This window comes from Celeribacter sp. HF31 (assembly GCF_011806455.1).
GTDB lineage: Bacteria > Pseudomonadota > Alphaproteobacteria > Rhodobacterales > Rhodobacteraceae > Celeribacter.
This window is the reverse complement of sequence record NZ_JAATOT010000009.1, coordinates 1-53,759: the sequence shown is the minus strand read 5'-3', so window position 1 is coordinate 53,759 and position 53,759 is coordinate 1. Positions and strand designations below refer to the sequence as shown.

60 protein-coding genes and 1 pseudogene (1 of these 61 running past the window's edge) are annotated in these 53,759 nt (G+C 60.9%); 23 read left to right on the top strand and 38 right to left on the bottom strand.

Going from position 1 to position 53,759, the window contains the following annotated elements; genetic code table 11:
* Positions 1-776: the 3' portion of a branched-chain amino acid ABC transporter permease gene (locus tag HCZ23_RS17710; RefSeq protein ID WP_217703255.1), read on the top strand. 277 nt of this gene lie to the left of the window's left edge; the window shows 776 of its 1,053 coding nt (coding positions 278-1,053); the start codon falls outside the window, past its left edge; its stop codon occupies positions 774-776.
* A complete protein-coding gene (locus HCZ23_RS17705; protein ID WP_167603085.1) occupies positions 773-1,894 on the top strand; it encodes a class II histone deacetylase in 1,122 nt (373 codons plus the stop codon). The genes HCZ23_RS17710 and HCZ23_RS17705 overlap by 4 nt, the downstream gene beginning before the upstream one ends.
* Positions 1,895-1,973: 79 nt before the next feature.
* Here the strand turns inward: HCZ23_RS17705 and HCZ23_RS17700 are convergent, their stop codons facing one another.
* Positions 1,974-2,540 (bottom strand): nuclear transport factor 2 family protein, encoded by a 567-nt coding sequence (locus HCZ23_RS17700; RefSeq protein WP_167603084.1) that lies wholly within the window; start codon positions 2,538-2,540, stop codon positions 1,974-1,976.
* 247 nt (positions 2,541-2,787) lie between these two features.
* Between HCZ23_RS17700 and HCZ23_RS17695 the strand changes: the two genes are divergently transcribed.
* Genes HCZ23_RS17695 through HCZ23_RS17660 form a run of 8 tightly spaced genes read left to right on the top strand, consistent with a single transcriptional unit; the run spans position 2,788 to position 9,553 of the window.
* Positions 2,788-3,951, top strand: coding sequence for an amidase (locus HCZ23_RS17695; RefSeq protein ID WP_167603083.1), 1,164 nt, complete (start codon positions 2,788-2,790; stop codon positions 3,949-3,951).
* A complete protein-coding gene (locus HCZ23_RS17690) occupies positions 3,948-5,099 on the top strand; it encodes an acyl-CoA dehydrogenase family protein (RefSeq protein ID WP_167603082.1) in 1,152 nt (383 codons plus the stop codon). The genes HCZ23_RS17695 and HCZ23_RS17690 overlap by 4 nt, the downstream gene beginning before the upstream one ends.
* A 57-nt stretch (positions 5,100-5,156) precedes the next feature.
* Positions 5,157-5,519: a hypothetical protein gene (locus HCZ23_RS17685; protein WP_167603081.1), complete on the top strand. Its 363-nt coding sequence runs from the start codon at positions 5,157-5,159 to the stop codon at positions 5,517-5,519.
* A gap of 32 nt (positions 5,520-5,551) precedes the next feature.
* Positions 5,552-6,829, top strand: coding sequence for an aromatic ring-hydroxylating dioxygenase subunit alpha (locus HCZ23_RS17680; RefSeq protein ID WP_167603080.1), 1,278 nt, complete (start codon positions 5,552-5,554; stop codon positions 6,827-6,829).
* Positions 6,826-7,320 carry an aromatic-ring-hydroxylating dioxygenase subunit beta gene (locus tag HCZ23_RS17675; RefSeq protein ID WP_167603079.1) on the top strand — a complete coding sequence of 165 codons (495 nt, stop codon included), beginning with the start codon at positions 6,826-6,828 and terminating at the stop codon, positions 7,318-7,320. The genes HCZ23_RS17680 and HCZ23_RS17675 overlap by 4 nt, the downstream gene beginning before the upstream one ends.
* A complete protein-coding gene (locus HCZ23_RS17670) occupies positions 7,320-8,081 on the top strand; it encodes an SDR family NAD(P)-dependent oxidoreductase (RefSeq protein WP_167603078.1) in 762 nt (253 codons plus the stop codon). The genes HCZ23_RS17675 and HCZ23_RS17670 overlap by 1 nt, the downstream gene beginning before the upstream one ends.
* Positions 8,082-8,083: 2 nt before the next feature.
* Positions 8,084-9,046, top strand: coding sequence for a PDR/VanB family oxidoreductase (locus HCZ23_RS17665; protein WP_167603077.1), 963 nt, complete (start codon positions 8,084-8,086; stop codon positions 9,044-9,046).
* Between the two features lie 3 nt (positions 9,047-9,049).
* The gene (locus HCZ23_RS17660; protein WP_167603076.1) at positions 9,050-9,553 is read left to right on the top strand and encodes a flavin reductase; all 504 of its coding nucleotides are present in this window, start codon (positions 9,050-9,052) and stop codon (positions 9,551-9,553) included.
* 14 nt (positions 9,554-9,567) lie between these two features.
* Here the strand turns inward: HCZ23_RS17660 and HCZ23_RS17655 are convergent, their stop codons facing one another.
* Positions 9,568-10,041 (bottom strand): MarR family winged helix-turn-helix transcriptional regulator, encoded by a 474-nt coding sequence (locus tag HCZ23_RS17655; RefSeq protein WP_167603075.1) that lies wholly within the window; start codon positions 10,039-10,041, stop codon positions 9,568-9,570.
* Between the two features lie 111 nt (positions 10,042-10,152).
* Between HCZ23_RS17655 and HCZ23_RS17650 the strand changes: the two genes are divergently transcribed.
* The 5 genes from HCZ23_RS17650 (at position 10,153) to HCZ23_RS17630 (ending at position 15,028) form a co-directional block, all read left to right on the top strand.
* A complete protein-coding gene (locus tag HCZ23_RS17650) occupies positions 10,153-11,175 on the top strand; it encodes a TRAP transporter substrate-binding protein (protein ID WP_167603074.1) in 1,023 nt (340 codons plus the stop codon).
* The gene (locus HCZ23_RS17645; RefSeq protein WP_217703254.1) at positions 11,172-11,708 is read left to right on the top strand and encodes a TRAP transporter small permease; all 537 of its coding nucleotides are present in this window, start codon (positions 11,172-11,174) and stop codon (positions 11,706-11,708) included. The genes HCZ23_RS17650 and HCZ23_RS17645 overlap by 4 nt, the downstream gene beginning before the upstream one ends.
* A 1-nt stretch (position 11,709) precedes the next feature.
* A complete protein-coding gene (locus tag HCZ23_RS17640) occupies positions 11,710-13,008 on the top strand; it encodes a TRAP transporter large permease (protein ID WP_167603073.1) in 1,299 nt (432 codons plus the stop codon).
* Between the two features lie 92 nt (positions 13,009-13,100).
* Positions 13,101-14,159 carry a maleylacetate reductase gene (locus HCZ23_RS17635; protein WP_167603072.1) on the top strand — a complete coding sequence of 353 codons (1,059 nt, stop codon included), beginning with the start codon at positions 13,101-13,103 and terminating at the stop codon, positions 14,157-14,159.
* 29 nt (positions 14,160-14,188) lie between these two features.
* Positions 14,189-15,028 (top strand): intradiol ring-cleavage dioxygenase, encoded by an 840-nt coding sequence (locus HCZ23_RS17630; RefSeq protein WP_167603071.1) that lies wholly within the window; start codon positions 14,189-14,191, stop codon positions 15,026-15,028.
* A gap of 447 nt (positions 15,029-15,475) precedes the next feature.
* Here HCZ23_RS17630 and HCZ23_RS17625 read toward each other — a convergent pair whose 3' ends face one another.
* From HCZ23_RS17625 to HCZ23_RS17585, 9 genes are all read right to left on the bottom strand, one after another.
* Positions 15,476-16,297, bottom strand: a complete 822-nt coding sequence (locus HCZ23_RS17625; protein WP_167603070.1) for an NHL repeat-containing protein — start codon at positions 16,295-16,297, stop codon at positions 15,476-15,478.
* Complete coding sequence (locus HCZ23_RS17620) at positions 16,294-16,719, bottom strand: carboxymuconolactone decarboxylase family protein (protein WP_167603069.1); 426 nt, start codon at positions 16,717-16,719, stop codon at positions 16,294-16,296. The genes HCZ23_RS17625 and HCZ23_RS17620 overlap by 4 nt, the downstream gene beginning before the upstream one ends.
* 68 nt (positions 16,720-16,787) lie before the next feature.
* Positions 16,788-17,573, bottom strand: a complete 786-nt coding sequence (locus tag HCZ23_RS17615) for an SDR family NAD(P)-dependent oxidoreductase (RefSeq protein WP_167603068.1) — start codon at positions 17,571-17,573, stop codon at positions 16,788-16,790.
* Positions 17,574-17,607: 34 nt separating this feature from the next.
* Positions 17,608-18,807 (bottom strand): MFS transporter, encoded by a 1,200-nt coding sequence (locus HCZ23_RS17610; RefSeq protein WP_167603067.1) that lies wholly within the window; start codon positions 18,805-18,807, stop codon positions 17,608-17,610.
* A complete protein-coding gene (locus HCZ23_RS17605; protein WP_167603066.1) occupies positions 18,804-19,511 on the bottom strand; it encodes an HAD family phosphatase in 708 nt (235 codons plus the stop codon). The genes HCZ23_RS17610 and HCZ23_RS17605 overlap by 4 nt, the downstream gene beginning before the upstream one ends.
* Complete coding sequence (locus HCZ23_RS17600; RefSeq protein WP_167603065.1) at positions 19,508-19,741, bottom strand: tautomerase family protein; 234 nt, start codon at positions 19,739-19,741, stop codon at positions 19,508-19,510. The genes HCZ23_RS17605 and HCZ23_RS17600 overlap by 4 nt, the downstream gene beginning before the upstream one ends.
* A 42-nt stretch (positions 19,742-19,783) precedes the next feature.
* Positions 19,784-20,626: a hypothetical protein gene (locus tag HCZ23_RS17595; protein WP_167603064.1), complete on the bottom strand. Its 843-nt coding sequence runs from the start codon at positions 20,624-20,626 to the stop codon at positions 19,784-19,786.
* Positions 20,623-21,348, bottom strand: coding sequence for an AfsA-related hotdog domain-containing protein (locus HCZ23_RS17590; RefSeq protein WP_167603063.1), 726 nt, complete (start codon positions 21,346-21,348; stop codon positions 20,623-20,625). Before HCZ23_RS17590 ends, HCZ23_RS17595 begins: the two co-directional genes overlap by 4 nt.
* Positions 21,349-21,386: 38 nt before the next feature.
* Positions 21,387-21,992, bottom strand: coding sequence for a hypothetical protein (locus tag HCZ23_RS17585; protein ID WP_167603062.1), 606 nt, complete (start codon positions 21,990-21,992; stop codon positions 21,387-21,389).
* A 188-nt stretch (positions 21,993-22,180) separates the two neighbouring features.
* Here HCZ23_RS17585 and HCZ23_RS18370 point away from each other — a divergent pair.
* Together HCZ23_RS18370 and HCZ23_RS17580 are read left to right on the top strand one after the other, a co-directional pair.
* A pseudogene (locus HCZ23_RS18370) lies at positions 22,181-22,375 on the top strand (LysR family transcriptional regulator); the annotation flags it as partial.
* Positions 22,376-22,444: 69 nt separating this feature from the next.
* Positions 22,445-23,098, top strand: a complete 654-nt coding sequence (locus HCZ23_RS17580) for a LysR family substrate-binding domain-containing protein (RefSeq protein ID WP_254870374.1) — start codon at positions 22,445-22,447, stop codon at positions 23,096-23,098.
* Between the two features lie 6 nt (positions 23,099-23,104).
* On the opposite strand, the gene HCZ23_RS17575 is transcribed toward HCZ23_RS17580, so the two are convergent.
* Positions 23,105-24,121 carry an aldo/keto reductase gene (locus HCZ23_RS17575; RefSeq protein WP_254870373.1) on the bottom strand — a complete coding sequence of 339 codons (1,017 nt, stop codon included), beginning with the start codon at positions 24,119-24,121 and terminating at the stop codon, positions 23,105-23,107.
* Positions 24,122-24,443: 322 nt separating this feature from the next.
* Complete coding sequence (locus HCZ23_RS17570; RefSeq protein WP_167603060.1) at positions 24,444-25,190, bottom strand: SDR family NAD(P)-dependent oxidoreductase; 747 nt, start codon at positions 25,188-25,190, stop codon at positions 24,444-24,446.
* 127 nt (positions 25,191-25,317) lie between these two features.
* On the opposite strand from HCZ23_RS17570, the gene HCZ23_RS17565 reads away from it, so the two are divergent.
* Positions 25,318-25,935, top strand: a complete 618-nt coding sequence (locus tag HCZ23_RS17565) for a TetR/AcrR family transcriptional regulator (RefSeq protein ID WP_167603059.1) — start codon at positions 25,318-25,320, stop codon at positions 25,933-25,935.
* A 96-nt stretch (positions 25,936-26,031) separates the two neighbouring features.
* Here the strand turns inward: HCZ23_RS17565 and HCZ23_RS17560 are convergent, their stop codons facing one another.
* The 5 genes from HCZ23_RS17560 to HCZ23_RS17540 all read right to left on the bottom strand — a co-directional run bounded on the left by HCZ23_RS17560 (position 26,032) and on the right by HCZ23_RS17540 (position 30,536).
* On the bottom strand, positions 26,032-26,661 hold the full coding sequence (locus HCZ23_RS17560) for a flavin reductase family protein (protein ID WP_167603058.1): 630 nt from the start codon (positions 26,659-26,661) through the stop codon (positions 26,032-26,034).
* A gap of 70 nt (positions 26,662-26,731) precedes the next feature.
* Positions 26,732-27,760 (bottom strand): TRAP transporter substrate-binding protein, encoded by a 1,029-nt coding sequence (locus HCZ23_RS17555; protein ID WP_167603057.1) that lies wholly within the window; start codon positions 27,758-27,760, stop codon positions 26,732-26,734.
* Positions 27,761-27,795: 35 nt separating this feature from the next.
* Entirely contained in the window at positions 27,796-29,070 is a 1,275-nt protein-coding gene (locus HCZ23_RS17550; protein ID WP_167603056.1) for a TRAP transporter large permease, read from the bottom strand.
* Positions 29,067-29,594: a TRAP transporter small permease gene (locus tag HCZ23_RS17545; RefSeq protein ID WP_254870372.1), complete on the bottom strand. Its 528-nt coding sequence runs from the start codon at positions 29,592-29,594 to the stop codon at positions 29,067-29,069. Before HCZ23_RS17545 ends, HCZ23_RS17550 begins: the two co-directional genes overlap by 4 nt.
* A 9-nt stretch (positions 29,595-29,603) precedes the next feature.
* A complete protein-coding gene (locus tag HCZ23_RS17540) occupies positions 29,604-30,536 on the bottom strand; it encodes a carbon-nitrogen hydrolase family protein (RefSeq protein ID WP_167603055.1) in 933 nt (310 codons plus the stop codon).
* Between the two features lie 297 nt (positions 30,537-30,833).
* Between HCZ23_RS17540 and HCZ23_RS17535 the strand changes: the two genes are divergently transcribed.
* Positions 30,834-31,580 carry a TrmB family transcriptional regulator gene (locus HCZ23_RS17535; RefSeq protein ID WP_167603054.1) on the top strand — a complete coding sequence of 249 codons (747 nt, stop codon included), beginning with the start codon at positions 30,834-30,836 and terminating at the stop codon, positions 31,578-31,580.
* A 36-nt stretch (positions 31,581-31,616) separates the two neighbouring features.
* Here the strand turns inward: HCZ23_RS17535 and HCZ23_RS17530 are convergent, their stop codons facing one another.
* Together HCZ23_RS17530 and HCZ23_RS17525 are read right to left on the bottom strand one after the other, a co-directional pair.
* A complete protein-coding gene (locus HCZ23_RS17530; protein ID WP_167603053.1) occupies positions 31,617-32,429 on the bottom strand; it encodes an RNA polymerase sigma factor in 813 nt (270 codons plus the stop codon).
* Positions 32,426-32,827, bottom strand: a complete 402-nt coding sequence (locus HCZ23_RS17525; protein WP_167603052.1) for an SRPBCC family protein — start codon at positions 32,825-32,827, stop codon at positions 32,426-32,428. The genes HCZ23_RS17530 and HCZ23_RS17525 overlap by 4 nt, the downstream gene beginning before the upstream one ends.
* 98 nt (positions 32,828-32,925) lie before the next feature.
* On the opposite strand from HCZ23_RS17525, the gene HCZ23_RS17520 reads away from it, so the two are divergent.
* A complete protein-coding gene (locus HCZ23_RS17520; protein WP_167603051.1) occupies positions 32,926-33,102 on the top strand; it encodes a hypothetical protein in 177 nt (58 codons plus the stop codon).
* A 65-nt stretch (positions 33,103-33,167) separates the two neighbouring features.
* On the opposite strand, the gene HCZ23_RS17515 is transcribed toward HCZ23_RS17520, so the two are convergent.
* The 9 genes from HCZ23_RS17515 to HCZ23_RS17475 all read right to left on the bottom strand — a co-directional run bounded on the left by HCZ23_RS17515 (position 33,168) and on the right by HCZ23_RS17475 (position 43,923).
* Positions 33,168-34,220: a 2,3-butanediol dehydrogenase gene (locus HCZ23_RS17515; RefSeq protein ID WP_167603050.1), complete on the bottom strand. Its 1,053-nt coding sequence runs from the start codon at positions 34,218-34,220 to the stop codon at positions 33,168-33,170.
* A 67-nt stretch (positions 34,221-34,287) separates the two neighbouring features.
* Positions 34,288-36,087 carry an NAD(P)/FAD-dependent oxidoreductase gene (locus HCZ23_RS17510; RefSeq protein ID WP_167603049.1) on the bottom strand — a complete coding sequence of 600 codons (1,800 nt, stop codon included), beginning with the start codon at positions 36,085-36,087 and terminating at the stop codon, positions 34,288-34,290.
* Between the two features lie 141 nt (positions 36,088-36,228).
* On the bottom strand, positions 36,229-37,974 hold the full coding sequence (locus HCZ23_RS17505; protein WP_167603048.1) for a sigma-54-dependent Fis family transcriptional regulator: 1,746 nt from the start codon (positions 37,972-37,974) through the stop codon (positions 36,229-36,231).
* 155 nt (positions 37,975-38,129) lie between these two features.
* On the bottom strand, positions 38,130-38,975 hold the full coding sequence (locus tag HCZ23_RS17500; protein ID WP_167603047.1) for an alpha/beta fold hydrolase: 846 nt from the start codon (positions 38,973-38,975) through the stop codon (positions 38,130-38,132).
* Positions 38,972-40,054, bottom strand: a complete 1,083-nt coding sequence (locus HCZ23_RS17495; RefSeq protein ID WP_167603046.1) for a branched-chain amino acid ABC transporter permease — start codon at positions 40,052-40,054, stop codon at positions 38,972-38,974. Before HCZ23_RS17495 ends, HCZ23_RS17500 begins: the two co-directional genes overlap by 4 nt.
* A 10-nt stretch (positions 40,055-40,064) precedes the next feature.
* The gene (locus tag HCZ23_RS17490; protein WP_167603045.1) at positions 40,065-41,069 is read right to left on the bottom strand and encodes a branched-chain amino acid ABC transporter permease; all 1,005 of its coding nucleotides are present in this window, start codon (positions 41,067-41,069) and stop codon (positions 40,065-40,067) included.
* 26 nt (positions 41,070-41,095) lie between these two features.
* Positions 41,096-41,800, bottom strand: a complete 705-nt coding sequence (locus HCZ23_RS17485) for an ABC transporter ATP-binding protein (protein WP_167603044.1) — start codon at positions 41,798-41,800, stop codon at positions 41,096-41,098.
* A complete protein-coding gene (locus HCZ23_RS17480; protein ID WP_167603043.1) occupies positions 41,797-42,576 on the bottom strand; it encodes an ABC transporter ATP-binding protein in 780 nt (259 codons plus the stop codon). The genes HCZ23_RS17485 and HCZ23_RS17480 overlap by 4 nt, the downstream gene beginning before the upstream one ends.
* A 168-nt stretch (positions 42,577-42,744) precedes the next feature.
* Positions 42,745-43,923, bottom strand: coding sequence for a substrate-binding domain-containing protein (locus HCZ23_RS17475; RefSeq protein ID WP_254870378.1), 1,179 nt, complete (start codon positions 43,921-43,923; stop codon positions 42,745-42,747).
* Positions 43,924-44,059: 136 nt separating this feature from the next.
* Here HCZ23_RS17475 and HCZ23_RS17470 point away from each other — a divergent pair, with 136 nt between their 5' ends.
* Positions 44,060-44,662 (top strand): PAS and helix-turn-helix domain-containing protein, encoded by a 603-nt coding sequence (locus HCZ23_RS17470; protein WP_167603041.1) that lies wholly within the window; start codon positions 44,060-44,062, stop codon positions 44,660-44,662.
* A 131-nt stretch (positions 44,663-44,793) separates the two neighbouring features.
* The gene (locus HCZ23_RS17465) at positions 44,794-45,813 is read left to right on the top strand and encodes a GSU2403 family nucleotidyltransferase fold protein (RefSeq protein WP_167603040.1); all 1,020 of its coding nucleotides are present in this window, start codon (positions 44,794-44,796) and stop codon (positions 45,811-45,813) included.
* A gap of 109 nt (positions 45,814-45,922) precedes the next feature.
* On the opposite strand, the gene HCZ23_RS17460 is transcribed toward HCZ23_RS17465, so the two are convergent.
* The 7 genes from HCZ23_RS17460 to HCZ23_RS17430 form a co-directional block, all read right to left on the bottom strand.
* Positions 45,923-47,164 carry a glycosyl hydrolase family 8 gene (locus HCZ23_RS17460; RefSeq protein ID WP_254870371.1) on the bottom strand — a complete coding sequence of 414 codons (1,242 nt, stop codon included), beginning with the start codon at positions 47,162-47,164 and terminating at the stop codon, positions 45,923-45,925.
* Positions 47,165-47,326: 162 nt separating this feature from the next.
* Complete coding sequence (locus HCZ23_RS17455; RefSeq protein WP_167603038.1) at positions 47,327-47,785, bottom strand: hypothetical protein; 459 nt, start codon at positions 47,783-47,785, stop codon at positions 47,327-47,329.
* On the bottom strand, positions 47,782-48,237 hold the full coding sequence (locus HCZ23_RS17450) for a cytochrome c (protein WP_167603037.1): 456 nt from the start codon (positions 48,235-48,237) through the stop codon (positions 47,782-47,784). Before HCZ23_RS17450 ends, HCZ23_RS17455 begins: the two co-directional genes overlap by 4 nt.
* Positions 48,234-48,773: a methylamine dehydrogenase light chain gene (locus HCZ23_RS17445; RefSeq protein ID WP_175580922.1), complete on the bottom strand. Its 540-nt coding sequence runs from the start codon at positions 48,771-48,773 to the stop codon at positions 48,234-48,236. Before HCZ23_RS17445 ends, HCZ23_RS17450 begins: the two co-directional genes overlap by 4 nt.
* Before the next feature lie 36 nt (positions 48,774-48,809).
* Positions 48,810-49,415, bottom strand: coding sequence for a methylamine dehydrogenase accessory protein MauD (mauD, locus tag HCZ23_RS17440; protein WP_167603036.1), 606 nt, complete (start codon positions 49,413-49,415; stop codon positions 48,810-48,812).
* A gap of 21 nt (positions 49,416-49,436) precedes the next feature.
* Positions 49,437-49,970: a MauE/DoxX family redox-associated membrane protein gene (locus HCZ23_RS17435; protein WP_167603035.1), complete on the bottom strand. Its 534-nt coding sequence runs from the start codon at positions 49,968-49,970 to the stop codon at positions 49,437-49,439.
* Positions 49,967-51,127, bottom strand: coding sequence for an amine dehydrogenase large subunit (locus tag HCZ23_RS17430; RefSeq protein ID WP_167603034.1), 1,161 nt, complete (start codon positions 51,125-51,127; stop codon positions 49,967-49,969). The genes HCZ23_RS17435 and HCZ23_RS17430 overlap by 4 nt, the downstream gene beginning before the upstream one ends.
* 188 nt (positions 51,128-51,315) lie before the next feature.
* Between HCZ23_RS17430 and HCZ23_RS17425 the strand changes: the two genes are divergently transcribed.
* Positions 51,316-52,236 (top strand): AraC family transcriptional regulator, encoded by a 921-nt coding sequence (locus HCZ23_RS17425; RefSeq protein WP_167603033.1) that lies wholly within the window; start codon positions 51,316-51,318, stop codon positions 52,234-52,236.
* Between the two features lie 51 nt (positions 52,237-52,287).
* On the opposite strand, the gene HCZ23_RS17420 is transcribed toward HCZ23_RS17425, so the two are convergent.
* A complete protein-coding gene (locus HCZ23_RS17420; protein WP_167603032.1) occupies positions 52,288-53,463 on the bottom strand; it encodes a thiolase domain-containing protein in 1,176 nt (391 codons plus the stop codon).
* A gap of 32 nt (positions 53,464-53,495) precedes the next feature.
* A partial coding sequence (locus HCZ23_RS17415; RefSeq protein ID WP_303048553.1) for a CoA-transferase occupies positions 53,496-53,759 on the bottom strand: 264 nt, incomplete at its 5' end.

Below are 53,759 nucleotides of genomic sequence, written 5' to 3'. Positions count from 1 at the left end.
TGGTCTTTGCCGAAGACCTGGGCCTCAACCCGTTTCTCACCATCCCTCTGGCCGCGGTCGTGGCGATGATCCTTGCCCTGCCGTCGAGCTGGCTTTTGTTCCGGCTCAAGGGCGCCTATTTTGCCGTCGCCACATGGGTGATCGCCGAAACCGTGCGGCTGGCGGTGAATGCCAATATCGACTGGCTCGGCGGCGGGCGCGGGCGGACCGTGCGCTCCCTGGGCCAGTTCGACCGGCATCTGCGTGAGGATCTCGGCTATTACGCCGGTCTCGCTTTGGCCCTGATCGCGGTCTTCGGCGTGTTCTTTCTTCTGCGTTCGAAAACCGGGCTGGCGCTTCAGGCGATCCGCGACACGGAAAATGGCGCGCGCGCGGTGGGGGTCGAGACCCGGCGCACCAAACGCATCGTCTATCTCTTTGCCGCCGCCATCGCCGGGGCCACGGGCGCGCTGATCTATATCGTCCAGATCAACGTCCGCCCCGATGCCGCCTTTTCGATCAACTGGGCGGCCTATGTGATCTTCATCGTGGTGATCGGCGGCATCGGCACCATCGAAGGACCGATCCTCGGCACGATCCTGTTCTTTGTGCTGCGTGATCTTCTGGAGGGGCTGGAGGCCTGGTCGATGCTGATCTTTGGCCTCATCGCCATCGTGATGATGCTCTTCGCGCCGAAAGGCATTTGGGGGGTGATGAACGCGCACCGGCCAGTGCCGCTGTTTCGCACCGCACGCAAACTGCCCGCACGATTCAAGGCGGATGAGGGGGAGGCATGAGCCAAATTTCCGAGAGACTGGCATTTTATTTTCATGAGAAAACCCTCTGGTTCGCCACGCCGCCCGCCGTTCTGGTCCAGCCGGTCGGCGGCTGGGTCCAGCCCTCCGCCGGGGCGGGCCATGCGGACTCGCCCGAACCGAAACGCCGTCTCAAAGGGTTGATAGACGCATCAGGCCTCAGTGAAGCGTTGGATGTGCTGTCTACGCCGCCGCTTGAGACCAAGGATCTGTTGCGCATCCATCCGCAGAGCTATCTCGATGCCTTCAAGACGATGAGCGATGCGGGCGGCGGGGCGCTTCATCCCACCGCGCCTTTTCTGGGCGGCAGTTATGAAATTGCCTGCCAGTCTGCGGGCCTCGTCAAACAGGCGGTGATGGATGTGGCCACGGGCCTGCGTCGTCGCAGCTATGCGGTGTCGCGCCCCTCCGGGCATCATTGCCTACCGGACACGCCCATGGGGTTTTGCCTTTTCGCCAATGTCGCCATCGCGGTGCGCGCCGCTCAGGAAGCTGGACGCAAACGCATCGCGGTGCTCGATTGGGATGTGCATCACGGCAATGGCACGCAGAGCTGTTTCTATGACGACCCGGATGTCTTGACGATCTCGATCCATCAGGAAAGCTGTTTTCCGCCCGAAGGGGACAACAGCGGCGTCACGGCCACGGGCGCGGGGGCAGGCGAGGGGGCCAATCTCAACGTGCCGCTTTGGCCGGGCTGTGGCCATGATGCCTATGTCGCCGCTTTCGATCACATCATTGCCCCGGCGATCCGCGATTTCGCGCCGGAGATGATCGTGGTGGTCAACGGGCTGGATGCCAATGGCGTCGATCCTCTGGCACGGATGCTGGCGCATTCGGGCACCTTCCGCCATCTGACGCGGGGGACTATGGCGCTGGCCGATGCGCTTTGTGACGGGCGGCTCAGCGTCATTCAGGAAGGCGGTTATGCCGAAAGCTACGTGCCCTTCTGTGCCCTCGCGGTGGTCGAGGACCTGGCCGGGGCGCGCAGTGGCGTCGAGGATCCCTTTCTCGATCTGATGATTGCACAACAGCCGAGCCAAGAGGCCATCGCGGCGCAACTCGCAGCACTTGCAAAACATCCGAATTGCCGCGCCTGAGGGCGGGGTCGCATGTCACGGTCATGAAAAAGGGCGCCGCAGCGGGCGCCCTTTTCGTGTGTCTGTCTCGCGCGTGGCCTTACGGCTTCATCAGCACGGATTTCGACGGGTAGTCCGAGGCCCAGGTCGCGGGCAGGGGCGCGACAAAGACGTTTTCGGTGCGGTTGCGCGTGTAGCGCCAGACACCATCGTCGCATTTTTTGAACGCATTGAAGAGACGCGACGAGCGCAAAAGCGCCTTTCCATCGGAGAACAGCCAGGGCTGCATATGCACCCATTGGCCGGTGGCGGTCAGACCGTCTTCAGAGACGTGAATTTGTTCAGATGTCACGTAATGGCAATTGAGAATGAGCGCCGGGTCGGTCTTGCCGCCCCAGAAGCCTTCGAAGTGCTTGCGCACGGCGGCTTTGCCCTCGGCACGGCCGAACTGACCATCGTAATATTCGCCGACGCCTTCCCAAACGGCCTCTTCGGAGAACAGCTCCATGATCAGATCAATGCGTTCGGCATCATCTTTGACCCCGTATTCGGGCAGCGGCGTGTCGCAGAGAAACATGTAGCGCATCTGCACGTTACGCACCTCATTGGCGGCTTCGAGGTTTTCGATCCGGCGTGTGAGCGCCGCGATGGTGGAATCTTGTGACATGTGCGTCCTTTCGGTTTGGAGCCGTCCCGCTCCTTGTCGAAAACAAACTTTGCGTAAAATTTATTCCTGTTTTACGCAGGGTTGCTTTGATTTGTTGCAGTAAAATTACCGTAAACTATTTTTACGCGAACCTGCTGCTGACGTAAAGATTTTATTAGATTTTTCACTTGACTATTACCGTTATTAAGTGAAGTTTACCGTAAGAGGCCGGACACAAGGCCATAAACAACACCCACAGGGTTGAGACATGAACGCACATGCCCCCAGCGCCGCGACGCTGGTCGGAACGCTTTCCCTCGGGGGAGACGGGCCGACCGTTGTCGTCAAAGACTGCATTGATATTGCAGGCACAGTGACCGGCTGTGGCTCAGCGGCATTTGCGGATGCGGCCCCGGCCACAGAACACGCGGAGATCGTCAATGCGTTGTTGAACGCGGGCTGCAAGATCACCGGCAAAGCGAATATGCATGAACTGGCCTTTGGCATGACCGGGGTGAACGTCTTTACTGGCACGCCGATCAACCCGATGTGGCCCGATCGCATCCCCGGCGGGTCGTCTTCGGGCTCGGCCGTCGCCGTCGCCGCCGGGCTTTGCGATTTCGCTGTGGGCACGGACACCGGCGGCTCGATCCGCCAGCCCGCCACCTGCTGTGGCATCTTCGGGATCAAACCGACCTTTGGGCGCATCAGCCGAAAGGGTCTGACCCCGAAAGACAGCTCGCTCGATTGCCCGGGCATTCTGGCCCGCGATATGGAGATGCTGACCAAAGGCATGGCGGCAATTGATCCGACCTTCAAAGCCGAGGCCATGATCCATGCGCCCAAACTCGGGCGGATCAAATCCGAGGGTGTGGACCCGGAGATTGGCGATCCGCTGGTCTACGCGCTGATGGATGCCTATCCCGACATGCCCTATGAATTCCTGCCCTCGCTTGAGGCGGCCTTTGATGCGGGCATGGTGGTGATGTCCTATGAAATGGCGCAAGAATTCGGGCCGATGCTTGACGCTGGCGCCTCTTTTGGGCCGGACATTGTCGCGCGACTTTCCAACGCCCGAAAGGTGACGGAGGCGCAATATGCCAAAGCCCAAGACATCCGCCATCGTTTTACGGCAGAGGTCGACGCGTTGCTGGACACCTACGACGCGCTCATCACGCCCTCTTTGCCCACGTTCCCTCCCACGCTCGACGCGGCGAAAGACCCGCAAAACGTGCTGTCTCTCACCCGATACCAGCGCCCATTCAACCTGTCGGGCCACCCCGCGCTCACCCTGCCTGCGCGCTCCAACTCTGGCCTGCCCATCGGGCTTCAGATCATCGGACCCCGGGGAGAGGACGCGAAACTCTGTGCCATTGCAAGCTGGATTTCATCCTGCATTTCCCTGTTTCAGCCAAAGGACCGCACCCAATGACTTATCTTTCCAAACTGGCCTTTGAGCAGGCTGGCGAATCTTCTTATGTGACCATTCTGGATGAAATCCGCGCCCGTCGCGCAGACTTCACCGCGCTGCGCCATGTGCCGCTCGATATGGTGGCGAAGCTTCAGAAAATCGGGGCCTACCGCGCCTTTGTTCCGGCGCGCTTTGGCGGGGACGAATTGAGCCCCGCAGATTTTTGCCGCTTGATCGAGGATATTTCCGCCGCCGATGCGTCCACGGGATGGGTCGCCTCCTTTGGTGTTTCCGCCACCTATCTCGCCGCCCTGCCGCCCGAGACCTATGCCAAGATCTACGGTCAGGACCCGAACACGGTCTTCGCCGGCGCGATGTTCCCGCCGCAAAAGGCCGAGAAGGTCGCGGGCGGGTTCAAAGTCAAAGGTCGCTGGCCGTGGTGTTCCGGGATCATGGGCGCCTCGCTTGTGGGCGCGGGCATCAAGGTCGAAGGCGATGACACACCACTGCCGCGCGTGGCCGTGATGCCGCGCGACAAGGTCAGGGTGGACGAGACCTGGGACACCATCGGCCTGTCGGCGACGGGATCGCATGATGCGGTGATCGAGGACGTGGTGGTGGACCCCGAATGGACCTTTATCCGCGGCGGCAAACCGGAAATGGACGACATGATTTTCCGTTTCCCGGCGATGGCTCTGGCGGCGCAGGTTCTGGCCGTGGTGGCGTTGGGCGCGGCGCGTGAAGCGCTGGATTTCCTCGTGGAGGATGCCCGCCAGCGTGCCTCGATCACCGGCGCGCCGAACCCCGGCGCACGGCCCTATGTGCAAAGCGAATTCGCCAAGGCCGAGGGCCTTTTGATGGGCGCGCGCGCGGCCTTTTACGACACGATCGAAGCCGCATGGGACGAACTTAAAACCACGGGCGACGTGTCGAATGACATGAAAGTGCGCCTTCGTCTCGTGGCCACCAAGGCCGCGCGTGACGGCGCGGAGGCGGCCCGAATTGCCTTTGTCATCGGCGGCTCCGGCGTCATGACGACCGGCCACACACTCGGTCGTTGCATGATCGACGCGGCCTGTGTCGCCCAGCACGCCTTTATGGGCGAGGGCACATGGACGTCGGCGGGCGCGGCGTTCTTCGATCAGCCGGTGATGCCAGGGTACCCCTAAGGCCGGACGCATCACCCCAAAAGATTTTCACAGACTTTCCCAAAGCGGAGCAAAATGATGACCGACACCCCACCGATCCGGACCCTTTTGTGTTTCAACAACCACGCCGCGTTTTTCAACCTGCCCTTCGATCAGATCGGGCCGGTCTGGAAAGCCACGCAGGAACTGATGGTCTCCATCGACCAGATGGACGGCGTCGAAATCGTCGGCACCTTCGATGACGATCAGACCTTTGTCGGGGCCTCCGTGGGCTTTCCCTACACTTGGTACATCATGGCCGATTTCCCGAACCGCGACGCGGTGAAGGCCGCTTGCAATCTCTTGCGCACCATTGTGGTGGGCGAGGGCAACGATCGTCTGTGGAAATACATGACCGTCGAGGCGCGCATGGGTCGCGCGCTCGAAATCCCGCAACTGTGATCTAACGGGTCACCCCACTGAAAGGAGCTGACATGTCACTCGATATGCCAAAGTTCAGCGATCTCGACGCGCTCTATGACAGCGAGAACGCGAAGGTCGCCACCTCGATGTATGAGGACCCGGAGCTCTTCGCCGAAGAGATGGAGAAAATTTTCAAGAACACCTGGGTCTGGGTCGCGCATGAGAGCGAATTCCCCGACAAGGGCTCGTTCAAACTGTCGCATGTCGGCCTTGAGCCGGTGATCGTGGTGCGCGACCGCAAAGGCAAGATCCATTGCATGGTCAATCGGTGCCGCCACCGCGCCGCCACCGTCTGTGAAGTGAAAAAGGGCAAGACCTCGTCGTTCCAATGCCCCTACCACGGCTGGGGCTACGGTCTCGACGGCTCGCTGCGCGCGCTGCCCTATCCGGAGCAGTACGGCGACGATTTCGACAAGGCGCAGCACGGGTTGCTGAAACTGCGTACGGAATCCTACAACGGCATGGTCTTTGCCACCTTTAAAGAGGACATCGAGCCGCTTGAGGAATTCCTCGGTGAAGCGGTCTGCCGCTATATCGACCTGTTCATGAAGCAGGGCGGCGGGTTCCCGGTCAAGGTTCTGGGCGAGCATCAGTTCACCGTCCCGATGAACTGGAAAGTGCAGTTGGAGAACACCACCGACGCCTACCACTTCCCGATCGTGCACAAGTCCTTCATGCAGACGCTTGATGGTGCCACGGAGGAGATGTTCGACTTCCTCGACAAGGGCCGCGGCTGGGTCGAGGATCTGGGCAACGGCCATTCGATCATGATGATGATCCCCGAGCTCGAAGATCTCGACGACAACCTCGACGCGCCGATCCCGGACCGTTTTGCCGAGCTGGCCGAGGAAATCCGCGCCGAAGGCTATCCGGAGGATCAGGTCAAGAAGATCGTGCGCGCCGTCGGCGGGGCAGGGTTCAACCTGAACCTCTTCCCCAACGTGTCATTCTCGCTGGCCTTCTTCCGCGTGCTCACCCCGGTTTCGGTCGAACAGACAGACATTCGTCACATCGCCATCGGCATGGACGGCGGACCGGCAGCGGCCAACCAGGCGCGGATGCGTCTTCACGAACATTTCCAAGGGCCGATGGGGTTCGGTTCGCCAGACGATGCCGAGGTTTGGGAACGCGTTCAGCGCGGCACCAAGGGCGGCGACAGCCTACCGATCCTCGTCAACCGAGGTCTCGTGGACGAAGAACCCGGTCCCGATGGTCCGCGCGGCCACATCTCTGCCGAGACGGGCATGCGCGCCGCTTACAAAATGTGGAAAAGGATGATGTCGCAATGACCGAGATGAGCAAAATCGACATGCGTTCGCTGCTGGCCGATGTCACGGAATTCATCTGGGCCGAGGGCGCAATGCTCGACGCCACGGAATATGACAAATGGCTCGATCTCTGGACCGAGGACGGGGTGTATATCCTGCCGATCGGCGAGGGCGAGGATTACAAGAACCAGCTCAACCTGTGCTATGACAACGACAAGATGCGTCGCGACCGGATTGGCCGCTTTCAGCGTGGGTTCTCGATCTCGTCGGCGCCGCCCGCCCAGACCGTGCGCACCCTGTCGCGGTTTCGGATCGACGCCGCCGAGGGCGATGTGATCCGGGTGTCCTGTGCAGAGCATCTGATCGAGGACAAGTTCGGACGCCAGCGCGTTTGGGCCGGGAATGTCTCTTACACCCTGAAAGTCACCGAGGACGGGTTTAAGATTCATGAGAAAATCGTTCGTCTCCTGAACTCCGACGGGATGCTGAATTCGTTCAGCTATTTGTTCTGATGACAGCGCCTCTTCCTGAACAGATCCAGACAGCCGTTGTCACCGGCGGAGCGCGCGGCTTTGGCGCCTCCGTCGTCCGGGCCCTGCACAAGGCGGGCTACCGCGTGGTGATCGCCGACATCGACCCCGGCGAGGAGGCGCAAGCTCTGGCCTCCGAACTGGACCTTGCGGGCGACACCGCGATCACCGCCACACTGGACGTTTCCAAGCCGGACGACTTCCAGGAGGTGCTCGACAAATGCATTGAACGCTATGGCTCCGTCGAGGTGCTGGTGAACAACGCCGCGCGCACCATGGCGCAGCCGCTGATGGAGATTGATCCTGCGGTCTTCAACGACATCATGGCGACCAATGCGGGCGGTATCTTTGCAGGAAGCCAGATCTTTGCGCGCCACTTCAAGGACCGCGGCTATGGCCGGATCGTCAACATGGCCTCGCTCGCGGGTCAGAATGGTGGCACGGCCACGGGGGCGCATTACGCGGCCTCGAAAGGCGCGATCCTGACGCTGACCAAAGTGTTCGCCCGCGATCTCGCGCCCTTTGGCATCACCTGCAACGCCATTGCGCCCGGTCCGATGGACACGCCGATGGTGCGCGGTGTTCTGGGCGACAAGATCGAGGCGGCGATTGCGGGTATCCCGGTGCAGAAGCTCGGCGATCCCGACTTCGTGGCGCAGATGGTGGTGATGCTTGCCAGCCCCGAAGCGGCATTCGTCAACGGCGCGTGTTGGGACGTCAACGGCGGGCTTTATGTGAGGTAAAGATGGCTGACAACGCACAAAAACTCAAAGTCATCGCCCGCATCGACGACCGTGGCGACATAGCCCGCATCCGGTTTGCGCCGGAAACGGGCGGCGCGATCCTGCCCTATGAGGCCGGGGCGCATCTCGATCTCTACCTGCCGGATCTCGACATGTGGCGGCAATATTCGCTCTGCTCCGATCCGGCCGAGACCGGGTTTTATGAGATCGGCGTTTTGAAAGACCCGCAGAGCCGGGGCGGTTCGGTGAAGGTGCATGAAACGGCTGTCGAAGGCGCCGTGTTCACGGTTGAAGGCCCGCGCAATCACTTCCCGCTCGATGAGAGCGCCGAGATCACCGTGCTCTTGGGCGGCGGCATCGGCATCACGCCGATGATCGCGATGGCCAAGCGGCTCCATGCGATTGGGAAAGACTTCACCCTGCATTACTGCACCCGTTCCGAGGGCGTCACCGCCTTTATGGACGAGCTTAAAGACTGCGGTTTTGCCGACAAGGTGGTGTTCCATTTCGACGATATGGATGCGGCGCAAAAGCTCGATCTCACACGGGATCTGCCCGTGCCCGCCGCAAGCACCCATCTCTATGTCTGCGGCCCGCAGGGCTTCATGGATTGGGTGATCGAGACGGCGGAAGCGGCGGGGCATGCCACCGCCAATGTGCATCGGGAATATTTCTCCGCCGATGTCGACGTGACCGGCGACACATTCGAGGTCGAATGCGCCGAGAGCGGCGTGACCATCACGGTCGGTCCCGATGACACGATCGCCAAGGCGTTGGCGCGCGAAGGCATCAAGATCGAGGTGAAATGCGAAGAAGGCGTTTGTGGCACCTGTCTGACCGATGTGCTTTCGGGCGAGATCGACCACCGCGATCAATTCCTCACCGAAGAGGAGCGCGAGGACGGTGACGTGATTTGCGCCTGCTGTTCGCGGGCCAAAGGTCCGAAACTGGTCTTGGAGATTTGAGCCATGGTTGATCTCACACAAACCCAGCTTGATTTTCGCGAAGGCATGAGCCGGCTTGGCGCGGCGGTGAACCTGATCACCAGCGACGGACCGGCGGGACAACACGGGCTCGTGGCCTCCGCGGTCTGTTCGGTGACGGATCAACCGCCGACGCTTCTGGTCTGCATCAATAAGAACGCCTTTGCCCACGACAAATTCGTCGAAAACGGCGTGTTGGCTGTCAATGTTCTGGCCTCAGAACATCAGGCGCTGTCCGGTCATTTTGCCCGCTATGTCGAAGGCGTGGATCGCTTTTCTTATGGTGAATGGGTCACCGCTCAGACCGGATCACCGATGCTGGCGGATGCCAATGTCGCGTTCGATTGCCGCATCACCAGTCGCCATGAGGAAGGAACCCACTCCGTGCTCTTTTGCCAGGTCGAGGCGGTACGGCTCTCCGAGGAGGCGCGTCATGGGCTTGTGTGGTTCAGCCGCGACTATCACCATCTCACGGTGGAGCAAGCCTGATGCGCGCGCGCGCATCAGATCATCCGCGCGAGATCGGCGCTGATCTTTTCAAGGATCTCGTTGAGCGTCTGAAGCTCTGCGGGCGAGGTATTGTAGAAACTCTCCGCACGAATGCGGTCGACCTCAACCAAGGCCTTGGCACGCAGTGCATCGCCCTTTTCTGTCAGGCAGACCTCGGTGACCCGGCCATCGGTCGGGCGCACCCGGGTTTCGACCAGACCATCGATGATCATGCGCTGGACGATCTTTGTCGTGGTGTTGAGCTTGAGCGTGGAGAATTCAGCGATCTCGGAGACCGACATGAATTGCTGTTGGTAGAGCGACATCAGCACGCGCCAGCGCGGCGCGTCGACGCCCATCGGCTTCAAGCGTTTTTCCAGCGCCCGGGTGTAATAGGCGTTGACCCGGTTGACCCAAAAATAGGGCCATGTGTCACGAAGATGTTCGGGGGCCTGCTGATCTTGCGGCAGTTCACTCATCTTGGTCATTACCTGTGTCTGGCTTCGTCACGCCCAAAGGCACTTAGAGTTTCTTAAACAAAAACAAAATGTCCGGTCAGGGCGTCATAACACCAACACTCACCAATAGGGAATGTGAAAATGAACGTGAAAATCAAAAAGATCGCTTCAACAGCGGCTGCAATCGCACTTTTCGCCGGCGCGGCACATGCCGAAACCGTGCTGACGATGAACAGCTGGCTGCCGCCGACCCACCCGCAGGTCTCTGAACTTTTTGTGCCCTGGGCCGCCGATATTGAGCGCGTTACCGAAGGCCGCGTCAAAATCAACATCCTGCCGGCGCCGCTCGGACCGCCCCCGGCCTCTTTCGACATCGCCAAGAACGGCATCGCAGATATCGCCTACGCGGTGCACGGCTACTCCCCGGGACGGTTCAAAACCTCGGTTCTCGCCGAAATGCCGTTCCTGTCGGATGATGCGGTCGCGACCTCCGTCGCATTCTGGCGCGTTCAGGACGCCATGCTCAAGGATGCCGGTGAATACGATGGGGTCAAACTGCTCACGGTGTTCACCCACGGTCCGGGCGAGATTTTCTCCCGCGAGCCGATCGAAACCGCCGAGGATGTGGCCGGTCAGAAAATCCGGATCGGCTCGACCGTGGCGCATGACATCGCCTCCGAACTGGGAGCCGTGCCGGTCGAAGGCCCCTCGTCGAAAGCCTATGAGCTTTTGTCCCAAGGCGTTGCCGACGGCATCTTCTTTCCGTTCGAAACCGTGACCTTCTTTAGCCTCGAGGACATTCTCGACTATGGCTACACGGTCGAGGGTGGCCTCTACAATTCGGCCATGTATGTGGTGATGAACGAGGCCAAATGGAATTCGATTGCGCCTGAGGACCAAGCCCTGATCGAACCGCTGCTCGGCGAGGCATTCGCCCGTCGTGCCGGTGAGATGTGGAACGCTGCCGACGCAGCGGGTCTCGCCCAGATGGACGGCAAGATCGAGATCAAGGCCGCAACAGAGGAAGAGGTCGCCGCACTGAAAGAGCGTCTCGCCCCCATCGTCGCCGATCGGATCGAACAGGTCAGCGCCACCGGGATCGACGGTCAGGCCGCCTATGACATGCTTCTCGCCGAGATCGAAAAGGTTGAGGCCGAAGAATGATCAACCTGTCCGAACTTGTTGCCGGACATCATGCGGACGGGCTGCCCCCACGGGTGGCCCACCCCATTCACATGCTGATTGCAGCCGCCTGTTCGCTGTTGCTCATCGTGATGATGGGGTTGACCGTGACCGATGTTCTGGGACGCTATCTGTTCAATAACCCGGTGAAAGGCTCGACCGAGCTTACCGAATTGATGCTCGCCGGATTAATCTTTCTCGGGCTGCCTGCCGCGACGCTGGACCGCGAACATGTCACGGTCGATCTGGTCACGGATCGTTTGCCGCTTTCAGTGGACAAGCTCCGTCGTCCGGCGGTGCTCGTCGCCTCAGCCGGGATCCAGATGATGATCGCCTGGCGCCTTTGGATCACGGCCGATCAGGTCGCAGGCTATGGCGGTACCACGGCCACTCTTGAGCTGCCGATTGCGCCGATCGGCTATTTCGCCGCCCTTCTTTGCGGCGCCTCTGCCCTCTTGATGCTGGCGCAAATCTTCTACCGTCCGCCATCTGACGATCTGAAAAAGGAAAGCTGACATGTCCTTGCTTGCCAATTGGGAAATCGGGACGCTTGTCCTGTTTGTCCTGCTGTTTCTCGGCGTTCCGATCTCTTTCGCACTTGCGCTTCTGGGCACGGTCGGCACGGCGGCGATCATTGGATGGTCTCCGGCTTTTTCTCTGCTGGGCCAAACCTATTTCGAGCACAGCCGCAGCTATTCACTCTCGATCCTGCCGCTGTTTCTGATGATGGGGAATTTCGTGGTGCAATCGGGGATTGCACGCGACCTCTATTCCGCTGCTTACGCCTGGCTCCGGCACCGCAAGGGCGGGTTGGCGGTGGCGACCGTGGTGGCCTGTGGCGGATTCTCGTCGGTCTGTGGTTCGTCTTTGGCGACCGCGTCCACCATGGCGAAAATCGCCCTGCCGAACATGCGCAAATTCGGTTACCCCGACAGCCTGTCGACCGCCTCCATCGCGGCGGGCGGCACGCTTGGCATCCTGATCCCGCCCTCCGTGATCCTCGTGTTCTACGGCATCATGACTCAGCAGGATATCGGCAAACTGTTCCTCGCGGGCATCATTCCCGGCATTCTCGGCGTTGTGCTCTATGCGGTTGCCGTGCGCATCTCCGTTCATTTCGGACATTTTGATTTGCCGGTGGAAGACAAGCTGCCGCTTAGGGCGCGCATCTTTGCCCTCAAAGGCGTCGCTGGCGCACTCGGTCTCTTCGCCTTTGTGATGGGCGGCATCTATTTCGGTGTCTTCACACCGACGGAAAGTGCCGGCATGGGGGCAGGGGGCGCGTTCCTTCTGGTTCTGCTTCAGGGCCGTTTGAACTTTGCCAAAACCCTGCTCACGCTCTATGAAACCGCCAAGACCACGGCGATGATGTTCTTTATCCTCTTCGGCGCGCTGACATTTGCGAACTACGTGAACCTCTCGGGCATGACCCGCGACATCCAGATGCTCGTGACCTCGATCGGAGATCATCCCCTCATGGTCATCGCCGTCATCACGCTCATCTATCTCGTTCTCGGCTGCGTGCTCGAAGGTCTGTCCATGATCACGCTGACGGTGCCGATTTTTTATCCGATTGTTGCCGCGCAGGGGTTCGACCTGATCTGGTTCGGCATTTATGTCGTGATCGTGACTGAGGTGAGCTACATCACCCCACCTGTTGGGTTGAACGCTTTTGTTCTGAAATCCGTCGTCAAAGATGTGCAGCTTGGTACGATCTTCCGCGGTCTCGTGTCTTTCCTGCTGGTCGATGTGCTGCGCGTCGCGCTGATCCTCGCCTTCCCTGTCATCGTCTTGTTCATTCCTAACATGATGTGACCCTCTGCGCTTTGCGGTGGGCCTCCCGGCAGAGGCCCACCCATCTTGCCGCCACTCTCAGAGTGCCAAAAGCTTCTTTCAAAGGCTTCACGATGAAAAACTTCACCTATCTCTCTCATGCGCGCCGCATTCTGTTCGCGCCCGGTGCCCGCAAGGCACTTGGCGAAGAGCTGGATCGTTTGGGGATCATGCATCCCCTCATTCTCACCACACCTCAACAGGCCGATGCCGTCGAGCTTTTGTCCGAAGGTCTTGAGAACCGGGAGTGGACAGTATTTTCGGGCGCCGCCATGCATACGCCCGTCGACGTGACGCAGTCGGCTCTCGATGACCTGAAAAACTGCGGGGCCGACGGGGTCGTGTCCATCGGTGGCGGATCGACCATTGGTTTGGGAAAGGCGCTGGCCGTGCGTCAGGGGCTGGCGCATGTCAGCCTGCCGACGACATATTCCGGTTCCGAGATGACAAATATCCTCGGCGAGACGGAAGCGGGCGTGAAGACAACCCGTCGTGCGCCCGCCATTCGCCCCGATACGGTGATTTACGATGTCGAGTTGACGCAGGGGTTGCCGCTCGGCATGTCCGGCCTGTCGGGCATGAATGCCATGGCCCATGCCGTGGAGGCGCTCTATGCACCAGACGCAAATCCTATCACCGACCTTATGGCGCTGGAGGCGATCAAGGTTTTGGCCAATGCCCTTCCAAAGCTGGCAGATTCTCCAACGGATATGGGCGTCCGGGCCGATCTTTTTTACGGATCGTGGCTCTGTGGCCTGTGCCTCGACTCCGTGGCGATGTCCTTGCATCACAAGATTTGCCACACGCTGGGCGGCAGTTTCGATCTGCCGCATGCGCAAACGCATACCGTCATGCTGCCGCATTCCCTCGCGTATAACGCGCCCGCCATCGCGCCGGTCATGGTTCGCTTGCAAGATGTGCTCGGGTTGGATCCCGCCGTGGCGCTCTATGAGTTGTCCGGGCGCCTTGGTGCGCCGCGCGCCCTCGCAGACCTGGGCATGCCGGAAAATGGGATCGCAACGGCCGCGCAGATGGCTTTGAAAAACCCCTATGCCAATCCCAGACCGCTCGAGGAAGGCGCGCTGAGAGACATGCTGGCGCGGGCGTGGCGCGGAGAGCCACCACAATCGTAATTGGGATTGTTTGAAGGAGGAGACCCCAAATGAGTGCCTATTTTGAGGAACGTAAATCCGTTGAGGTTGTCAACGGGCGTATCGGTGCGGATGTCCCGGAGCGGCTTGCAGACGTGATGCGCTCGCTTGTAGAGCATTTGCATGCCTTCGTAAAAGATGTGGAGCTGACAGAAGAGGAATGGGCCGTTGCCATCGGGTTTTTGACGGCCACAGGTCAAATCTGTTCCGAAGAACGCCAGGAATACATCCTGCTGTCTGATGTTTTGGGCGTGTCTATGTTGGTGGATGCCATTCAGAACCGAAAACCTGCGGGGGCCACGCCCTCGACCGTTTTCGGGCCATTCCACGTCGAAGGGGCGCCGGAACGTGCCATGGGTTCGGATATTTCTCTGGATGGTAAGGGCGAGCGCTGTTTGTTCGAAGGGCGGGTTCTCGATCTTGAGGGCAATCCGATCGAAGGGGCTTTGGTCGATGTGTGGTCGGACAATGCCGAAGGGTTTTATGACGTGCAGCAACCCGATATTCAGCCGAAATGGAACAATCGCGGCGTGTTCAGAACCGGCACCGACGGTCGCTATTGGTTCTACGGAATCAAGCCGGTGTCCTATCCGATTCCCGATGACGGCCCGGTCGGCAAGATGCTACGCCAGATCGGGCGTCATCCGTATCGCCCGGCGCATACCCATTTTCGCGTGATGGCCAACGGATACAAACCTCTTATCACGCACACGTTTGTCGCGGGGGATGCCTATATTTCGAACGACACGGTTTTCGGCGTGAAAAGCGAGCTGATTGTCGATTTTGTCCAGGAAACCGCCGGAGAACGGCGCGGTGAGTGGACGGCGCAGTACGATTTCGTCCTCGCCTGAGCGCCTAAGACAGTCACAGTCTAACGCAGCATCGCGGCCACATCCCGTGGCGGCGGTGTCGTGCGTCGGTGGCATCAATGACATGACAGGGGAGGTGCAAAGCCCCGCCCAAGACTCTGTTGGCTCAGGACGCGAGTTCATTTTTGGCCGCGCCTTCTCAGTAGAGTGCTCCAAAAAATAAATTCGGCTTCGGCACAGCCGTGATTGAGTGCTAGCAGCGGATAGGCACATAGAGAGTTCCCGCTTTCACTCAGCCCGCTCGAGCCGGACCTGTATGGTGATGGATTTCCAATTGCAGGTTCGCGCCTTGGCAAGAGTCTGCTGCGACACCCAAGCCTGATATATCTTAGAAATGCAGCCAATCTGTAAAAAAGGGGAGTGACTTCGTCACTCCCCTTCGAGGTGTTTTCCCGGTCCCTTTGAGAACTGAGTAGGCTGCATTCAGGTTCAGCTGGAGAGAGGAATGCGGAAGATAGCGCTCTCGCCCCAGGTGGCGGTCAGCAGAGCGCTTTGATCCGGTGTAACGACCAGACCGACCGGGCTTGAAAACCCGTCGGCGTAGACCCGGGAACCGCCGCTCATCAGGATCTCGCGGACCTCGGTGCCACCATAATCAACGACAAAGACGCGCCCGCTGTCGGTGATCGCAATACCAGGCCCAGGGGTGCTGAACGCCTGTCCGGCCTCTAGGCGGGAGCCATCGGGACGCACGATGGTGACGCCACCGGCGATATTCGAAACGACATAGCCGCCATCGGGGGTTTGCACTGCGCCGACCGGCGTATTGAGATCGCTGATGACCGGACGCAACCCGCTGCGTTCCACCGCAAGGATCTGATGGGTGCGCCGGTTTGCGACCAAAAGTTGCCCCGAACGGTCAAAGCTGAGCCCGGCGGGGGTGGCGAGCCCGGTCGCATGGGTGCTCCGCTTGCCGTCCGGAGAAAAGCTCCAGATCACATCGCTGGAGTAGGAGGCGACATAGATTGTGCCATCTGCTCCAATGGCCAGACCTGATGGACCCGACAGTCCACTGGCAAAGGTCTCGCGTTCGCCAGAGGGTGTGAATTTGCTTACGCGTCCGGCGCCCCATTCGGCAACGAACAGAGCACCATGGGCATCATAAGCCATTCCAACCGGAGATCTGACGCGGCTCCAGAGCTGTTCGGGGCCTGCGGCGGTCGCGCGTGCGGTGCTGGCAGACAGGGCAAAAGGCAGGGCAAAAGGCAGGGCGATGCCCCGTGCAAGGAAGGTACGGCGTGTCGTGGTCATGCGATTTTCTCCTGGGGGTTTTGGTCATCATGCGAGGCAAATACCTCTTTGGCTGCGAACAGCCCGTTCAGCGCCGCCGGGAACCCCGCGTAAACGGCCATCTGAATCAAAATTTCGGTTATTTCATCGCGGCTGAGCCCGACATTCAGCCCGGCTTCGATATGCACCTTGAGCTGCGGTTGCGCTGTGCCCAAAGCGGCCAGCGCGGCAATGGTTGCGATCTCGCGGTCGCGCAACGACAGGCCGGGGCGCGTGTAGATATCGCCGAACGGAAACTCGAACAGGTAGTCTGCGAAGTCCGGCGAGATATCGGCCAGCGCGTCGATCACCTTTTGTCCCGCTTGTCCGTCAATCGCCTCCAGGGCGCGTCGGCCGCGTTCGAGCCGTGTTTCCGTCTTGGGTGTTTGCTGATGTGGGGCCATGAGATTGTCCTTTCGCGTGGCGCGTCTTGTGGCGGCGGTTGTCCTGCCCGTGGCGGTGTCCGAAAGTTTTAAATTGCTTTGGTTTCGCCGCCGTCCAGCACCATCAGAGTTCCGGTCATGCTTCGGTTGGCGGGGGCAAGCAGGAACGAAACGGCGGAGGCAACCTCGCCCGGTTCCAGAAGCTTGTTCCCGATCAGCTGCGCAGCGGTGGCATTGGTCACCTCGTCGGCGGTGATCCCCAACAGGCGGCTTGCATCCGTGGCAAGCTGCGACCATTGCGCGGTGCGCGTGGCGCCTGGGTGCAACACGTTGACGCGGATGCCCTTATCGCGCAGTGCGCCCGACAGCGACTTGCCGAACCCTGCTATCGCGGCGTTCAGCGTGCTGTTGATCGCGAACAACCCGTTGGGCTCCTTGGCGAAGACGCCGCCAATCAGCACGATGCTCGCCGCTGGCGCCCCGTCGAAACCGGGCATCAAAAGACGGATCATCCGTGCCGCCGCATTGACTTTGATTTCAAAGGCTTCGGTCCAGTTTGCATCGCTGGTCTGCATCAGCGGACCGCAATGACCGATGCCCGCAGCGTGCACGTAACCGCCCAGCGATCCGTGACGGGCAATGATGTCGGCGGCAACGTCGCGACAGGCCTCGGGGTCGGTGATCTCGACCTGGCATTTGTGCAGTTCACCCATCTGCGTGTAGCGCCCATTTTCATCGGCCAAGGCCTGCAACCGATCAAGCTTTTCGGCGGAGCGCCCCAGCGCGATGACGGAACGCCCGAGGCTGAGTTGTTCCAGGGCGATGGCCGCCCCCATGCCGCCGGTTGCACCGGCAATGACGATTGGAGAGTTCATGGGATTTCCTTTGATTGGATTGGAAGCGGCCATGTCATGATGCCGACGGCGCGGGACGACGGAAAATGTGGATGGCCAGCGCGAGGCACAGAGCGCCGACCGAGGCCGCAGCCACACCGTTCCAGCCCTGTGTCGCCCAAAGCGGGCCGAGAGCGCTGGCCGAAAAACCGCCCATCAACAGGCAGACCAGCAGGTAGAGCGAGGACACCGCTCCGCGCCGAGCAGGGCCGGCCACGGCAGAAAGTTCGACCAGTTTGACCGGCTGTGTGGCGAAGGTGCCCAGAAACAGAAGGATCAGTCCGAGCGCCATTGGCGGCAGGCTCTGCGATTGCCAGACGATCAGCGCGCCGGTGATGGCGCAGAGCAACCCGCAGATGCCGACGCTCAGGCTGCCCCAGCGGCGGATCGCAACGCCTGCACCAGGCGCACCCACCACAGCGATCAACCCCGCAACATTCACGAGGCCGATTTGCGCGGTGTTCAACCCGAAAGGCGCAGCCGCAAGCCGGAAAGTCAGATAGGTGGCAAGGCCGAGATAGCCGAAAAACAGCAGCCCACCGACGAGCAACCGCTCGAGGATTGCGGTTTCGAAGAGCAGGGCAACGGATTGGCGATATTTTGCAAGGATCGCGCCTCCTGCGGCGGGCGCGTCGGCCTTGCCCTGCACCAGTGCCGCCAGGGCGGTACAAATGAGCACTGCCGCAAAGGTCAGGATGAACGGGGTGTAGCCCATGTAGGCCACCAGCACCGCGCTCACGCTCCGACACAGGGTGATGCCAACAATCGACGCTGCGATGGCAATGCCGAAGTAAACGCCCTGCATATCCTGCGGTGCCGACTGTCCCAGCAAGGCAAAGCCCGCCGCAGGCACAAAGGCCGCCGACGCGGAGGCCGCGATCATTGCAATGACAAAGGTGCTGGCGCTCTGAGCGAGCGCTCCGGCCGTCAGGCACAGGCCCAGAACGACGGCGCCTCCGACCATCAGCCGCGTTGTTGGCCACAGATCGGTCAGTGGCCCAGCCACGAAAAAACTAAGCGCATAGACGGTCACCGTGATCGAAAACACATCACGCATGGTTTCCGGTGTGGTGGCAAAGCGTTCTGCCAGCAGAAAGAAGAGCGGTTGAGAGACATAAACCGAGCCCACCGCCAATGCGATCAGCACGGACAGAAAGGGCAGGCGGCGGCTTAGGCGGGTGCCGCTTGTGTGAATATGAGTGTCAGCAGAGGTCATGACGTTGTGCTTTCTCCCGCGAAGGCGGGTTTGGGCGCGATTGTTGTGAGGCATTCCCAGCCGCGTGCCCGGGCCAGATCGGCCAGATCCGGCGACCCGATCACGGCAACCGGATGCCCGACGGCTTCGAGCATCGTGCGATCCGACATGTCATCGCCATATGCAAAGCAGGTGCGTGGATCGGTGCCGTGCTGTTGTAGAAACGCGGCGATGGCGTCGGCCTTGCCGGTGCCGATGGTCTGCGGTCGCAGGATCTCTCCGGTCAGTGTCCCGTCCGGACCGGTTTCCTGTCGTGTGCAAAGGATGTGCTCGGCGCCCATACGCTGCGCCAGCGGGGTCAGAAGCGCGGGAAACGACCCCGAGACAAAGACTGGTGCCACGCCGCCAGCGCGATGCGCGCGCAACCGTTCGAGCACTTCGGGAAAAATCATCGCCTCGGAAAGCCCTTGCGCACCAAAACGCCGTTTGACCCAAAGCCGCCCCGCCGCCAAGAGTTGCATCTCGTTTTCGCCAGCGAAAAAGCGATAATACAGCCGGTTCAGGTCTTCGCGCGGGCGACGTTCGGAAAAGGCGTGTTCAAAGGCTGTGTTGAACCGGTCCAGCGTCTCTGGCGCTCCCTGCAGGTCGCACCAGAAGGGAAAGAAGTCGAACATGCTCTTGATCCGAATAAGCGTGTCGTCGACATCAAAAAACGCGTAGCTCATGTCGGGTCCTTCTCGTAGCTCATACGCCTGCTGAGCGTCGAAAATGCGGGATCTGTGGCGAGCACGTCGGCTTCGGACCAGCGGCTCTTGGGAATTTCGGAGATGACAACGGCGATCTTGTCGAGAGGTGCGCCGGTGGCATCGTGGACCGCGCGGGTGACCGCGCTCATCAACTGTTCTGCGGCGGTATCGTCGTCGGATTTCCAGGTGGTGATGGTGACAAAGGGCATCGGGGTTCCTTTCGGTTTGGAAGGAAGAGGGGAAAAATGCGGTCAGGCGACGGTCACCAGATCGGAGAAAGCCGGTTCTGTCAGTTTGAGCTGGGCATGGATATCCGCGCCCAATCCGTGCAATCCGATCGCACCGCCATAGCTCATGCGTGTGCTCATATAGAGCAGGATCACGTTGATGATGCGGTTCGCCCCGGGGCGCGATGGATCGGGAAAGGGATCGGGGAGCAAGGCCTCGAACCGCCCCCGCCCCTGGGCATCGGTGACAAAGACATTGGGAATGCCAAGCGGCCCTGGTCTCGTTGGGCTGTCGGGGCGCAAATCGTGCTGGCGCAGGCTCATGACCGTGTACACGCTGTTTGGCACGAGGTGGGAAAATTCCATCTCGAACAGGGCTTTACGCCTATCCGATGTCAGCGACACCACGATCTGACCCCGAGCCTTCAGCCAGTCGCCCAACGTGACGGGCGCGATTTCACGCAGCCCGTCTTCGGGACGCGCATCGGGTACATAGGCCGCATGTAACGGAGCGCTTATGCGTTTCGTGCGATGTGCCTCGGGGGCTTGTTCCGGCGCAAAAAGCATGGGGTAATTGTTGCATGGCAGAGGCAATGGCAGGGTCCACAGAACCTCATCCTCTAGATCGGCGGGCAGGGCTGTGGGATCGAAGCGGCGCAGGATGTCATACCGTCCAGCCTCGCCGAATGCGGGCGGGATGGTATGGGACGATACGATCGCCCCACCCCAGTCCGGCCCCCCTTGCCCGTCACAGATCCGCCCGACGACAACGAAGTTTCCTTCGCCATCGCAGATCTCGCTTGGCGGGTAGAGCGGACCCTGTGTTGTCGGTGTCAGCTCCAATTCGATCGGGGTGCACAGGCTCATTGCGTTACCTTCGACAGGGCCTCGTCGGCGAGCTGTTTTTCCTTCTCGGCGATAACGCTCTCTGGGTAGACCGTGAACAGTGCTTTGCAATCGGCACAAGGGACGCCGCATTGCTCCACCGTCATCTCCATCCGCAGCCGCACGCGATATGGTTTTGCATCGCATTCGATGACGTTGATCCGCACCTCTGCCGGCAGCGGAAAGACAAAGTTGGAAAACGATGTCTCCATCGAGTTGATGACGAAGTAGGTCTTGTTGGTGCCCTCCAGCGGATAGAACTCCTCACTCACCGCAAGGAAAGATTGGCGGAAGGCCTCGATCAGGATCATGCCCTGGATGTGCTGCCCGGTCTGGTGATCGCCCATCAGCTCGCAGCGTTCGTCAATGAGCAATGCGCAGGAATACAGGTCCTCCCCGATGCGTTCCGGCTTGGCGATGACGGTGTTATGAATCTGACGCTTGTGCGAATGGGTGCCGGGGGCGCGTAGGCCGATGCGGTGCAGATCGGTGAAATCGACCTTTTGAGCCAACCCGTTGGTTTCAATAATCTTCGATACCTCGTCATGGCGCACGCCCTGGCCGAGGGTCAGTCGCATTTTGCTGCGAAAACAGCAGTCCGGCAGGCTCGACAATGCGAGAAACTCCGACTGGGTAATGGCGTTCTTTCCGTTAGCGAATTGGTGGAATTGGTCACCGACAACAACAATCTCATGATTTTCCATGATACTTCTCGCTTACTTCGGGGGAGGGGAATGAAAGGTCAGGCGGCAAGGCTGGACAAACCGTTGTAGATCCGGGTGTAAAGCCCGTCGGTGCCGCCGGTGATATAGCCGTCGCCGGCTTGCTGAACGATGGTCTTGTAGCGTTCGCTGTTGAACACTGCGGCGTAGGCCTCGGGGAGGCAGCTGAAACCAGACACGAACATCACGCCGGGCACGCCGCTGATCAGGGAATGATAGGCCGAAAAGCTCTCGACCTCGTCATGGCTGCGCACCACATCAAAAATGGTTTCCTCGCGCCATTTGCGATATTCTGCCATCCGCTCGGGCACCACCTCGACGTGTCGCAGTTGCACATAGGGCGTCTGCGGCAGTGCGTCTTCGGCACTCTTGACCTGCTCAACAAGGTCGACCAGTTCGCGGCGGACGTCACCGATCAGTCCCGGGGTGGCCTGGCTGAGTTCAGATTCGCATTTTGCAAGAGTGTCGGGCAGCTCCGACAGGTCTTCAAAGGCACGCAGCTGCATCAGTTCGTTCTGCGCGTCCGACCAGAAATTTCGGGTGGTGGCATCGTCGATGAAGTGCGAGGGAATCGCAGCGCCAGTTTTGAAAGAATAGCGCGAGATCAGAAGATACTTCGAAGCCATTGATAGCGTTCCTTATAAAGAGTGATATTACCTCAGGTTGTTTTGAGGTTTCGCACTTCTACTCTTTTCTGCGGCGCAGAATTTTGGAATACTATTCTTGATATTACTCATATTGGATCGTGGATGGGCTCGAAGCACACTTGATGGTTTGTCGTATCTTTTTGTTTTAAAATAGGAATTCTTATCTTATGGTGACGTCTCACCGCCTTCCCACCATCCAGCAGCTCCGATGCTTCGTCGCTGTGGCTCAAGAAATGAGCTTTCGCAGAGCGGCGACGCGCCTGGGCATGTCGCAGCCGCCCCTGTCACGGCAGATCAAGGAGCTTGAGAATGTTCTGGGTGTGCGTTTGCTCGACCGCTCAACCCATCACGTGAGCCTGACGGCTGGGGGTGAGGTCTTTGTCGAAGACGCGCGACGCATCATCAATATGTTGGAAAGTTCGATCGCGGGAATGAGCGATGCCGAGGACCGGCTGAGTCGTCAGATCAAGATTGGGCTGAGCTTTATGTTCGACTTTACCGCCTTGCCGATCATGAAAGATATGTTGGATAAAATAGGCGATACAGTGGTGATTCAGCGTGAATATGGTGCCTCGCGCAATCTGGCGTCGCTGGTGGAATCGGGCGAGTTGGATGCAGCGATCATCGGTGCCTATCGCGATACGCCCAACAGCATAGATCGGTTGCAGATCTTTACTGAAACCATCCGCGTGTCCTTGCCCGCGCATCATCCGGCCGCGCAGAAAGATCACGTGACTTTCAAGGATTTTGACGATCTTCCCCTGTTTTGGTTCTCGAAAAATGAAAACCCTCATTATGCCGACATCTTCGAGCAGGTCTTTGCGCATCACCAATATCGCCCACCACGTTTGCGCGAGCCGGATGATCACGTTCAACTGCTTTCACGGATCGGAGCGGGGGAGGGGGCGACGTTTTTGCCAACGCTCCGGACCTCGGTCCGCCATACCAATGTGGTCTATCGGGCACTGACACCCGAGATTTCCGATCAGTTGCAGATCCCGATCTATGTGATCTGGCGCGATCAGGGCGCGCGGCCCGAGGTTCGGCGCATGATCGAGGAATTCAAACGGCATACCCCGGGCTGAGCGGGATCAGGCGTTGATCCCTTTCATGCCCTCCGCACTGTAGCGTTCTCCGGCGGTGGCGCCAGGCTTCCAGATGTCGGACAGGGTCGTCAGCTCCTCGTGGGACAGGTCCAGGGACAGCGACGCGATGTTTTCGCGCAGCCGTTCCGGCGAACGGGTGCCGGGGATCGGTACGATATTTTCCGCCTGGGCCAAAAGCCAAGCCAGGGCAACCTGACCGGTGCTGGCATTGTGGCGTGCTGCGAAGGCTTCCACCTTGGCCAGAAGCGCGGTGTTGCGATCCAGATTGTCGCCGGTAAAGCGCGCGTTCGAGAGGCGAAAATCCCCGGCGGACAGGTTGTCCGTGGACTTGTAGCGCCCGGTTAGAAATCCTCTTCCGAGCGGCGAGTAGGCAACGAACCCTACGCCCAGTTCCTGCGTGAGTGGCAGGATATCCTCTTCGACATCGCGCGTCCAAAGCGAATATTCGCTCTGGATCGCTGTGACCGGAAACACCTCATGTGCGCGCCGCAATGTTGCCGCAGACACTTCGCACAGGCCCGCACCGGCGATCTTGCCCGCCTTGTGCAGATCGCCCAGCACCTCCATGGTCGCGGCAATATCGGCATCCGGGTCCACCCGGTGAATGTAAAACAGGTCGATGCGTTCGACGCCCAGGCGGGACAGCGAGGCATCGCAGCAGGCGCGGATATAGGCCGGATCGTTGTTGATCCGTCGCGCATAAGCGGCGTCCTTCGGCCGGTCGATGCCGCATTTCGTGGCGATCCGCATGGCCGCCCGCTCTTCTGTCGGCGCAGCTTTTAGGGCCTTGCCGATGATCTCCTCATTGTGCCCGCGCCCGTAGACATCTGCGGTGTCAATCAGGGTTATCCCCTCGCTGAGCACTGTCATCAGCATGGTGTCAATAATCCCGGGATCGGTCTCGCCGTAAAACTCGCTCAGACCCATGGCCCCATAGCCGAGGGCGGAAACGGACAGGTTTTCTCCGAGCGAGCGAGTCGGCAAAGTCGGTTGGAATGTCATGGAATAACTCCTTTTTCTTTGCAGAAACTGTTCGACGCGCGGACATAAGGGAAGTCCAAATTTGTTAATTCAATTTTGGAACCACAAGACGCACCACGCGGTCGCCGGCGCTGATGACCGAAGGGCAGGGGCTGTACCATCGCACTGCGCGACCAAAGTTCCGGGATGTTGATGCCATGGCCTTTCCAGACCGGCGAACCCATCCCCGGGCTGCTGCCCGAAGCCCCCCTCGGTTCGCGCTTTTCCGGACGTCATTCAGGCAGAGTTTCGGGGGCAGTCCGGGAGGTGAGGCCGAAGACGTGCCAAACAGCTCCGCCGGTCTTCACCAGGGCACAGGTCCATTTTCATCGGAGAACGTGCCGGTCGGGCCATCGTCGTCGATCAGGGCAAGTCGCACCGGTTCCCGCGCGCCGTCTTCCACGCTGCGCGTGCCGTTGAAGTTGTTGAGGGCCGTGGAGGTGAATCCTGGGCAGGCGGCATTGACCTTGATGTTGGTCCCTTCAAGCGCAAGCGCAAAGGCCAGCATCACCGCATGCGCTGCCGTCTTCGAAACCGAGTAATTGCCGAACATGCGCCGATGATCGTTGGCGGGGTCGGAGTTGAGCGTCAGCGAGGCGCCAGAGCTGCCGGTGATGACGATGCGGCCTGCCGGTGCTTCGCGTAGAAGCGGGAGCATCGCTTGGGTCACTGCGATGACCCCGAATACGTTGGTCTCGAATACGGTGCGGATATCGCCCAGAGGGGCGTCGGTCAGCTGGTTCTTCGTGAGTGCCTCCGAAAACGCCTCGTTGGAGTTCACCCGAGAGATCCCGGCATTGTTCATCAGGATATCAAGGCGTCCAAACCTGGTGCGAATGAGAGCGGCCGCCTGAGCGATCGAGGCTTCATCCGTGACGTCGAGCTGGAGGGCGTGGGCTGCCGCGCCGATGTCCTGCGCGACCCGTTCACCCTTTTCCATGTCGCGTGCGCCGACAAGTACGGTCAGGCCTTTTGCAACCAGATCCTTGGCGATCTGGAGGCCGATCCCTTGAGTGGCTCCCGTGATGAGAGCTACGCGTTTGTCTGACATGATGACTTTCCTTTCATTCCTTGCTGGCGCTATCGGGCTCGAAAGCGTATTAAGCGGAACGTTATTCCGCTCATATACGGAACATTGTTCCGTTTATCAAGCGCGCTTTGAAGGAGTTTTGGAGCTCATGCCTGACAGACCATCGCACCGAAATCTGCGCGCAGATGCAAAGCGCAACATCGAGACACTCGTTCGGACGGCACGGGACATCTTTGCCACGTCGGGGGTCGAGACGCCCATGCGCGAGATCGCTGATAGGGCTGGCGTTGGCGTTGGAACCATCTACCGAAACTTTCCGCAGCGCTCCGATCTGATCGCGGCGGTGTTTCGCAGCGAGGTGGACGCCTGCGCGGAGGCTGCGTCAGATCTGGCAAGGACCTATCCTCCGGGGGAGGCGCTTGACCGCTGGATGCAACGCTATGTCGATTTCATCGTTGCCAAGCGCGGACTGGCTGCCGCCCTGCATTCAGGAGACCCGGCGTTCGAAGCTCTGCCTGCCTATTTCGACAGCCGGTTTGAGCCCGCGTTGCGACGTTTGCTGGATGCGGCCGTCGCTGCAGAGGAAATACGGCCCGACGCAAATCCCTACGATCTCCTGCGGGCTGTCGCGAGCCTGTGCATGCCCTCAAGCGATGGAGACCCTGCACCGGCGCGTCGGTTGGTCGCTCTACTGGTTGACGGACTGCGTTACCGCGCGGTGGGTGCGCAGGCCACCCGCGCGAGCCTGGACCATAAGCCCGACTAGATGCGGACCGACCCGAAAGGGCATCCGAACGTCAGCGGCCCCTTGTCGGGGCGTCGAAGGGGCACGGAGAAGGGGCAGGGAAAATTTCCCGTCAGGTCAGTCGAGCGGCTGGGTTTTTCTGTCCGGGCGCGCAAGGCTGAAACGATCCGCCGTTCTGCAATAGAGACCGGCGCCGCCCATGCGGGCAATCGGACGATGGGCCTCCAGATCAACTCTGGCCGTCTCTGAATCGAGCATCAGCGCGTCCTCGACGTGAAGCGCCACAATCTCCCCCAGAACGATTTTCTGCGAGGTGCGCGTCGATATGGTTTGCATCAACTGACATTCCAGCCGAACAGGAGAGTGCGCGATGCCGGGCACCCCGTTGGCGGTGGCCGGGGACATGGCGATGGCGGCCATGTCGGCTTCGCTTTCGGCATAGGGCAGGTCTGTGGCGGTCTGGTTCATCTGTGCCGCCAGCGCCTCGGTCACCAGATTGACCGTAAAGCGTCCGGTTTCGGTGATGTTGTGCGCGGTGTCTTTGAGCGGCTTTTCCGGATGTTCCAAAATCCCGAGCGCCACAATCGCCGGGTCGTGGCCCATCACGTTGAAGAAACTATAGGGGGCAAGGTTGACGATGCCCTCGGGCGAGAGGGTGGAGACCCATGCAATCGGGCGCGGCACCACAAGAGATGACAGGAGTTTGTAGCGTTTGCGCGCCGCGAGGGTTGTCATATCGAATTGCATGGAAAGCCTCTCTCAAACAGGGGCTGCCCTGACAGAGGACAGGGCAGCCTGATCTTTTGACGGTGTTGTCTTATTGCGTTGCTGTGCGGTCTGCCGCGTCGAGAAGGACCGCGAGCATTTCGGCGGTTTTGGGGTCCTCGTTTAGCAGTTCGAGCACGGCGACGCGCATTTCTTTGAGAAGGGCGTCACGTTCGTCTTTCGGCAGATAGTGAACGGTGCCGCCCATCTCTTCCCAGGTTTTGTAAGCGTTGGCCTGGTCTTCCAGAACATAGTCGTAAAGCTCCGGCTCAAGCGCCGTTGCCTCTTCGCGCAGCATGGTTTGCAAGTCTTCCGGCAGGGTGTCCCACCAGATTTTGCTGACCATCATGACCTCGCCCATCACGCCGTCTTCGGTGGCGGTGATGTGTTTCACGATGTCGTAGAGTTTGAGCGAGGTGAAGGCGGGCGGGGAGCTTTTCATGCCGTCCACGGTGCCTTGCTGCAAGGCTGTTGCGACCTCGCTGAAGTCGATGGGAACGGCTGTGGCCCCCATGAGTTCGACGCCTTTGCGTTCGACTTTCGAGGCGAGAACGCGGAGTTTTTTGCCGTTGAAGGCCTCAACCGTATCGCCGGGAAAGGCGGTCGCAAACGCCGTGTTGCCGTAGATATAGGTGCCGAGACCGACGAGACCTTTGTCGGCGCCGAGGTTCAGAAAGGTTTCGCGGAATGTCGGATCGCTGAACACCCGTTGGGCGTGGCGGGCGTCTTCGAAAATCGCGGGCAGGTCGGTGACCTGAAAGCGCGAGTCGACGCCAACGAGATAGGCGGCGGGGCCGGTGTAGAATTCGACGGTGCCGAATTGCAGGCCCTCGATCATACGGGCGTTCGAACCAAGCTGTGCTGCGGGGTAAAGCTCGGTTTTGATGCGGCCTTCGGAACGTTCCTCGACGCGTTTGGCAAAGCGTTTGATGGCTTCGGTCTGGACATCATTCACCGTGGCCGTCGCCAGTTTCATGGTGAACTCTTGCGCAAAGGCAGGGGAGGCACCGAGGGTCGCGAGCAAGAGGCAGGTGCCCGCGGCTTTGACCATGTTGCGGCGGCTGGGTCGGAATAGTGACATGAGAGAGCTCCATTTTAAGGGTCTAGAGAGAGGGATCAGAACAAGAGTTGCGGCAGGGAGATCGCGGGCACATAGGTGATCAGAAGGAGCGCCAGCGTTTGCAGGATGATGAAGGGCACGAGGCCCGCGCTGATGCGCGAAATCGGGGCGCCGAACAGGGCATTGGAGGTGAAGATGTTCAGACCGAAGGGCGGTGTGAACATGCCGATGCTCAGGTTCACGGCCATGATGACGCCGAAGTGGACGAGGTTCACATCAAGATGGGTGACCACAGGCACCAGCATCGGCGTCAAAAGAACGATCGCGGAGACCGGGTCCATCAAACAGCCGACGATCAGCAGGAAGATGTTGATGGTGAGCAGGACCACCCAAGGCTCGCTTGAGGCGGCTTCGACGAAATTGACGAGGGTCTGCGGCACGCCGCTGGTGGTGAGGACCCAGGAAAACACCCCGGAGGCCGCGACGACGAGCAGGATTTGCGCGGTGAGATGGGCGGAGCTGAGCACAACGCTCCAAATCTCGCGCCAAGTGATTTCACGGTAGAAAAACCGCGCGACCAGAACACCGTAGACGCCCGCAACACCCGCCGACTCCGTCGGGGAAAAGATGCCGGAATAGATGCCGCCGAGGATGACCACAGGTGTGCCGAGTGCGGGCAGGGCCGAGAGAAAGAGCGACAGGGCCTCGCCTTTTTGCGCCGTGTTGGCACCCGAGGGTTTCATTTTGCGCGACACCCAGAGGATGTATCCGACAATGACGAGGCCGAGCAGCAAGGCGGGCAGGATCCCGGCGGCAAAGAGCGCGGTGACGGATTGCTCTGAGGAGGCCGCATAAAGGATCATCAGGATGCTGGGCGGCATGACGCTTGCGATGCCGCCAGCAGAGGTGATGAGGCCAAGCGAAAACTTTTCGCTATAGCCGCCCTCGCGCAGGCTCGGGTACATCAACCGGCCGATGGCGGCGACGGTGGCGGGGCTTGAGCCGGAGACCGCGCCGAAAAATTCGCTGGCGCCGATGGCGGTCATCGGGCGGGCGGATTTCAACCCGCCGCAGAGCATCAGGATGCAATTGACGATGCGCCGCGACACGCCGCCGCGCGACATGATCTCACCCGCGAAGATGAAGAACGGCACGGAGAGCAGGGCGAATTTATCGAGGCCACCGAACATGATCTGCGGCACCATGGTGGCGGGGACGCTCATCTGGGTGAGGATGGCGACGCTCGCAGTGGTGAGCAGGACGAGATAGATCGGCAGACCGATGATCAACAACAACAGCGGCAAGCCGGCGAGAATAGCGATGAGTGTCATTTGGTACCTGCCAGTGCATCTTGAACTTCGACGGGCTCGGATGCGGTGAGGAGTTGGTCTGAAACGAGCAGAGAGAGGCTGCGCACGATGCCGCCAAGGCAGGCCAGTACAAAGGCCGCGAAGATCGAGCCATTGACGTATTGCTTGGGGATTTCTGCCACGTTGGTCACCTGAGAGAACCGGGCGACCAGCTCGACAACGAGATAGGCGTTATAGGCGAAATATCCGCAGAGGATGGCGCCTGCGGCGGCGAGGACAAAGGCGACCCAGCGCAATGCGGCACGCGGCAATATAGGTTTGAGAATTTCGGCGGAGAGGTTTTCCCCCTGCAGGGTCAACCGATAGGACATCAGGCACACCGACCAGATGATGAGCAGGGTCGTGACCTCCTCGGCCCAGAAGATCGGGCTGTGAAACAGGTATCGCCCCGCAACATTGGCGGCGTTGATCAAAAGGGCGGCGGCAAAGGCGACCCCGGAGAGCAGGTTGAGCAATTGGGTGAAAACGTCGGACAGGCGTTGCATCGTTTCTCCTTATCCCTCGGCTTTGGTATAGGTGACCGGTGTGCGGGGCGTCGTGTTCACCCGCAGTTCGAAAACATCCGGGCGGGCGTAGTGCCCGGCGGCGTCGAAATCGAGCTTGCCCCGTGTCACCGCGTCCAGATCGATCTCGGCGACCAGAATGCCCTCCTCGTCGAACAGCGGGCCTGCGAGGACATTGCCCAAAGGATCAAGGATCACGCTGCCGCCGCGCATCATGATGCGGTCGGGATCGGTGCGGGTGAAGGCATAGTCTTCGGGGAAATCTTTTTCCCACAACACCTGGCAGCTCGAAAACACGAAGGTGCGCCCTTCGAGGGCGATGTGTTGCATGGTCGCTTGCCAGCTGTCCCGGTCGTCGGCGGTGGGGGCGCAATAGAGGTTGATGCCCTGACCGTACATGGCCATGCGCATCATCGGCATGTAGTTTTCCCAGCAGATCACGGCGCCGATGTTGCCAATGTCGGTGTCGAAGGTGGGCAATGTCGAACCATCGCCAAAGCCCCAGACCAGACGTTCCGCACCGGTTGGCATCAGCTTGCGATGTTTGCCCAAAAGCGTTCCGTCGGGGCCAAAGAAGACGACGGTGCAATAGAGCGTGCCCGCCTCGCGTTCGATGATGCCCATTACGAGGTAAAGCCCGGCGGCGGCGGCGGCCTGTCCCAGACGCTCCGTCTCGGCGCCGGGGATTTCAATGGCGCTGTCGACGTAGCGCCGGAACTCTTCGCGACCTGCGTCCGTGCGCACCCCGACGGAGATCTCATAGCTCTGCTCCTTGGGGTAGGCGGAAATATAGGCTTCGGGGAAAACGGCGAGGCGACAGCCCTGCGCACCGGCCTCGGCAATCAGCACCTCCGCCTTGGCGAGGCTGGCCTCGATATCGAATGGCACGGCGCCTGCCTGAATCACTGCCGCTTTGAAAGTCATCGCTTACCTCGATTTAGTCGATTAATTTAGACACACTTGTTTTGTGCGAATTTTGGACATGACTGTCAATTGTGCTTCGAAAATTCGTTTTTTGGGGCCGTTTTTGGCGCTAAAGTGATCAAAATTGTTTGTCCTTGGCCATTTATTAATCTGAATTTTTATTATTTCGATAATCTGTCGGACATTTTCGACACGAAATTCGACTCAGTTTGTCGAATGCTTCCGACAGGCAAGATCCCCTTGTGCGCGTTCTGAAGTCGCATTATTTTACGGGTTTAGAGGTTTGAGGGCTGTCTGATGTATGATTTTCAAAGCAAATTGTCGAAGCTGGGCATCAGCGGTACGCTCTACCGGTTGTATGTGGCGGCAATCGAATTGGGCGAGGCCCCGATTTCCGATGTGGCCACGCGCGCAGGGCTGGTGCGCACCACGGCCTATGACGCGCTGTCGCGGCTGGAGGAGGAGGGTCTCGTTGCCATCGTGAAAAGCGGCAACAAGCGCATCGTTGTCGCCGAAGATCCCTCTGTTTTGCTGGAACGGATCGAGGCACGCAAACAGATGCTCAATGAGGTGATGCCGGAGTTGCGGTCACTCTACAATCGCGCGAAGGGCAAGCCCCGCATTCGGTATTACGAAGGCCGCGAGGGGATTTTGATCGCGCTGAAAGACACCTTGAGCATCAAGGGGACAAATCCGACGTTGCTCGGTATTTTGTCCATGGATGAGCTGCGTGAGGTTCCCGGTCTTCAGGAGATGGAGAATTTCATCGCCGCGCGCAAAGAAAAGGGCATCTGGCTCAGGGTGATCAGGTCCCGCACGAAAGACGTCGCCTCAATCTGGCCGTCGGATTCAGGCGATCTGCGCCATCTCCGTTTCGCCCCTGAGAATGTTCTGCTGTCGATGACGACATTGATCTATGACGACAAGGTCTGCCTGATCTCGTCCATGCGGGAAAATTACGGCATGATCATCGAAAGCGTGGAGTTCGCGACCATGCAGCGGCAGTTGTTTGAAGCTCTTTGGATGACGTCTTCGGAGACGTGATGTTCGGCGCGCGTCCGGACCACGTAGGCCCGCGCGCTATTTCAGGGCCGCAAGGACCAATTCCCCGACATCGGTCGCAAAAGAAGGGTTCGATCGCATCAGCGCGGCGGCCCGTCTGCCCTCTTCAAGCGATCTGACGCGGCGACGCAATGCGGGGATATCAGAGGCCGGGGCGGCCAGTCCGAAAGCCGGGGTGCCAAGCGTGACCCGCCCGCTCTTTTGCGCCGCGTTCAGGCGGTGTTCGCATCGACAGGTGGCGTTTTGCGACACATTTCCGCAAGATTTCTCCAGAAACCGGGTGATCTCCTGACGGGCGCGGCGCAGCCTTTGGCGATAGGCGGCGGCCGATACGCCCAGTGCTTCCGAAGCCTCGGTGTCAGACATTTCGAAAATATCGCCGAGCACATAGGCCATGCGCAGGCTCCGGTTGAGACAGGTCAACATCGCCAGCGTACACCCGACCTTGATCTCCTCGATGGCAATCGCCGTGACCATGTCGTCTGCCTCATCCCTGTCGGGGACGGCCAAGCCGCTTTCCAGATCGTCGGCGAAATCCTTGAACGTCATGCGCATCGCTTCCACACGGCCGCGCTTGCGCATCCCGACCAGATGCCGTGATGCGACCTTGAGGGCCCATCCTCCGGCGGCTTCGTCGTCGCGGAGTGTGCCGAGATGCGTGATAATCTTGATGAGAATTTCCTGTGTCGCGTCCTCCGCATCTGCGGGATGCGCCAGCATCCGCATGGCAAGACCGTAGATCGGGCGTTGCAGGCCCTGAACGAGGGCAGCAAGAGCCGCGCGATCCCCCTGTCGCGCGGCGCTCACCTGTTTCGGATCCAGACGGATCATGCCTCAAGCCGCGTCTTGAGGCTCACGAGCTCCTTGGCCAGTGTCATTTTCTGCTCTTCCAAAGCGCCCTCCAACAGTTCAAGCGGCACCGGCGGCGCCATCAGGACAAAGGAATAGATCGACGTGTCGTGGGCATCCTCGGTCACACGGGAATAGGCCGCGCCCACGGCGCCATCGGGAAAGGTCATGATCCAGTCGACCGTGCCCTGTTCGGCGAAGGCCCGTGTTTCGAGCTGGATCGGCACCGCGCCATTGGGGGTGACCAGTTCCGCCGTCTCGGCGTCTGCGGATTTGAAAGCGTTGGTCCATTCGGGCAGATGCGCCGGATCGGCGATGTATTCGAACACCTCGGCAAAGGGTTTTGCGATGCTGATGGATTGTACGTCGTGCGTTTTCATGGGTGTCGTCCTCATTGATCTGCGTCGGGCCAGTCCCGACCGCATATTTAGTAAGAGGCGGCGAAGACGGAGACTGTGACAAAGAAAGTTGAAAAAAGATGGGCTGTCGATGCGAGTTTGCCGATGTGGGGATCCGGGGGCTGTGGGCGACGATCTATGAGGAGACGCTCAATGTCGTTGAGGGTCAGCTGGACCATCTTTTCGATCCTGAGGTCGGGGCGTCCGACCCCTATCGCATTTTGGAACGTCTTTGCCCTGAGGGCAAATCTTCATAAACGACTTTGTTCGGTAAAAGAGGCGGGCCCGTTCGGATGATCAGGCCCGCCTTGTCGACATCAAATCACTCGGGAGCTTTGACCAGGATTTTCACCTGAGATTTTTCCGCCACGAGAGCCTCGAACCCCTGATCGACGATCTCGTCGATCGAGATGCGTTTGGTCACCAGTTTGTCGGCGCTGAAGTAGCCCTGGGTCATAAGCTCCATCACCGCCGGATAGATGTTGCGATAGGCGATGGTGCCCAGAAGCTGACGCTCCTTCAGAACGGCGGTGTTGGGTTGGAACGCGGCATCGCCTTCCCAGATCGAGACGATCAGCGTTTGACCTTCGTGCCGGGTGCTGTCGATACATTGCGGCAGAACGCGCGGCACCCCGGTCACTTCGAAAGCCACGTTGACGCCGCCGGTCGCCGCGCGGATCGTCTCCACCGGATCGGTCGACATCGGGTCGATGACGCTGGTGGCGCCGAGTTCCAGCGCCTTTTCGCGACGCTCGGGCGAGGGTTCGACCACATGAATCTGGGCCGCACCGGCGACACGCAGCGCCTCGACGACCAAAAGACCGATCGGCCCGGCGCCAAAGACCGCGGCCGTGTCGCCCGCCTTGATCTTGGACATCCGCACCGCATGGAGCGCGACGGCCGCCGGTTCCACCAGCGCGCCTTGCTCCATCGACAGGGCGTCCGGCATTTTGTGCACCATGCCCGCGGGCACCACAGAGGTCGCGGCAAAACCGCCGTGCCCGCCGGAAAGCCCCACGAAGCCGAGGCTGTCACAGAGATTGTATTTGCCCTCATGACAGGCGGGGCAGGTGCCACAGGCAAAGATCGGTTCGATCGCCACGCGGTCGCCAATCGCAAGCCCGGTCACGCCCGCGCCCAATTCGGTGATCTCGCCACAATATTCGTGACCCATGGTGATCGGCGCCTTGTCATGGCTGAGCGGGTGCTCCTCGTCCACGGGGACGAAAATCGGCCCGGCGAGATATTCGTGCAGGTCGCTGCCGCAAATTCCGGTCCAGGCCACCTTGATCTTGACCTCGCCTGCCGCAGGGGAGGGTTCGGGGATGTCTTCGACGCGGATATCTTTGACGCCATGCCAGCGTGCTGCTTTCATTGTGGTTCTCCTTGGTTCGTAAAGTTTGCGTCCGGGCCGGGAAGAAAACCCGGACGCGTGATGCGCATCACGACAGGTGATGCACCTCCTGAAGGCCGTAAACAGGGGTGTCGATCCCCTCCAGACGGGCTTTCAATTGCAGGGCGAGGTAGAGCGAGTAGTGGCGCGACTGGTGCAGGTTGCCGCCCATGAACCAGAGGTGCTCCTGCTGGGTCGGTTTCCACATATTGCGCTGTTCGCCCTCCCAGGGGCCGGGGTCTTTCGTGGTGTCGGAGCCGAGGCCCCAGACCTTGCCGACCTTATCCGCGACTTCTGGGCTGATGAGATCCGCAGCCCAGCCGTTCATCGAGCCGAACCCCGTGGCGAGCACCACCAGATCGGCGGGCAGCCGGGTGCCGTCGGTCAGAACGACCGCGTCCTCCTCGAAATGATCGACGCCGCCTTTGGCGAGTTTGACCTCACCGTCGATGATCAACTGGCTGGCGCCCACGTCGATGTAATAGCCGGAGCCGCGTCGCAGGTATTTCATGAACAGGCCCGAGCCGTCATCGCCCCAGTCGAGATCGAACCCGGCTTTTTCCAGACCTTTGTAGAACTCCGCGTCGCGTTCGCGCATCTGGTCGTAGAGCGGGATTTGGAATTCATGCATGATCTTGTAGGGCAGGGAGGCAAAGATCATGTCGGCCTTTTCGGTGGTCACCCCGTTGGCGATCGCCTCTTCGGAATAAAGCGCGCCGAGGCCGATCTCCATCAGGCTATCCGAGCGCACGATATGGGTCGAGGAGCGTTGGACCATCGTCACATCGGCATCGCCCTCCCAAAGCGCGGCGCAGATGTCATGGGCGGAGTTGTTAGAGCCGATGACGACGACTTTCTTCCTGGCCCATTCATCCGGCCCCTGATGCTGCGAGGAATGCTGGATCGTGCCCTTGAAGGTCTCCATACCGGGAAATTCCGGCATGTTCGGTTTGCCCGACATGCCGGTGGCGAGCACAAGCTGGGTCGGGCGCAGGATCACCTCTTCGCCGTCGCGGTTGACCTTGACCTCCCAGGTGCCTGTGGCTTCGTCATAGCTGGCCTTCTGGACTTCTGAGCGGCTCCAGTAATTGATCTCCATGACCTTGGTGTACATCTCCAACCAGTCACCGACCTTGTCCTTGGGCGTGAACACCGGCCAGTTGTCGGGGAACTTGATGTAGGGCAGGTGGTCGTACCAGATCGGATCGTGCAGGCAGAGCGATTTGTAGCGGGACCGCCACTGGTCGCCGGGCCGGTCGTGTTTGTCCAGAACGATGGTGGGGACGCCCAATTGACGCAGCCGTGCGCCAAGCGCGATGCCGCCCTGACCACCGCCGATGATCAGCGTATAGGGCTGGGTCGTATAGCCAAGCTCGGCCTCCTCGGCCTCGCGGCGTTCCTTCCATGAGCTGCGGTTCTTTTTCGCGCCATGCTCCGCGCCCATCGGGCGGCGTTTGCCGCGGTTTTCCTCAAAGCCCTTGAGTTCCTGTAGTGCGGTCAGCAGCGTCCAGATCCGACCGTCGCGCATCCGCATCAACCCCCAACCACGCCCGGTGGCGGTTTCGAATGTGAGCCAAGCCGTGATGACGCCGTCCTCCTCGGCGGGCATCTCGCCTGACTGAATCTCGAACTTGCCCGGACGGGTGTGGTCGAGCTGGCTGTGCAGCATATCGGCCACGCCCTCGGGGCCTTCGACGGTCTTCAGATTCCAGCTGACCGCAACCAGATCACGCCAATAGCTGTCGGTTGCGAACAAGGATGCGGCACGCTCGATATCGCCGCCCTCCAATGCGGCGTTCAGCGTGTCCAGCAGCTCCTGGGTCTGAGTGGTTGTTGTACTGTCAAGCATCGCGTTTCCTCCTCTGCGCGTGTCTCGAGAAGGAGTATGGGAGCGCGAAAGCGCAGCGATCTATGGAGGCAATGGGACAGGAGTGGAGAAAAATGAACGTTGCAGTGCAGCATGTTGCGCGCGCAACAGTCCTGCAACGGCTCACTCGGGCGGGCGCAACCCGGCGGCCCGCATCCGTCGCAGGATGGTCGAGCGGTTGACCCCGAACCGCCGCGCGGCACGGGCCATGTTCCAGTCGCAGGCGATGAGAACCTGTTCGAGGGCGGCCCAAGGATCGGTCGCGGCGGGGGTGGCGGCCTCTGGGCCGTGTCCGATCGGGCTGGGCAGATCGGGAAGGTCGATCACCGAGCCGACGCACAGCGCGGCGGCGGTATCGAGCACTTGTTCCATCTCGCGGATGTTGCCGGGCCAGGTCCGTCCCATCAACTCGGCGCGCGCCGAGGGCGACAGGCGCACCGCGTCGGCGGTATGGCGCCGCAGATGGCGCGACATCAGCCAGTCGAGATCGCGCCGCATCCTGAGCGGCGGCACGCTGAGAACGTAGCCCGCCAACCGGTGGAACAGTGTGCGGGGCAAATGAATGCGGGCCGGGTCGAGGCAGCTTGTGGAAAGCGTCCGAAGATCAGGGCGGCGGTCGAGCAAACCGCTCAGGGCGATGGCCGTCTCGTCGCTCAACTCCTCGACCCGGCGCAAAAGAAGCGTCGTCAGGCTCACCGTGTCCAGGCACAGATCAGTGATGTCCTCCGGGCGCAGTGTCGCACATTCGAGGCTGATGAAGCCCTGCGCTTTGCTCATCATGTGGATCGCACGGGCGAGTTTGGTCTTGCCAGTGCCGGTCTCTCCGGTGATCAAAAGTGGCACGGTGCCGGGGGCCAACCGTTCCGCCTGACCCAAAAGCCGGGCCATGTCCGGGTCGCCGCCGGTCAGACCGGCCAAAGCTCCGCCGCGCCGCATTCCCGGATGCGCTTGTCGCGGGGCCTTCGGCGCAATGGCATGGCCAAAGAGGGCTCCACCGTCGCGCATCTCGATCACCCGTTCTTCGGTGGGACGGTCGCGCATCAGGTCGGGCAGATCATCGACGCTCACACTCAGGACCTCGTCGATCCGGCGCCCGAGAATTTGCCCCGTTTCCGGGAACAACCGTCGCGCCGCACGGGTGTAGCCCAGCACCCGCCCCGAGCCGTCCAACCGCACGGCGGCCTCGGGGTCCACATCTAGGAATTCCGGGCTGGACGACAGGCGCAGCACCCAGTCGCGCGGGCTTTCGGCCATCAGATTGGCCATCTCGACGCGGCGCGCGGCGGAGGTGACGAGGCTCATCGCCAAGTTCTGGCTGCTTTTGGGGGTGGGGGAGCGCAGAAGCGAAATATCGAGCACAGCGGCCAATTGCCCGAGGCTGTCGAAGATCGGCGCCGCGGTACAAGACAGGGCCACATGGGCGTTGCCGAAATGGTCGTCCTGATGCACGGTCACCGGCTCTTGCGTGACGATACAGGCGCCGACACCGCAGGTTCCGGCCAGATTCTCGGACCAGTTCGATCCGAGATAAAGGCCCGCACTGCGCAGATCCTCGGTAAAGAGATCGTCGCCAAAAAAGTCGACGCAGACGCCCTTGGCATCGGTCAGCAACAGAACGTAATTTTGCCCGGCCACCTGCCGGAACAGGGATTGCAGTCCCGTGCGCGCGGTCGCGATCAGCCATTCGGCCTGTTTGCGGTGGTCGCGCAATTCCGCATCGGTCACGATATAGGCCGGATCCGAACGCATCGGATCCATGCCGTAAAGCTCGACACAGCGCCGCCAGGAGGCCGAGACAAAATTGTCCCGCCCGGTCTGGCTGCCGTCGAGCACCCGTTCGATTTCTTCGACATGCCGTGTGTTTTTCATGGCACTTGCTTCATGGCGCGTCGCCTCCCGCTGGAAATGTAGCACAGGATTGGGACAAGCCTAGATTGGAAAAAGGTCGAAGACCGCCGCGGCGGGCGATTGCCGAGAGATCGGGGGCTTGCTCTCAGGGGGCCAACCGGTTGCGGGGCTGCGGCTCATCCGCTCAGGGATCTCAGGATGTCTCGCACGCGTTCTGCGTCTTCGGGGTGGGCGAGGCAGGGCGCATGGCCGCAGTCAAATTCGGTCACACCGGGCCGTGGCCCACGTTGACGCATCAGCTCAAAGACTTCGACCGGCAGGATATCCGAGCTTTTGCCCCGAATGACATGGCAGGGTGTTTCGATGCGCATATAGCGGTCCCATGAGGTCAGCTCATGTCGCGAGGCGGTGAACTGAGCGGTGATCTTTGGGTCGTAATGCAGGCTCAGCGTGCCGTCATCACGCCGTCTGAGCGAAGTTCGCGCCATGCGCCGCCAATAGGCGTCGGGGGCCGGGCCAAAGGGACGATAGACCGCGCGCAGCCAGGTCTCGGCCTCAGACACTTTGGCAAAGACCGGCGGGTCGCTGACATAGGTGGTGATGCGGTCGATGGCCTCATCGGGCATTTCCGGACCGATGTCGTTGATGACGAGCGCGCTTAGGCGGTCGGCCTGACGCCCGGAGGCCAGCCGCATCCCGATCAATCCGCCAAGCGAGGTGCCGAACCAATCCGCCTGGGCGAAGCCATAGTGATCCATCAGATCCATCGCGATGCCGGCATAATATTCGACCGAATATTCCGCCTCGGGGTTCGAGGACCAACTCGACAGCCCGCGCCCGATGGTGTCCGGGCAGATCACGAAATAGTCGTCCGAGAGCGCGGCGGCAAGCTCGTCGAAATCCCGCCCCGTGCGCGCCAGCCCGTGCCACATCACCAGCGGCCGCCCGGAGGGATCGCCCCATTCGGTCACATGAATTTCGTGATCCATGACCGGGACGAGAGAGAAACGTGGCGAGATCATGCGCCTTTCCTCCCTGTCATCATCGTGCCCGCGATCCCTCTGGGAAAGAAATAGACCAGCAGAATAAAGATGATCCCCAACCAGAACAGCCAACGATCTGGGGCCAGAAGCTCTGGCAGGAGGGGCACGCCTGTCAGCGCCTCAGAGGCCGCGCCCATGAGATCGCGCAGGTAATATTGCGCGAGGATCAAAAGCACCGCCCCGATCACGGCCCCCCACATGGTGCCCATGCCGCCGATCACCACCATCAACAGGATGTCGATCATGATGGAAAAGGAAAGTGCGGTGTCGGGGCCGGTGTATTTGAGCCAGACCGCATAGACCGTCCCCGCCAGCGAGGCGATGGTGGCCGAAAGGCAAAAGACGGCGGTGCGATAGGCGACGACGCGATACCCGATGGCCTCGGCGCGCGCCTCGTTTTCACGGATGGCTTTCAGCACGGTGCCAAAGGGCGACCCGACAAAGCGCAGCATGGCGAGAAAAAGGATCAGCGAGGTGATGAAGACGAAATAATAGGCCGCGAGCTTGCCGTTCAGTTTGACGTCCCAGAGCCGGACGACTTTCCCGTCGGCATCGGTCAAAAGCTTGGTCGCGGTTTTGAACAGATCGGGAGATTTGTAGATGATCCCGTCTTCGCCGCCGGTGATCTGCGACAATTGCGAGGCGAGCACCAAAACGACGGAGGCCGCCGCCAAGGTGATCATCGCGAAAAAGATTGCCTTCACCCGCAGCGACAGCAATCCGATGGCCACGGCAAAGACCAGCGAGACCGCAACCCCGGCCAGCGCGCCGAGGAGCACGGGGGTCCAGCCCGGCCCCATCTGTTTGAGCAGGATCGCCGCGCCATAGGCGCCGAAGCCGAAGAACATCGTATGGGCAAAGCTGACGATCCCGGTATAGCCGATCAACAGATCGAAACTGGCCACCAGGACGATAAAGATGCAGATCCGCGCCGCCACTTCGAGCGAGCGGACATCCTGAAACAGGAAGGGCGCGAAAAGCAGGAGTGCCGCGATCAGGGCGACCACGCTCTTGATGACGAGGGTGCCGGTGGTGTGTCGGGTGTCTGACGTGATCATCGCATGCTCCTCACTTGACCGCCGGGCGCAAGCCGTTCGGGCGCCACAAAAGAATTGCCACCATCAGGATCATGTTCGAGGCCAGCGCCAGTTTCGGCGCGAGAAAGCCAACGTAATTCGACATCAGCCCGACGAGGAGCGCGCCCAAAAGCGTGCCCTCGATTGAGCCAAGGCCGCCGATGATGACCACGATGAACACGACGATCATCAGATCGGCCCCCATATGCGGGGTGATCAGAGTTTCATACCCGGCCCACATCGCACCGCCGAGTGCCGCGAGCGCAGAACCCAGCATGAAGACACCGATGAACAGCCGGTCGACACGAAAGCCCAAGGCCTCGACCATTTCGCGGTCTTCCACCCCGGCGCGGATCAGCAATCCGATACGGGTCCGGTTGAGACCGACGTAGAGCAGGACGAAGACCCCGGCACCCAGAGCAAAGGCGAAGGCGCGGTAAATTTCGATGGAGACATCGCCGATGATCCAGGAGCCTTCCAGAAAATGCGGTCGCGCCACGGAAAAGGGTGTGCCGCCCCAAAAGGCGAGAATGGTCTGTTCGGCGACGATCATCGCGCCGATGGTGATCAGGATCTGACGCAGGTGGTCGCGGTAGACCGGTTTGATGATCACCGTCTCGAAAAACCAGCCTGCGATCAGGCCGAAACAGATCGCGGCGAGATAGGCCGCCGCCAGGGCAGAGGCGTTCAGGACCCAGCTGTCGGCGGCCAACCAGCCGCCCAATCCCGCCAGAACGGCGGCGGAGATAAAGGCGCCGAAGCTGACAAAGGCGGAATGGCCGAAGTTCAGAACATCCATCAGACCGAACACGAGGCTGAGCCCGGAGGCCATGAGGAACAGCATCATGCCCATGGCCAGCCCGGCCACGGTCAGGGTGATCCAGGACGACGGCGCGCCGATCAGGAGAAAGGCGATCAGGGCGACGGCGACCGGCAACAGGTTCACCCCGCCAGCCCGGTCCCAATAGGTGCTCAGAGTTGCGGTGCGTGCAGTCATCTTTCTCTCCTCACATCTTTCTCTTTTCACAGCGACAGGCTCAAAAGCCGGTGTTGAAGCGTGGTATCGGCGACGAAATCGGCCATGGTGCCGGTGTGCGCGACACGTCCGTCGTCGATCACTGCCATGTCGCGGCCTAGGGATTTGGCAAAGGCGAAATTCTGTTCCACCAAGAGGATCGTGGTGGTCTGGGCGATCTCTCGAAAGGCCTCGGCCATGGCATCGACAATGGCGGGGGCAAGCCCCTTGGTCGGCTCGTCGATCAAAATGAGCGCGCGCGGTTCGATGATCGCGCGGGCGACCGAGAGCATCTGTTTCTGGCCGCCGGACAGGCTCCAGGCCTGTTTGTCGCGGAACCGTTCGAGGGCGGGGAAAAGCGCGTGGATGCGTGCAAGCCGTGCGGGATCGAACCGGCCGTTCGAGGTCGCAAGGATCAGGTTTTCATCCACGGTCAGCGTGCCGAAAATGCCCATGTTCTCGGGGACATAGGCGATGCCTTTGCGGGCGATCTCGGCCGTGTGCAGCGCCGAGATGTCCTCGCCGCGAAACTGCACCGAACCGGGTGAGGGGGTCCAAAGCCCCATGATCGAGCGCAGCGTGGTGGTCTTGCCCGCGCCGTTGCGCCCCAGAAGGACAAAGACGCCGCCCTCGGGAACCTCAAAGCTGATATCGTGCAGTACGGCGTATTGCCCGATGTCGGTTTTCATGTTGCGGATCGACAAAAGGCTCATGCTGCGTCCTCCCCGCCCGTCCCTTGGGCCGTGCCGAGATAGACGTCGCGCACGATGCGGCTGGACATGATTTCGGTCGGGTCGCCATCGGCCAAAAGTTCACCGTTGTGCAGCACGATGATGCGGTCGGCCAGCGCGCGGACCACCTCCATCTTATGTTCGACCAGCAGCACGGTTTTGGATGTGTCGGCCTTGATCTGGGCGATCAGATCAAGAACATCGGGCGCGTGGTCGAGGCTCATCCCGGCGGTCGGTTCGTCGAACATGTAGACATCGGGTTCCATCGCCATCAGCAGCGCCACTTCGAGCTTGCGTTGGTCGCCATGCGGCAGGGTGGCGGCGGCTTGATGGGCGACGGTCGAGAGCCGGGTCGCCTCAAGGTAATGTTCGGCCTTGCGCGTCAACTCGCGAAACCCGGACACCGGGCGGAACATGCGCCAGCCATGCCCGGAGCGCGCCTGAACGGCGAGCCGGATGTTTTCAAGCACGGTGAGCTGTGGAAACAGGTTGGTGAGCTGAAACGCGCGGCCCACGCCGTGATGCGCACGGGCCGAGGGCGAGAGCCCGGTGATCTCCGTACCATCCTTGAGCACGCGGCCTGAGGTCGCTGTGAGCTGGCCGGAAATCAGATTGAAAAACGTGGTCTTGCCCGCGCCATTGGGCCCGACGATCACGGTGAGCTCACCGGGGTGAAAGGCGCAGGAGACGCTATTGACCGCGACATGGCCGCCGAAGCGGATTGTCAGGTCCTCGGTCACAAGGGAAGGGGAAGTCATCGGCATATATCCGGTGTGATTAGGAAAGGTGAGGGCGGTCACGTGACCAGGCAGAGGCCGAAAGGCAGGCCGCCAAAACGAGGTCTGTCAGACCGGGCCAGGCGTGTCACGCCCGCCCGCTGTGCCCTCTCCCCGTTCGGGAGAGGGCAGGATCATGGCGGCGGGGGCTTAGTCCTGATTGTTGCGGCCGATCGGGATGTCCATTTCATCGGCCGGAATGATCCGCACTTTCTCGGGGATCGCCCAGTCGACCGCATCGTCGACCTTGATCTTGAAATGCAACATGTCCTGAAGCGCCTGATGATCCTCGGGGCGGAAGGTCATCTCACCTTTCGGCGTGTCCCACGACATGCCTTCCATGGTCGCGATCAGCGTGTCGGTCTCGTAATCGGGGGCGTCTTTGAGGGCCTTGACCACGGCGAGAGCTGCGGACATGCCGCCTGCGGTGAAGAAGTCCGGCGGGCTGTCGAAACGCTTCATATGTTCGTCGACCAACCACGCGTTGATGTCGTTGTCGAAGGCTTCGTAATAGTAATACACAGCCCCTTCCATGCCCGGGAAGCGTTTGTAGGTCGGCAGCACCGGCAAAATATGACCGCCCATGGAAATCTCGATGCCATAGCGTGAGGGGTCCATCGCCTGAATCTTGCCGGGCGCGTCACCACCCCCTGCGAAGTAGATCAGGATGACCTTGCGGCCTTCCTTGTCCTTGAGCGCGTTGAACAGCCGCTCGGCATAGGCGGTGAAATCGGTGGTGCCCTGCGGCGCATATTCTTCGGACACGACCGTGGCGCCGGACCCGCCCAGAGCGGATTTGAAGGCGGTGATGCCGTCACGGCCAAAGGCGTAATCTTCCGCCAGCGTGGCGACATAGAGGTTTTCGTCGGGGTTGAGCGCCAGCGCCTGTGCCTGCATGTCCATCGAAGAATTGCGCGAGGTCTTGAACACGTAGCGGTTGCTGTCCGGGCCGGTGAGGCTGTCGGCCACCGCGGGTTCGACGATCAGGATCTTTTCGTATTCTTCGGCAATCGGAAGCATCCCGACGGTCACGCCCGAAGAGGTTGCGCCGACGGCCAGCAGCACCTCGTCATCGCCGTAAGCTTCGGCCAGTACGGCACGCGCGATATCCGGCTTGAACTGGGTGTCCTTGACGATCAGCTCGATCGGGCGGCCGTTGATCTCGTTTGTGCCGCCGGTGCCATATTCGAGGCCCATCTCAAATCCGGTCTGTGCCTGTTTTGAAAAAGCTTCGAAACTGGACCCGCTGAGCCCGTGGATGAGGGCGATCTTGATCGCCTCCTGCGCGTGAACCGCCGTGGTCATGGTCGTGGTCAGCGCCATGCCCATGCCGACGGTCGCGACGAGTCGCTTGAGTAACTTCATGATTTCCTCCCATTTTGGCAGGCTCACCGCGTTGCATCCGCACGCGCGATGGACCTACCTTGCAAAGATGATCACATGGCAACCTTGAGGAGGCAATATCGTGGAAACACGTATAGATCGGGCCTATGAGACCGGCGACTTCGCCGAACTGGCCTATGCGTTCGCGCCGGTCGGCCTCGTCATCACGGAGAATCGGGTGATCCGCGATTGCAACGATGCCTTTGCCGACATGTTCGCCTATAGCCGCGATGAGCTGCGCAATCAGGTCTTTTCCATGCTCTACCCCTCCGGTGAGGAGTTCGTGAACATCCGCGACCGGGGTGTCAAACAGCTGCGTGAAACCAACACCTATTGGGACGAACGGATCATGGCCAAAAAGACCGGGGAGCTGTTCTGGTGTCGGGTGAGGGGGCATTCTTTTACACCGGACGAGCCCTTGATGCGCGCTGTCTGGAGCTTTGCCGATCTGTCTGAGACCCGACCCTATGTGCCCCTGACCCGACGCGAGCGGGAAATCATTTCCTACCTGTCGGACGGGCTGACCAGCAAGGAAATCGCCAACCAGCTCGACCTGTCGCATCGCACGGTCGAGGTTTACCGGGCCAAACTTTTGAAGAAATTCGGTGTGAGCAATTCCAGCGGGCTTTTCCAATCTCTGGGCGGCATCGGCAGCGATCATGTGGTGTCGCGCAGCGGCGGATAGCGTGCGGCCTTTTGCATCGGGGCGCGTTTGGAACAGGGCTCAGAATATATGTGCATCGTTTTTTAATTTGTTGCACATAGTCGATGTGTGCATCATAAATGAGTTTGTTGCACACGATTCAAAGGCCAATCATGCCCGTCCAGTCCCATTCCCGCGCCGCTCAGGTGGCCTATCAGGATCTCAAGCGCCTTCATCTTGATGAGGCCGCATCTCTCGTGATCGGTTCCGTCGAAGAGCGTCGGCGTGGCGAGCGGGTCTATCTCTACGACAAGTTCCGGCTCGGTACTGAAATCCGCAGCCGTTATCTCGGCGAGGCAACGCCGGAGCTTCGCGCGCGGATCGCACAAGCCGCAACGCTCAAGGCAGAGGGGGAGGCCCGGCGAAAATCCATGGCACGTCTGGCGCGGGTTCTGCGCGCCGAAGGCTTCATGGCGCCTGACCGTGACACGGGGGCGTTGTTGCTGGCCTTCGCGAAAGCAGGGGTGTTCCGGCTTGGCGGCACGCTGATCGGCACTGCTGCTTACGGGCTCTATCAGGGCGAGCTTGGGGTGCGCTTCGACAGTGAGGAGTTGGCGCAGACCGGCGATATCGATTTTGCCAGTTTCGAACGGCTGTCCGTGGCGCTTGATGACCGTGTCGAGGAAAGCCCGGACCAGATTTTGCAGGCGCTGAAATTCGATCCGGTCCCAGGCATCGAGACCCGACAGGTTTGGCGCTGGCAACAATCGAGCGGCGAGGCGCTGGTCGAATTTCTGACGCCGGCCTTCGGGGATGAAACCATCAAACCCTTGCCGGCACTCGGGGTGAGTGCTCTGGGGCTCAATTATCTGAATTATCTGATCGCCGCGCCGATCCCCGCGATTGCGCTGTACCGGTCGGGCGTGCTGGTGCAAATCCCGCGCCCGGAGCGGTTTGCGGTGCACAAGCTGATCGTGGCGGACCGTCGCCGTGGCGGTCCGGATCACGCCAAGGCCCGCAAGGACCGTGCGCAGGCCGAATTCCTGATCAAAGTTCTGGCCGACGACCGACCAGACGATCTCGCGGAGGCCTATGAAGAGGCGATGCGCCAAGGTCCGCGCTGGCGCGCGCGGCTCGATGCCAGCCTGAGCCTTGTGCCGGAGACTGCGGAACGTCTTCAGGGGGTGCTGTGAGGCGATTTAGTGCATTAAACTATACATAAGACGAATTATCAGTCATTTTACATCTGATTGGTGCCTGTTCGCGTCACATGCCCCTCTCTTGCCCCACAAGGCGCGCCGTTCACATCTCGGCCAGGTCGATCATCGCGAGGAGCTTGAGCGTGTTGCCGAAGTAGTCGCCCTCCTCGATGGGAATGGCGACCATGGCGGTCCAGAGAGCGTCCATCCAGGCCTGATCTGCCGCCGGGTCGCCGCTACCGGCAATCGCGCCCGCCGCGAACATGGAAATCCAGCCCGCCTCTCCTGTCCACCGGCCATCGCGCGGAATGCTGCCGTCGAGCCGGTAGGTCGATGCGATCCGCGCCGGGTCGCCGCCGGTTTCGGTGCGGATCCAGGCGTTGATCCGCATCAGACGTTCGGCGGCGCGGGGATCGTGGCTGATCCGGTAGTCGGCCGCCAGCCGATAAGGATAGCGCAGGGCATTCCACGAATAATAGCCGTCATAGGCCCCTTCCAGAAACTCCGGCGGTGCGGGGCGCGGATCGTCCGGCATTCCGACCATGAAGTCCGGCACGAGGCCGGTATCCTTCGCATAATGCGCAGAAATCCGGCCCCAGACCTCATATCCCGCGTCACGGATTTCGATCCACCGGGAGGCATCGCGGCCGGGCGCGTCGGCAAAGACGGAGAAGTTATAGGGCATGAAATCCGACGACCGGGAGGCGATGTCATACACCTCGTAGGTCGCCCAATCGCCCAGATTGACGAGGTCATGGCGCGTGATCTCACGGGCGAGAATGGCGGCACGCACCTCTGCCGCATCTTCGGCGTAGCCGCCCCATTTTTCCTCAGCCAATTGCAATGCCAGCGCGATGTCGATGTCGCCGTCGCTGGCCGTTGACTTCCCCTCGGGCGCGTCGGTGCAATCGCGGGTCTGGTTCCATGCCATCAGGCCGGGTCCGCTTGCGGCGGGGTGCAGCCGGAAGTAGGTCAGCATCTCGTCGAAAAGCGGTTTCGCGCGGGGGTCCCGTTCGGCCATTTTGACGAGGGCGAGCATGCCATATCCATGGGCCTCCGACACGGTGAGCGTCCCGGACGCACTGTCTCCATAGGTCGGGTTGCCATCACCGGCGGTATCGACATAGGCCCCACCACAGCCCTCTTTCAGGTAGACGCTTTTCCAGTCCTGCCAGAACCGGTCCAGCGCGGCCCGGCGTTGGTCCTGGCTTGCCGTCGGAGAGATCACCGAAGCCTCTGCGGGCAGCCCGGCCCCCTGAGCTGAGGCCGCGACGGTGAGACCGCAGGCGATCACCATCGAACATGCGATGAGCGAAGACTTCCATTCCGACCAGATGCGCGCCATTTCCATGTCCTTTTCACATCGAGCCGAAAATGGATCGCGTCCGTCGACTGCCCTCGAAGCTTATCCGCATGAGCGGTGTTTCGACAAGTCCGCAGTTCTGGCGTCCATCGCAGGGGAGCGGCTTTCTGTCGAAGGGGTGGTAAACGGCGGACGTGAGGGTCTTCAGGGCCAGGGGTATTCGGCGGTTTCGATCCCAAGGTCGGCCAGTCGGGCGGCGACCACCCGACGGTAATCGACGATGTTTCCGACATCTAGGGCGTGAAGCCGCGCGACTTCGGCACCGTCGAACGGGCGGTAATCCTTGGGGAGCGAGCTGCCCGCCCATCTCGCGATGATGAAGTTCAGCACTTCAGCCACATCGTCCTCGTTCAGGCCGGATCCCACCACGTTCGGGACGTTGGCGAGATAGGCTCGCCCGGCCTCGTCTCCGGCAAAGGTGCCGATCAGGTTCACGAAATCAGGTATGCCAACCTCGCTGAAGCCATGGCCATCGACGCCGTGACATCCAACGCATTTGAGGATGTAATTGGTCTGCGCGGTGCGGCCCGAGCTGGTATCGACCGCCATGGCTGGCATCGCCGTCGCGGCGACGGCCGCCGTGAACAACAAACGACGGATCATTCAAGCGCCTCCTTTCTCATGGCATGAAGCGTGGCCCCATCGAGAGGGGCCTCACGCAGGAGCACGAGGGTCTGCGGGTCGAGCGCGGCATCGATTCCGTTCAGATCGCTGAGCACATAGGCGGCGATATCGAGGATCTCGTCGTCTTCCAGCCAATTATGGAGTGGCATCGCGAGGCCAATGTAGGTCACGCCTGCGGCGGTGATCCGACCGGTCAGCCCACCGAGCACGACCGAGCCGAAATAGCTGGGGGCCTTGTCCCCCAAACCGGTCCAGAGCGGACCGTCGGCCAAGGGCGGTGCGAGCCCCGGCTGGCCGATCCCGCCCTGTTGGTGGCAGGCCGCGCAGGTTTCGTCGAAGAGCACAGCGCCCCGCGTGGCGTCCTGCGCCACGGCCGGAGCCGTGAGCGCCATCACCCCGACGAGCAGCGTCGCAATCGGCGCGCTCCTCATTCCGCGAGCCCCACAACGATGGCGACCGTGCAGTGGATGCCCTTGTCGGTATTGGCCATGCACCAGCTCGATTCAGAGGCAAGGCCGAGGCGATAGCCCGGCATATCGCCTTCCTGACGCGAACATCCTTCCGACGCGCAGGAGCCTTTGCCACAGCAATCGTTGTAGGAGACGAGATAGTCCTTGTCGTCGTTCGGATTGCGGCAGGTGCCGACCCAGGCGACCTTGGACGGCGTGGAGCCGGGCGGACATTGCGTCACGGTCCCACCGCACTCGCTGCACAGACCGCCGTGCAGCGAGCAGTAGCGCCAATAGTCGCAATCGTCCGGCAGGACTTCCGGCTCGCCGAAGCCGCGCGCGAAGGCCGCGCCGTTCGAACTGTCATAGGGCAGCATCGGAAGGACGAAACCGCCAACCATTGCCGCGCCGGCTTTGGAGAGGAAACTCCGCCGCCCGGCATGATGTGCGATGGAGCGGGACGTGCCCTCGACCTTGGTGTCGAACCAGTCCGAGACCTGTGTGAACAGCGATTTCAAAGCATTTCTCCTTTCGTTGAGACGGCCGAGGGAGGCTCAATGCGCGGGCTGCGCGTCGAGTCCGTCGAGGTAGGACTGAATGGATGGGGTTTTCATATCGAAGGCGTTGAAGAGGCTATCGAACTGCTCGCGGCTGTTCACCAGCCCCTTGGCCCGGACCACACCGTGCTCATCGAGCAGGACGGCATAGGGCAGACGGGCGACCCGGTAGGCGAGGCCCAGTTCGGTCGAGACCACATAAGGGTATTGCTCCAGCTTTGCGCTCTCGATGAAACGGTCGTGCTGTTCGGCGGACCCGCCGTCCGAGGCAAAGACGACATCGAGCCAGCTGCTTTCAGCCGCGCGGATTGAATGCACCGCCGGCAGGAGCTTTTTGCAGACCGGGCAGGTCGGCGAGAGGAAAAACACAAGCGTCGCCCGCTGTGGCCGGGGGCCGATCGGAACCATGCCACCTGTGCGGCTTTCGAGGTTGAATTTGGGACTGGCGGTGCCGACCTCGGGGCCGGAATCGTTGACCAGCGCCCCCATCGGGGACACCCGTTCGAACAAAATCCCGACCTGACGGGCCAGAGCCAGAAGCGCGACCGCCAGTCCGACAATCATCAGAAACATGGCCGCAGAGATAAATGTGAGAGCTGTCATATTTGGTCCTTTCTGCCTGTCTCAGAGCGAGCGGCGTGCGAGCGAGGCGTTGGAGAGCAGAAGGTCGGCCAGCAAAAAGGCGACCCAAAGGAGGAGCCCGGTCGCCAAAGCGGCGACGGAGGAGGCGACCGGAAGGCCGCCGGACGGCAGGGCTGCGGCGGCGAGGGCTGCGGCCGCGAGAATGCCGTTGCGCCAGAGCAGCGCCGGGCCGACGGCCTGAGGTGCGCCGCCGCAGCCGCATTCAATCGTGGTCCGGCCGCGGGCGACGTTGATGCCGATCCCCACCGCGTAGAGCAGGAAGAGCCCCGCCCCCAGCGTCATCGCGACGGGCTGTCCGCCCGGGGCGAAGGTGCCCAGAACCACCGCCGCTTCCGCCACGACCAGTGCGACAGAGGCCGGGTGGACCAGCGTCTCGGGCAAGAGCCGGTAATCCGTGACGAAGCCGGTGAACTCCGTGAACTCCGAGAGCTTGTGGTAAACTGCCCGCAGGAAAATCAACGCGACAGCGGAGCTAAGAGCGAGGGCCAGCATCCGGGCGAAGGTGTCACCGCTCATTGCTGCGCCGCCGTTTCGAGGACTGTCGAAAAGCCGATGCCGTTGTGGCTGACCGCCTTTTTCACGGCGAATTTGGCCTCTGTGTCCACCTCGTATTTGGCGATCTCGTCGTCGCGCAGGTTCAGCGTGTAGAGCGCCGGCTGGGCGTCATCGGTGACAAAGACGGAGGTCGCATTGTCCGCCGGAGACCGGTACAGAAGCGTCCCGTTTTCGAGATCATAGGCCCAGATTTCTTCCGAGCCACGGTGATGCGTACCGATTTCGGTCGACGGATGCATCGGGACGAAGGCGATGCCATTGGCCTCGTTGACGGTGATCGGAACGTAGCCGCCCGGCAGCCAGCCTTCGGTGCCTTCGGTGATCGGGTGAGTGGTGACCAGCTCGACAGTGCCAGCGTGATCGGCAGCGCGGTAGATGGTGCCGTTGTAGGACAGGAACATCAGGTCGCCCTGATAGCGGTCGGAGGCGAGATAGATTGGATCGGCATCGGGATCGAAGATCATTTCGCTCTTGGTGGTGCCGAGGGTCTCACCGGCGTCATCGAGCGCGACGGTCATGAAACTGCCGTCCGAGCAGATGGTCGAAAAGCTGTGCCCCTCAAGCGTCGGGAACACTCCGAAGCAGCCGGGCGTCGGCACTTCCTGCACCATGGATTTCGTCGTGAGGTCGACGACCGTGACCGAGGTCGCCGGGGTCGAATTCTGGACGTAAATGAATTTCTCGTCCGCGCTGAGGCGCAGCAATGACGCATCGGCGGTATATTGTGCCACTTTCAGCGGCAGCTGGATTTCCGCCACCGGAGTCAGCCGATCCACATCGAAGATCTGGAGGACATGTTCCGGGTCGCCATAGCTCAGGCGGCTGTAATAGCCCGAGACGTAATACAGGGTCTTGCCATCGGCGGAGACGGCGGAGTTGCCCTGGAATCCGGCCGACATAATCCCCTTGAAGTCCAGCTCGTCGGTTCCGTAAACGCGCACCGCACTGGCGCTGTCCCATCCCTGAGAGTTCACGAAGATGTTCGGGCCCGGAGCGATGGTTTCCCGCACGCTCGTGGTTTCGAACTCAAAGGCCGGGTGATCGGCGTCCTGGGCCACGGCATTCTGGGCCGCGAGGCCGCAGGCCAGCCAGACGCCGAGGGTCAGAGGTCTTGTCATCTGGGTCTCCTTCATGACGAACGAGCCTTGATGATGCGGATCTGGCGCGGGCCGGGTATCCAGTTTTTACATAAGATTCAGCATATCATTTGGGCAGTGGGCGAACATATTTTCTCTTTACGCTGCAGCATGGCAAAGCGTAGCCTTGGTCCACCATTCCCCACATCGAAAAGTTCAGGCACCCGGCGATGAACCGTTACGCCACCTCTCTGTCGATCACGACGTTTCTCGACGCTACTCTGCAGGAAACCGGTCTTCCAGGCTGGCATCAAAGGTATATGCGGACGGTCGCGGGCGATTTCGAGGGCAGCGTGACACGGATCGATTTCGGGCCGGTCGTTTTGATCGACGAGCGGATGAACCTTGGGGTCATCCAATGGAGTGCGCCGCCGCCGGGCACCCTCGTTCTCGGCTTTCTGCCAGATGGGGAGAACTGGAGGATGAACGGCGTTCCCGTTGGCGGCAAGGCTTTGCTCCAGCGCGGTGGCGCTGAGATCATGGTGAACAGCCAGCAAGGAACGAGGGGCGTGGTGGTCCAGATCGAAAGTGCGGCCTTTCTTTTGCCGGAGCGGCTGTTTCACCGTGGCCCGATTGTGACCCTGCCCATGACCGCCGCGATGGACGATGCCGCCCGTTTCATTGAGACCATTCTGGTCTCGGCGGCGGGCAATATCCGGTTTTCTCCAAGCGAGTTTCGGAGGACCATGGGCGAAATTCTGATCGCCAAGATCCAGAGCGTTCTCGACCAGTTCGACGAACCGGGCCGCGCCATGCCGCTCAGCGCCGATCAGGTGCTCCGGATCGTTGAAAACGCGGAACGGATTTTTCGGACCCGGGAGGCCGACGACCTTACCGTCGCGCTCATGGCGGAGGCGCTCCACATCTCGCAGCGTGAACTGCGCGAAGCCTTTGCGACGGCGCTCGGCACGACGCCACGGGAATGGTTGCTCCTGCGCAAGCTCGATGCGGTGCACCGGCAACTCCTGAAGGGCGGCAACCAGCCCCTGACCCGCCTCGCGCTCGATCACGGCTTCGGTCATCTCGGTCGCTTCGCGGCCTATTACGAACGCCTCTTCGGGTGTTTGCCGTCGGCTGAGCGGTCGCTGTGACCGCTCAGCCGCCAAAGACCCCATCGGCACAGCTGAGCAAAATCGGACGCGTTACGCCCGGTCAGCCAAAAGCACCGAGGCGTAATTGGCCACCGCTGCGCCACCCATGTTGAACACGAGGCCGCAATGCGCCCCGGCGCGTTGTATGTCACCGGCCTGCCCGGTCAACTGGCGATAGGACAGCGCATGCATCGACACGCCCGTGGCGCCCACCGGATGACCTTTGGCCTTCAACCCGCCGGACAGGTTGACCGGCGTTTGCCCGTCCGCCAGCACACGCCCTGTCTCGATCGCCCGCGCCCCTTCGCCTTTTTCGGCCAGACCCATCGCCTCGTAGATCATCAATTCCGCCGGGGTGAAACAATCGTGCACCTCGGCGAAATCGAGATCGTCGACGGTGATCCCGGCCGTGTCATACGCGGTGCGGATCGCGCGTTCAGGCCCTTCGAAATCCGAGATCTTTCGACGGCTCAGCGGCAGGAAATCGGAGACATGTTCGGCGGCGCCGAACCGCACGCGTTTTGTTGCCGAGCCTGCTGCGCCGTTGTCCGTGCTCAGAACCACGGCTGCGGCCCCATCCGAGACCAGCGAGCAATCGCTCAGCCGCAGCGGCGGTGCAATGAGCGGGTTCTTCTCGCTGACTTCGCGACAGAACTCATAGGGCATTTCCTTGTGCATCTGCGCCAGCGGGTTTTTCATCGCATTGGCGTGGTTCTTGGCGGCAATCTTGGCCAGGACGTCCATCTGGTCGCCGAAACGCGCCATATATTGCTCCGCCGCCAGGGCAAACAATTGCGGGAAGCTCAGCCCTGTCTCCGCCGGATCATAATGATAGCCCGCCGAGGCCAGCGCCTCCGTCACCTCCGGGGTCGACCGGTGGGTCATCTTCTCGACCCCGATCACGAGGACATTGCGTGCCTTACCGGCGGCCATGAGGTTGAGCCCGGCATGGACCGCCGCAGAGCCCGAGGCACAGGCGTTTTCGCAGCGGGCCGCCGGTTTGAAGCGCAGTGCCGGGTCGATTTGCAGGATCAGCGAGGAGGGAAACCCGTCTGCAACGAGGCCAGCGTTGAAATGGCTAAGAAAGACCGCGTCGATCTCGCTCGGATCAAGCGCCGCTTCGGCCAGCGCTTCGCGCCCTGCCATCACGATCAAATCTTCGAGCGTATCGCTCAGGCGGCCAAACTTTGTGTGTCCGCTGCCGATGATATAGGCATTATGTGTCATATTTATCTCCAGTTTTCAGTCTTGTGTCGGCCCTATGCGACGATCGTCGCCTCGGTCGCCGCGCGAAGCTCGTCTTCGGTGACGCCATCGGCCAGTTCGACGATCTTGAGACCGCCTTCGACCACATCCAGCACGCCCAGATTGGTGATCACCCGATCCACCACGCCCTGACCCGTCAAGGGCAGCGTGCAGGCCTTCAAAAGCTTCGAGTCACCGTGCTTGTTGGTGTGATCCATCACCACCACCACACGCCCCACGCCCGCGACCAGATCCATCGCGCCGCCCATGCCTTTCAC

Excerpts from the sequence above, each read along its gene's own strand:
- HCZ23_RS17705 (WP_167603085.1), top strand. The coding sequence starts at position 773 with ATGAGCCAAATTTCCGAGAGACTGGCATTTTATTTTCATGAGAAAACC.
- HCZ23_RS17700 (WP_167603084.1), bottom strand. The coding sequence starts at position 2,540 with ATGTCACAAGATTCCACCATCGCGGCGCTCACACGCCGGATCGAAAAC.
- HCZ23_RS17695 (WP_167603083.1), top strand. The coding sequence starts at position 2,788 with ATGAACGCACATGCCCCCAGCGCCGCGACGCTGGTCGGAACGCTTTCC.
- HCZ23_RS17690 (WP_167603082.1), top strand. The coding sequence starts at position 3,948 with ATGACTTATCTTTCCAAACTGGCCTTTGAGCAGGCTGGCGAATCTTCT.
- HCZ23_RS17685 (WP_167603081.1), top strand. The coding sequence starts at position 5,157 with ATGACCGACACCCCACCGATCCGGACCCTTTTGTGTTTCAACAACCAC.
- HCZ23_RS17680 (WP_167603080.1), top strand. The coding sequence starts at position 5,552 with ATGTCACTCGATATGCCAAAGTTCAGCGATCTCGACGCGCTCTATGAC.
- HCZ23_RS17675 (WP_167603079.1), top strand. The coding sequence starts at position 6,826 with ATGACCGAGATGAGCAAAATCGACATGCGTTCGCTGCTGGCCGATGTC.
- HCZ23_RS17670 (WP_167603078.1), top strand. The coding sequence starts at position 7,320 with ATGACAGCGCCTCTTCCTGAACAGATCCAGACAGCCGTTGTCACCGGC.
- HCZ23_RS17665 (WP_167603077.1), top strand. The coding sequence starts at position 8,084 with ATGGCTGACAACGCACAAAAACTCAAAGTCATCGCCCGCATCGACGAC.
- HCZ23_RS17660 (WP_167603076.1), top strand. The coding sequence starts at position 9,050 with ATGGTTGATCTCACACAAACCCAGCTTGATTTTCGCGAAGGCATGAGC.
- HCZ23_RS17655 (WP_167603075.1), bottom strand. The coding sequence starts at position 10,041 with ATGACCAAGATGAGTGAACTGCCGCAAGATCAGCAGGCCCCCGAACAT.
- HCZ23_RS17650 (WP_167603074.1), top strand. The coding sequence starts at position 10,153 with ATGAACGTGAAAATCAAAAAGATCGCTTCAACAGCGGCTGCAATCGCA.
- HCZ23_RS17645 (WP_217703254.1), top strand. The coding sequence starts at position 11,172 with ATGATCAACCTGTCCGAACTTGTTGCCGGACATCATGCGGACGGGCTG.
- HCZ23_RS17640 (WP_167603073.1), top strand. The coding sequence starts at position 11,710 with ATGTCCTTGCTTGCCAATTGGGAAATCGGGACGCTTGTCCTGTTTGTC.
- HCZ23_RS17635 (WP_167603072.1), top strand. The coding sequence starts at position 13,101 with ATGAAAAACTTCACCTATCTCTCTCATGCGCGCCGCATTCTGTTCGCG.
- HCZ23_RS17630 (WP_167603071.1), top strand. The coding sequence starts at position 14,189 with ATGAGTGCCTATTTTGAGGAACGTAAATCCGTTGAGGTTGTCAACGGG.
- HCZ23_RS17625 (WP_167603070.1), bottom strand. The coding sequence starts at position 16,297 with ATGACCACGACACGCCGTACCTTCCTTGCACGGGGCATCGCCCTGCCT.
- HCZ23_RS17620 (WP_167603069.1), bottom strand. The coding sequence starts at position 16,719 with ATGGCCCCACATCAGCAAACACCCAAGACGGAAACACGGCTCGAACGC.
- HCZ23_RS17615 (WP_167603068.1), bottom strand. The coding sequence starts at position 17,573 with ATGAACTCTCCAATCGTCATTGCCGGTGCAACCGGCGGCATGGGGGCG.
- HCZ23_RS17610 (WP_167603067.1), bottom strand. The coding sequence starts at position 18,807 with ATGACCTCTGCTGACACTCATATTCACACAAGCGGCACCCGCCTAAGC.
- HCZ23_RS17605 (WP_167603066.1), bottom strand. The coding sequence starts at position 19,511 with ATGAGCTACGCGTTTTTTGATGTCGACGACACGCTTATTCGGATCAAG.
- HCZ23_RS17600 (WP_167603065.1), bottom strand. The coding sequence starts at position 19,741 with ATGCCCTTTGTCACCATCACCACCTGGAAATCCGACGACGATACCGCC.
- HCZ23_RS17595 (WP_167603064.1), bottom strand. The coding sequence starts at position 20,626 with ATGAGCCTGTGCACCCCGATCGAATTGGAGCTGACACCGACAACACAG.
- HCZ23_RS17590 (WP_167603063.1), bottom strand. The coding sequence starts at position 21,348 with ATGGAAAATCATGAGATTGTTGTTGTCGGTGACCAATTCCACCAATTC.
- HCZ23_RS17585 (WP_167603062.1), bottom strand. The coding sequence starts at position 21,992 with ATGGCTTCGAAGTATCTTCTGATCTCGCGCTATTCTTTCAAAACTGGC.
- HCZ23_RS17580 (WP_254870374.1), top strand. The coding sequence starts at position 22,445 with ATGAGCGATGCCGAGGACCGGCTGAGTCGTCAGATCAAGATTGGGCTG.
- HCZ23_RS17575 (WP_254870373.1), bottom strand. The coding sequence starts at position 24,121 with ATGACATTCCAACCGACTTTGCCGACTCGCTCGCTCGGAGAAAACCTG.
- HCZ23_RS17570 (WP_167603060.1), bottom strand. The coding sequence starts at position 25,190 with ATGTCAGACAAACGCGTAGCTCTCATCACGGGAGCCACTCAAGGGATC.
- HCZ23_RS17565 (WP_167603059.1), top strand. The coding sequence starts at position 25,318 with ATGCCTGACAGACCATCGCACCGAAATCTGCGCGCAGATGCAAAGCGC.
- HCZ23_RS17560 (WP_167603058.1), bottom strand. The coding sequence starts at position 26,661 with ATGCAATTCGATATGACAACCCTCGCGGCGCGCAAACGCTACAAACTC.
- HCZ23_RS17555 (WP_167603057.1), bottom strand. The coding sequence starts at position 27,760 with ATGTCACTATTCCGACCCAGCCGCCGCAACATGGTCAAAGCCGCGGGC.
- HCZ23_RS17550 (WP_167603056.1), bottom strand. The coding sequence starts at position 29,070 with ATGACACTCATCGCTATTCTCGCCGGCTTGCCGCTGTTGTTGTTGATC.
- HCZ23_RS17545 (WP_254870372.1), bottom strand. The coding sequence starts at position 29,594 with ATGCAACGCCTGTCCGACGTTTTCACCCAATTGCTCAACCTGCTCTCC.
- HCZ23_RS17540 (WP_167603055.1), bottom strand. The coding sequence starts at position 30,536 with ATGACTTTCAAAGCGGCAGTGATTCAGGCAGGCGCCGTGCCATTCGAT.
- HCZ23_RS17535 (WP_167603054.1), top strand. The coding sequence starts at position 30,834 with ATGTATGATTTTCAAAGCAAATTGTCGAAGCTGGGCATCAGCGGTACG.
- HCZ23_RS17530 (WP_167603053.1), bottom strand. The coding sequence starts at position 32,429 with ATGATCCGTCTGGATCCGAAACAGGTGAGCGCCGCGCGACAGGGGGAT.
- HCZ23_RS17525 (WP_167603052.1), bottom strand. The coding sequence starts at position 32,827 with ATGAAAACGCACGACGTACAATCCATCAGCATCGCAAAACCCTTTGCC.
- HCZ23_RS17520 (WP_167603051.1), top strand. The coding sequence starts at position 32,926 with ATGGGCTGTCGATGCGAGTTTGCCGATGTGGGGATCCGGGGGCTGTGG.
- HCZ23_RS17515 (WP_167603050.1), bottom strand. The coding sequence starts at position 34,220 with ATGAAAGCAGCACGCTGGCATGGCGTCAAAGATATCCGCGTCGAAGAC.
- HCZ23_RS17510 (WP_167603049.1), bottom strand. The coding sequence starts at position 36,087 with ATGCTTGACAGTACAACAACCACTCAGACCCAGGAGCTGCTGGACACG.
- HCZ23_RS17505 (WP_167603048.1), bottom strand. The coding sequence starts at position 37,974 with ATGAAAAACACACGGCATGTCGAAGAAATCGAACGGGTGCTCGACGGC.
- HCZ23_RS17500 (WP_167603047.1), bottom strand. The coding sequence starts at position 38,975 with ATGATCTCGCCACGTTTCTCTCTCGTCCCGGTCATGGATCACGAAATT.
- HCZ23_RS17495 (WP_167603046.1), bottom strand. The coding sequence starts at position 40,054 with ATGATCACGTCAGACACCCGACACACCACCGGCACCCTCGTCATCAAG.
- HCZ23_RS17490 (WP_167603045.1), bottom strand. The coding sequence starts at position 41,069 with ATGACTGCACGCACCGCAACTCTGAGCACCTATTGGGACCGGGCTGGC.
- HCZ23_RS17485 (WP_167603044.1), bottom strand. The coding sequence starts at position 41,800 with ATGAGCCTTTTGTCGATCCGCAACATGAAAACCGACATCGGGCAATAC.
- HCZ23_RS17480 (WP_167603043.1), bottom strand. The coding sequence starts at position 42,576 with ATGACTTCCCCTTCCCTTGTGACCGAGGACCTGACAATCCGCTTCGGC.
- HCZ23_RS17475 (WP_254870378.1), bottom strand. The coding sequence starts at position 43,923 with ATGGGCATGGCGCTGACCACGACCATGACCACGGCGGTTCACGCGCAG.
- HCZ23_RS17465 (WP_167603040.1), top strand. The coding sequence starts at position 44,794 with ATGCCCGTCCAGTCCCATTCCCGCGCCGCTCAGGTGGCCTATCAGGAT.
- HCZ23_RS17460 (WP_254870371.1), bottom strand. The coding sequence starts at position 47,164 with ATGGCGCGCATCTGGTCGGAATGGAAGTCTTCGCTCATCGCATGTTCG.
- HCZ23_RS17455 (WP_167603038.1), bottom strand. The coding sequence starts at position 47,785 with ATGATCCGTCGTTTGTTGTTCACGGCGGCCGTCGCCGCGACGGCGATG.
- HCZ23_RS17450 (WP_167603037.1), bottom strand. The coding sequence starts at position 48,237 with ATGAGGAGCGCGCCGATTGCGACGCTGCTCGTCGGGGTGATGGCGCTC.
- mauD (WP_167603036.1), bottom strand. The coding sequence starts at position 49,415 with ATGACAGCTCTCACATTTATCTCTGCGGCCATGTTTCTGATGATTGTC.
- HCZ23_RS17435 (WP_167603035.1), bottom strand. The coding sequence starts at position 49,970 with ATGAGCGGTGACACCTTCGCCCGGATGCTGGCCCTCGCTCTTAGCTCC.
- HCZ23_RS17430 (WP_167603034.1), bottom strand. The coding sequence starts at position 51,127 with ATGACAAGACCTCTGACCCTCGGCGTCTGGCTGGCCTGCGGCCTCGCG.
- HCZ23_RS17425 (WP_167603033.1), top strand. The coding sequence starts at position 51,316 with ATGAACCGTTACGCCACCTCTCTGTCGATCACGACGTTTCTCGACGCT.
- HCZ23_RS17420 (WP_167603032.1), bottom strand. The coding sequence starts at position 53,463 with ATGACACATAATGCCTATATCATCGGCAGCGGACACACAAAGTTTGGC.